The sequence below is a fragment of the Glycomyces algeriensis genome (assembly GCF_027622855.1).
In the GTDB taxonomy this organism is placed as follows: Bacteria; Actinomycetota; Actinomycetes; order Mycobacteriales; family Micromonosporaceae; genus Glycomyces; species Glycomyces algeriensis.
In genome coordinates this window covers 226,649-283,402 of record NZ_JAPZVR010000007.1, presented here as the reverse complement: position 1 = coordinate 283,402, position 56,754 = coordinate 226,649, and the positions used below count along the sequence as shown (strand labels likewise).

The following is a 56,754-nucleotide window of genomic DNA, read 5'->3' as shown; positions in this document are numbered from 1 at the left end:
TGTTCATCGCGATCGGCCACGACCCGCGCTCGGAGCTGTTCAAGGGCCAGGTCGAGCTCGACGAGTCCGGCTACGTGAAGGTGGCCGCCCCTTCGACCCGCACGAACATCGAAGGCGTGTTCGCCGCCGGCGACCTCGTCGACCACACCTACCAGCAGGCGGTCACGGCCGCCGGCACCGGCTGCGCGGCCGCGCTCGACGCCGAGCGCTACCTCACCGCGCTGAACGACTGACCGACCCACCCGCTCTCTCACCGACACACAGGAGGATGCCCATGGGCGCCATCAAAGCAGTTAACGGCCAGGCCGAATTCCAGGCCGAGGTGCTGGAGGCCGACAAGCCGGTGCTCGTCGACTTCTGGGCCGAGTGGTGCGGGCCTTGCAAGAAGGTCGCCCCCGTCCTCGAGGAGCTCGCGGCGGAGACCGACGCCTTCGTGATCCGCAAGCTCGACACGGACGCGAACCCGGAGATCACCCGCGAGTACCAGGTCATGAGCGTCCCGACGATGATCCTGTTCGAGGGCGGCAAGCCCGCGAAGCAGCTCATCGGCGCCCAGCCCAAGGCCGCCATCCGCAAGTTCCTGGGCCAGTAGCCCGGTAGTGCGAGGGGCGCGGCGCCGATGGCGCCGCGCCCCTCGTCATGTCTGAACGGTTCCGGCGCAACAGGTTCGGCTCGGCCACAGGGAACTCAGTCGAAGAGTTCGCCGCCGCGCTGCGTCCCGGGGCGGTCGATCCGGGAGCGGCCGCCGGTCGACGGCTCGCCGAAGAACTGCTCCAGCTCCATGTCGTCGAGTTTGAACCACTCCACCGAGTCGTTGAACACCGACGACTCCTCGGCCTCGACGCTCCGGTCGAGCGCCGAGCGCATCTCCAGGCGCAGCCGCGGGTACCGCGGGTCGCTGCGGATCGTCTTGAAGCCCACCGAGCGGTAGAAGTCCGCCGGGACCAGGCACGCGCGGGCCTCGCCGCGGGCGTCGCCGAACGTCTCGATCGCGTAGATCCCCCGCCGCGCCACGTCGGCCGCCACGGTCTGCACCAGCTGGCGCCCCAGGCCCGTGCCCGCATAAGTGGGGTGCACGAACGCGGTCATCAGGAGCGCCGCGTCAGGCGAGACCGGCCCCGACGGGAACTCCATCGAGCGCGGCACGAACTTCGGCGACGCGTAGGTGACGTACCCGGCGACGTCGTCGCCCTCGTAGGCGATCCGGCCGCAGCCGCCCCACTCCAGGAGCGTGTGCGACAGCCACGCCTCCTTCTCGAGCGCGGGTTCGCCCACGTCGCGGGCGGCCTCCGCGCACAGGGGTGAGAGCTCCCAGAACACGCAGGCCCGGCAACGCCCCGGCATCGCTTCCAGGGAGTCGAGTGTGAGGTTGACCATGCGCCGATGCACCCGTACAGCCTACGTCCACCGGGCGTCCACATGACGGAAAACACGCGGGGCCTTCGCCCCCTGTGCTAGTAGAGTGGGTCGATCACGTGTCGGGTCCCGTACGCTGGTCGGAACAGCGTTTCGGCCCCCGCGGGTCAACCGCGGACGGTGGCCGGACGTGTCCATACGAGATCCCGCGCGAGCGGCGCCGTCCGAGACTTCCACTCTTGAGCGACACCGCCGCACCGACCCGCGACCACGGATCGCGGGCGACGAGGACCATCAGAGGAGGTCTCCGCGTGTCCGGTACAACACTCGACGATTACACCGGTCGCTACGCATCCCGGGTTCACGGGATGGCACAGTCGGAGATCCGCGCACTGTTCTCGGTCGCATCGCGCCCGGAGGTCGTCTCCCTCGCCGGAGGGAACCCGTACACCGCCGCCCTCCCGATGGACGAGCTCGGCGAGATGTTCACCCGCCTCCTCTCCCAGGTCGGCGCCGAAGCGCTCGGCTACTGCCCCGGGCAGGGCAGCGTCGCGCTCCGCGAGGCGCTCTGCGGGGTCCTGGAGCTCTCGGGCATCCGCGCCTCGGCCGACGACCTCGTCCTCACCACCGGCGCCCAGCAGGGCCTCGACCTGCTCGCCCGCACCTTCCTCGACCCGGGCGACATCGTGCTCGCCGAGGGTCCGACGTACGTCGGCGCGCTCGGGGCCTTCCAGGCCGCGCAGGCCGACGTCCGGCACCTGCCGATGGACGACGACGGGCTCATCCCCGCCGGCCTCGAAGAGGGCCTCGCCGCGCTCGAACGCGAAGGGCGCCAGGCGAAGTTCCTGTACACGATCCCCACGTACCAGAACCCGGCCGGCGTCACTCTCACCGAGGAGCGCCGCGAGGAGATCCTGGCGATCGCCGAGCGGCACGGCCTCCTCGTCATCGAGGACGACCCGTACTCGATGATCAACTTCGAGGGCGCCCCGCCCGCGCCGCTGCGCGCCCGCGCCGAGCGCGGCGTCATCTACCTCGGGACGGTCTCCAAGATCTTCGCCGCGGGCCTGCGCCTCGGCTGGGTCCTCGCGCCGCCCGCGGTGCGCGACAAGCTGCTGCTGGCGATCGAGGCCTCGATCCTGTGCCCGTCCGGGCTCACCCAGGAGGCCACGCTCCGCTTCCTCACCGAGATGGAGTGGCGCCAGCAGGTGAAGGTCTTCAACACGCTCTACCGGGAGCGGCGTGACGCGCTGCTCGGCGCGCTCGGCGACTACATGCCCGAGGGCATGACCTGGACGCGCCCGGGCGGCGGCCTGTTCATCTGGGCCACGCTGCCCGAAGGGCTCGACTCCAAGGCGATGCTGCCGCGGGCGCTGCAAGAGCGCGTGGCGTACGTCCCGGGCACCGGTTTCTACGCTGACGGCAACGGCCGCAGGGAGATGCGCTTGAACTTCTCGACCCAGACCTCCGAGGCCATCCGCGAAGGCGTCCGCCGCCTCGCCGGGGTGGTCGCCGGCGACATCGACCTGCGCGACACCTTCGCCGGAGGCGCCGCATGAAGGAGAGCGCCGCAGCCTCGGACATCCGGGTCCTCATCCTCGCCGGAGGCATGTCCTACGAGCACGAGGTCTCGCTGAAGTCGGGCCGCCGGGCCGCCGACGCCCTGCAGCGCCAGGGCTTCGTCTGCGACGTGCGGGACCTGGACGGCGAGCTGCTGCCCGCCCTCCAGGAGTACCCGCCGGACGTGGTGCTGCCGCTCGTGCACGGCTCCCCCGGCGAGGACGGCTCGCTGCAGGCGGTGCTGGAGCTCTCGGACATCCCGATCGTGGGCACCGGCTCGGTGGGCGCGCGCCGCGCGTGGAACAAGATCACCGCGAAGGACCTGCTCCGCACGGCCGGGATTCCCACCCCGGACTGGACCGTGATGCCGCGCCAGGCGTTCTCGGACTTCGGGGCCCGCAAGCTCCTCGACCGGATCGCCGCGAAGATGGGCCTGCCGCTGGTCGTCAAGCCCAACTCGGGCGGCTCCGGCCTCGGCGTGCACGCCGTGCACAAGGAGGACGACTTCCCTTCGGCGATGATGGGCTGCTTCTCCTACAGCGACGAGGCGCTCATCGAATCGTTCGTCGAGGGCCGCGACATCGCGGTCGGCGTGATCGACCTCGGCGACGGGCCCACGGCCCTGCCGCCGGTGGAGATCGCGCCGCTGCACGGCGATTACGACTACGCCGCGCGGTACAACCCGGGCGCGACCCGGTGGACCGTGCCGGCCGCCATGAGCGGGCCGGTGGCCGACCGCGTGGCCGAACTGGCGGTCCAGGTGCACCGGACCCTCGGACTCGGCGACATGTCCCGCATCGACATGATCGTGGACGACGCGGGCGGCATCCAGGTGCTCGAGGCGAACGTCGCCCCCGGCACCACGGAGACCTCCCTGCTGCCGATGGCCATCAAGGCCGCCGACCGCGACTTCGGCGAGACCCTGGCGACCATGGTCCGCCAAGCCCTCGCCCGCTCGTAACCCGCAAGAACGCCTGAGGGTGTCGATGTTTCACGTGAAACATCGACACCCTCGACAGCAATATCCACATTAGATGCGCAAATCCTGATATTCCCGATATATCCCCCCTTAGGGACCCCTGGCACAAAAGTACGCGCCGGGTCCGACAAGAACGGGGGTCGCCGGCTCACCCGATCGGGCAGCCCTCACTCACGTTCCGGCGCTCGGTCAGTCGTCGGTGAGCCAGGCGGCGATGTACTCGAGGTTCATCTGCCACTCGTGCTCTTCCACCGGCGGCAGGATCTCGTCCCACATCGTCATGAACGGCCCCCGCAGCTGCAGGTAGCCGTGCGGGCGGGCCAGGAACCACTGCTGGAGGTGCGCGGTGCCGTCGCCCCACCGGTTCACGTGGACCTGCGCGACCGATTCGAGCGAGCGGATCGCCCGCTCCAGCCGCACCGTGAGCACGCCGAGTTCGGCCGCGTGCATCGTCGAGAGGTCCCCTAGATCGAGGTGGGCCCGCGGTTCCAGGATCACCACCACAGGGAGCCCGCTGGGCGCAGGCGGGCTCTTGAGGCGCCACCGCTCATTGGACCAGAGGTAGGCGGAGTCGGGCGTGTGGCAGGCGGCGCACTGCTCCTGGCGGTCGCCGCGTCGGGGCGGCTCGGCGTCCACCGGTACCTGCAGGGGTTTGATGCGCAGCTCGCCTTCGAACGGAAAGGCGGGCCAGTCGACGAACGGGGGCAGGGTCGGGCGCACGCCGCTCGCATGCGGATTCAAGTCGGGCTTGGAATTCGGGCCGGGGGTACTCGCAGATGCCACCATCGAAAAATACCGCATGAATGCGAGACTGGAAACCACCGGAATCCACCTTTTGGCAGATTTCCACGAGGTTACGCGGCGTGGCGCAGGGTCGACACCCGATAGTGGACCGACATGTACACCACGAACCAGGGCAATCATCGACAGAATACGATTTTCGGGGCCGATAGTGACGTGCGCCCATATGGCGGGAAGGGACTGTCGGTCGGGTGGGTCGGTAGGGCAAGCTGGAAGGCGTGCAAGCAACAGTTACTGACAGCTCCACGCCGGAGGCGTCGCCCGTTTCGGGCGGCGACATCGCCGTGCTCGTGGACCCCCCGGTGACTGCCGCGCTCGTTGACGAACTCAGCCATCTCTGGGTGAGAGTGACGAACGCCGGCGGTTCCGTCGGGTTCGTACCGCCGGTGAACATCGACGAGGTCCGCCCTCACACCGTTTCCATTCTCGCGCGAGTGATCGACCAGACTGACACGCTGGTCGCTCTAAAGGAAGGAGCCGCCATTGTCGCTTGGTGTGTTCTCACATCAAACGACAGCCCGCCGCGCCAGGGCTGGCGGACCATCCGCCACGTTCAGGTGGACCCCTCCCGACAGGGCGGCGGTCTCGGTGGCAAACTCCTGGCGGCAGTCGATCAGGTCGCACGTGAGCAGCTGAAGCTCGAGGCCCTCAGCCTCAAGGTTCGCTCGGGCACGGGCGCCGACGCCTTCTATCGGCGACACGGCTTCACCGAAGTCGGACGTCTGCCGCGCGCGGTGCGCATGGCTGACAACGACTACCGGGACGACATCATCATGTGGCGGGAGCTCTCCTAACGGAGCGCGCGGCCTTCTCAAGGAAGGCCGCCCACCACGCCGCTCCAGAACAAGCGGCAGCACCAAACGAATAGGCAAGCCAAAAGCCGGGGCGATGTTTCACGTGAAACATCGCCCCGGCTACTTGTCTGCTGTCACTCGAACGAGTGAGGCGACACGCCCGATTCTTGTCAGACCCCCCGAGTACTTTTAGTGCAAGGGGTCCCTTAGGGGGGATATATCGGGAATATCCGCTTTCATGTTCTCGCCCTTGGGAGTGGCGCTTACCTCAACCGATCGGTGCCGGCTCCTTGAAGCCGATCTGCTCGGCAGGGCTACTTGATGCCGATCTGCTCGACGATGCGGTCGAGGTCGGCGAGCGAGCCGAACTCGATGGTGATCTTGCCTTTCTTGCGGCCCCAGGAGATCGACACCTGCGTCTCGAAGTGGTCCGAGAGCCGCTCCTTCAGTTCCTCGAGGCCGGGGGCCTTGATGCGGTCCTTCGCGGCTCGCGAGGCGGAGCTGCGGGGCTCGTCGAGTTCCGGCTTCTCCTCCAGTCGGTTGGCCGTCACGAGTTCCTCGGTGCTCCGCACCGACAGGCCTTCGCTGATGATCCGCTCGGCGATGTGCTCCTGCGAGTCCGCGCTGTCGAGACCGAGCAGGGCGCGCGCGTGGCCGGCCGTGAGGACGCCCGCGGCGACCTTCGTCTGCACCGTCGGCGGGAGGCCGAGGAGGCGGATCATGTTCGAGATCTGCGGGCGGCTGCGGCCGATCTTCTTCGACAGCTCCTCTTGCGTCACGTTGAACTCCTCGAGGAGTTGCGCGTACGCCGCGCCCTCTTCGAGCGGGTTCAGCTGCACCCGGTGGATGTTCTCCAGGAGCGCCTCGCGGAGCAGTTCCTCGTCGGCCGTACGGCGGACGATCGCCGGGATCGTCTCCCAGCCGAGCGCGGTCGCCGCGCGGAGGCGGCGCTCGCCCATGACGAGCTCGAAGCGGGCGCCGTCCTCGCGGGGCTCCTCGGCGGTGCGCTCGCGCACCGCGATCGGCTGGAGCATCCCGACCTCGGTGAGGGAGGTCTGGAGTTCGAGGAGGTGCTCGTCGTCGAAGAACTGCCGCGGCTGCTTCGGGTTGGTGCCGATGTCCCCGATCGGGATCAGCTGGAAGCTCGCTCCAGGAACGGGCACGAGCTCCGGTCCGTCCGATGTTTCACGTGAAACATCGGTCTCGGTCGCGCTCGATGTTTCACGTGAAACATCGCCCTGCTTTTTACTAGGCCTCGGAGCCGCCTGCCGCGGCGCCGCGACCGATGCGGGAGCCGCTTCGGGCTCCTCGTCTTCAGTCGTCGTGGTCTCGGCCAGACCGGTCGGGATGAGCGCCCCGAGCCCGCGACCGAGCCCTCCGCGTTTCGCCGCAGCCATCGACTAGTTCCCGCCCTTCTGGTTCTTGCCGCGCCGGGAGAGCTTCGCGCCGCGGCGCGCGATCTCCTCGGCCGCTTCGAAATAGCTCGTCGCGCCCCGCGAGCCGGGGTCGTACGTCATGATCGACTGCCCGTACCCGGGAGCCTCGGAGACGCGCACGCTGCGCGGCACGACCGCGTCGAGCACGATCTCGCTGAAGTGCCCGCGCACTTCCTGCTCCACCTGATCGGCGAGCTTGGTCCGCTTGTCGTACATGGTGAGCAGGATCGTGGAGACGCGCAGGCGCGCGTTCAGGTGCGCCTTGATCAGCTCGATGTTCCGCAGGAGCTGCCCCAGACCCTCGAGCGCGTAGTACTCGCACTGGATCGGGATCAGCACTTCCTCAGCCGCCACGAGCGCGTTCACGGTGAGGAGGCCGAGCGACGGCGGGCAGTCGATGAAGATGTAGTCGAGCTCCCCGCTGTACGTCGCGATGCTCTTCTCAAGGCGCCCTTCGCGAGCGACCACGTTGACGAGTTCGACCTCGGCGCCGGCCAGGTCGATCGTCGCCGGAACGCAGACGAGCGAGGGAATGCCGTCGACCGGGGTCGCGATCTCGTCCAGCGACTGGCCTTCCACCACGGCCTCGTACACACTCGGGGTGCCCGCGCCGTGCTCGACGCCGAGACCGGTGGAGGCGTTCCCCTGTGGGTCGAGGTCGATGACCATCACGCGGTTCCCGTGCAGCGCCAAAGCGACCGCGAGGTTCACCGTGCTGGTGGTCTTGCCGACCCCGCCCTTCTGGTTGGCGATCGCGATGACTCGGCGGCGCGGCGGCCGCGGCATCGTGACGCTGCCTGAAGGGTTGAGCACCCGCACGGCCCGCTGCGCTTCGCGCGCGAGCGGCAGGTCGTCGTCGAGCGACGCGTCCTTCGCGGCCGGAGCCGCCTGCTGCGGCACTGGATCCGCCTTCGTACGGCCGTTCTTGGCGGCCTCGTCCGGCGCCAGATGGCGCCCCGAACGGCCTCGCTGCGATGTGGATCTGCGCATCCCGTCCCCCCCGTTGTCAGAACGCATGGTGCCCGCTGGTGCGGTGGTCGGCGAACCGCCGTCCGCACCGGGCTCCGTCACCGATTCTGACCCACCTTGGCCGAAGGCCGGGGCTGCGCCACCCGGCGCCGGGGAAGTTTCTCGATAGCGGTGCCGCCGAGTCGGGGGCGCCTCCTCGCTCACGGCCGCATCGAGGAGGTTCTTGATGCGCCGTTCGGCCGGGGTATCGCCGCCAAGGGGGTTCTGGTGTTCACGATCTTCAGAAGGAAGGGGGTCCCGCACGTTCACCGCCACAGACTACGGGCCGGATGTTTCACGTGAAACATGACCCTGCTCGGAGAAGCTTACGAGCCATACACTATCCGAACGCTGCGGAGTCCGCCGAGCGCAAAGCGTGGAAACCACAACGACGGATGCCGCGATGATCGTCTCATCGCGGCATCCGTTGCGGTACTTGGGTATTCGATTATCGGTGCACTGAAGATCGTTGCAGGCCTTGGTCAGCGGACCCGTTCGATCTTCACCACCGTTGCGGGGATGGTGAAATCGTCCTGCTCCGACAGTTTGGACTCGCCGCAGGTGAGGATCGCGGCCTTGCCGCCGCCGGCCCGCTTGATGAGCCCCCCGCTCTCGGTCACCTCGAGGGACGCGCCCTGGCCCTTGATGGCCAGCATCGCGCCGCCCACCCGCGCCAGCGGCAGGCACCAGCCGACCAGCTTCGCCAGCGGCGCCACCGCGCGGGACACGACGATGTCCGCCCGCCCCTTCGGGTCCACCTCGGCGGCGCGGGCCCGCAGCACCTCCACGTTCGTGATGCCCAGTGCCTCAAGGACCTCCTGGAGGAAGTCCACGCGGCGCTGCATCGGCTCCACCAGGGTGACCCACAGGTCCGGTCGCGCGATGGCGAGCGGAATCCCGGGCAGTCCCCCGCCGGATCCGACGTCGAGCACGTCGGCCTTCTCCGGGATCAGCTCCTCGACCACGGCGCTGCTCAGCACGTGCCGCGCCCACAGCCGCGGCACCTCGCGCGGCCCGATGAGGCCGCGCTCGATCCCGATGGTCGACAGCAGGCCCACATAGGCCTCGGCGAGCGCGATGCGCTCGTCGGCGGTCTCAAGGTCTCCGGCTCCGAACACAGAGGCCAATGTTTCACGTGAAACATTGGCCTCGGCGGATTCGGAGCCCGTCGGCTCCTCAGTCATGTCTTCCTGCTTCTATTCCGGCTTCACGACGACCCGGCGGCGCGGCTCGGCGCCCTCCGACTCGCTCTGGACGCCGTCGGTCGCGTTGATGACGTCGTGGACGCACTTGCGCTCGAAGGCGCTCATCGGGTCCAGCTTGACCACTTCGGCGGTCTCGATGACCTTCTTGGCGGTCTTCTCGGCCAGTTCCGCGAGCTTCTTGCGACGCCCGGCGCGGTAGCCACCGATGTCGAGCATCAGACGCGAGTGGTCCCCGGTCTTGCGGTACACCGCAAGGCGGGCCAGTTCCTGCAGCGCCTCGAGGGTCTGGCCCTTGGGGCCGACGAGGCCGTTGAGGTCTTCACCGACGATCTCGACCTGAGGACGGTCTCCGACCACCAGTTCGTCGATGTCCCCGTCGAGGTCGAGGATGTCGAGCAGGCCTTCCAGATAGTCGGCCGCCACTTCGCTCTGCTCAAACAGGTCGTCTTCGGAGGCCACCTCGTCCTCCCGCACCGTTGCTCCCATAATCGTCAACTCGTCCTATCGCTAGTTATAAGCCTAGTTTGCACCATTGTGGCTGATCCGGCGGCGCCTGCGCAGCCGCGGACCGTCCCCCTAGCCTTTTTTCTTCTTGGAGGCCTGCTGCGCGCCGCTGACCTTCTTGGCCCGGGCGATGCGCTCCGCCCGTGAGAGGTTCTTGCCCGAGCCGGGGCCGCCCTTGGCCTCGGACGCCGGTGCGTCGGAACCGTTGGCGCCGATGACGCCCTCAGGCTTGTTCTGGCCGCTCGGCTTGGCCTTCGCACCCGGCTTCGGCTTGGAGCCGGGCTTCGGGGCGAGGTCCTTGCGGCGCTGCTCGGCCTCGCGCTGCTCCTCGAGCATCTTCTCGTGGGCCTTCGAGCCGGGCTTGGGCGGCTTCGTCGCGGAGTTCTGCGCGGGCGGCGGGTACTTGTGCAGCACGTACTGCTGCTGGCCGAGCGAGAACAGGTTGTTCACGGTCCAGTAGATGACCACGCCGATCGGGAAGGCGCCGGCGGAGAAGATCATGATCACGGGGATGCCGTAGAGCATCACCTTCTGGATCATCCGCTGGTTCGGGTCCTCGTTCCAGCCGGTCTTCAGGATCATCTGACGCGTGGTCAGGAAGGTCGTGAGGATCATCGTGGCGCCGAGGATGCCGGCCACGAGCTTGACGTCGAGGGCCGAGGAGCCGACCTTCTCGAGCTCGCTGCCCGGGGTGAGGAAGGTGCTCCAGAACGGCGCGCCGAAGAGCTTCGCGTGGACGTAGGAGTTCCAGTCGGACAGCGGACCGGCGTCGATCCCGCTCCAGCCGTAGGACTCCGTGAACTTCGTCTGCGAGGGGTCGGGGCGGCGCAGGACGTGGAACAGCGCCAGGAAGACCGGCATCTGGATCAGGATGGGAAGGCAGCCCATGAGCGGGTTGGCCTTCTCCTTCCGATACAGCTCCATCATCTCTTTCTGGAGCGTCTCGCGGTCGCCCTTGTAGCGCTCCTGGAGCGCCTTGATCTCGGGGGCGAGCTTCTGCATCGCGCGCTGCGACTGGATCTGCTTCACGAAGAGCGGGAAGAGGATGATCCGCAGGGTGAGCACGACGCCGATGATGGCCAGGACCCAGGCCCAGTCGGTGTCCAGGAATCCGTTGTCGCTGCCGAAGACCTTCGTCCAGAGGTCATGCCATCGCAGCAGTACCCAGGACACGCCGTCGTAGGCCCACTCCATCACTTGCGGACTCCAGTCTGCTCAGTCTTCGATTGCACATCAAGGTCATGCCGTGGGGGTACGGGGTCATGACCCCCAGGGTGAAAGGGATGGCACCGTCCCAGCCGTCGCAGGCTCAACCATATGCCACGTACGACTCCGTGCTGGGACAGCGCCTCAAGGGTATATGCGCTGCAACTGGGGTAGAAGCGGCAGCGCGCGGGTAGCGCCGGGCTTACCCACCGACGGTACGCGATCACCGGGGCCGCGACCACTCGCACCGCGCGGCTCTCGCCGCTGCGGGAAGGGGATTCGGCCGGGACCGGGGAGGTGGTCGACGCGGCCGCGGCGTGCGTCATGGTGTGCTCCGGCGCTCGCGCGCACGGCCGGTGCGGGCCGCCTGCACGGCCTCGGCGAGGTCCCGCTGCAGCTGGGTGAAGTCGCGTTCGGCGGCGCGCGGGGTGGCGCGCACGACGACGTCGGTCCCGGCGGGCCAGTGCGGCAGTTCTGCGGCGACGGCGTGCCGGAGGCGACGCTTCACCTTGTTGCGCGCCACGGCGTTGCCCACGGCCTTGGATACGACGAAACCCGCCCGCGCCGTGCGGTTCGCATCGGCGGCGGGCGGTGTCGGCGGCGGTGCCGCAGTGTCTTCGGTCGGAGCGCTCGCAGGTGCCCAGTGCACGACGACGCCGCCGCGGGCGGCGCGGCGGCCTCGCTTGAGCGCCGAACCGAAGTCCTGGCTGCGGCGAATGCGCGCGTCGGCTGGAAGCACTTGGATCACGTCCTCATCGAGGCCCCTAGAGCCTGCAAGGGACCGGGAGGCAAGCGCTCAGACGGTCAGCTGCTTGCGACCCTTGTTGCGGCGCGCGTTGATGATGGCGCGGCCGGCACGGGTCCGCATGCGCAGCCGGAAGCCGTGGGTGCGGTGACGACGGCGGTTGTTCGGCTGGTAGGTGCGCTTGCTCACGACGGAGTCTCCCATTACGAATAAGTTGCTGCTGCGCCAGGCCTCGGGCCCAGCCCCGGATCGGGGCTACGGGGACGCGGTGAACAGCCTAGCAGGGCATTCACGAGGCGCCCGCGCCGCGGACGGCGGGTGTGGCATGCCCCTCTGGTTCCAGAGGGCAACTCGCTCATGTTACTCGCCGCGTCCGGCGCGCCGCCACCGCGGGGCGGTCCCCGCGCGCCGCGCCGACCGTCCTTTGCGAGGGCGGCGCACGGGTCGGCCGCGCGCCTGTGCAGGAGCGCCGCGACCGCTCCGAGCAGCCTGTGGATAACTTTGCGCGGATCGTGGGCGACTTCCGTGCCACCCGAACGGGTTCGTCAGCGACCTCACAAGAAAACGCTGGTCATGACCGTGATTCAGGAAACATTGTCACGAGGCGCGCATGTGCACAGGCCAGCTGAAGGCCTGTGGATAACCTGTGGAAAACTTGCTGGAGCGCACTGGGGTCGACCGGGTGCGGCGGTGCGGATCGCCTGTATCGGAGCCTACCTGGTGCAGCCTCTGAACTTCGCGAAACAGCCCGTACATGGACAGAAGAAGCGAGGGATGGCGAAGGTGACCGACCAAGATCTGTCGGCAGTCTGGTCGGCGGTGTCCGCCGAGCTGGCTGACGCGTCGGCGCTCACCCGTCAGCAGTCGGCATGGATGCGGCTCTCCCAGCCCGTGCTGTCGATGCCCGGCACGTTCATCGTCGCGGCCCCCGACAAGTTCGCCCGGTCGGCCTTCGAGTCCAAGCTGCGCGTGCCGATCAGCGAGGCCCTCTCCCGGCAGCTGGGCCAGCCGACGCAGATCGCGGTCACCCTCCAGGAGAAGCAGGCCGAAGCCGCCCCTGTGGGCGAGGAGCCGCCCGCGGCCCCTGAAGCACCTGTGAACGGGTCCTCGGCCGCGGACGCGACGATCATCTTCGAGCGCCCCGCGTTCGACCAGCCTCCGGTGGCGAGGCAGCCGGCCGAGCCCGTCGAACCGCCTGCGCCGCGCGGCCCCGTCCCGGCGCAGAACCCCCCCAGCCTGTTCGACACCTCCGTCTTCCGTCCCGGCGACGCCGAGGCGCCGCGCGCCCCCGAGCCCGAGCGGCCCGCCGCGATCCCGCACCAGCCGGTGCGCCCCGCCGAGGCGGCCCAGGGTGCACGGTCGCCGGAGGCGACGCAGAGTGCATGGTCGCCGGAGGCGACCCAGGCAGCACGTTCACCGGAGGCGACCCACACAACAGAGTCGCGATGGGACGAGCACCCGCCCGAACCGCCCGGTGAGGAGCTCGAACGGGTCCTCTCGGAGTCGGCCGCGCGCCAGGGGAACAAGGAGCACGGGGCGATGCCGCCGGTCGCGCCGCCGCCCTCGGACGACCCGGACCCGGCCCGTCGGGGTGGGATCACCAAGTCCCACAAGGACTCCGCACCCGTGAAGGCCATCGACGGGGTGGGCCGCCTCAACCCGCGGTACAACTTCGACACCTTCGTCATCGGCTCTTCCAACCGCTTCGCGCACGCGGCGGCGTTCGCCGTGGCCGAAGCGCCCGCGAAGGCCTACAACCCGCTGTTCCTCTACGGGGGCTCCGGGCTGGGCAAGACGCACCTCCTTCACGCGGTGGGCCACTACGCGCACGACCTGGGCACGGCCCACTCGGTGCGGTACGTGACCACGGAGGAGTTCACGAACGACTTCATCAACTCGCTCTCCGACCGGCGCCAGCAGGCCTTCCAGCGCCGCTACCGGGATGTCGACATCCTCCTCATCGACGACATCCAGTTCCTCATGGACCGCGAGCGCACGCAGGAGGAGTTCTTCCACACCTTCAACGCGCTGCACAATGCGAACAAGCAGCTGGTGATCTCCTCGGACCGCTCGCCGAAACAGCTGCAGACCCTCGAGGACCGGCTGCGCACCCGCTTCGAGTGGGGCCTGCTCGCCGACATCCAGCCGCCGGACCTGGAGACGAGGATCGCGATCCTTCGCAAGAAGGCGGTGCAGGACGACCTGAACATCCCCACGGACGCCGTGGAGTTCATCGCCACCCAGATCCACCACTCGATCCGCGAGCTCGAGGGCGCGCTCATCCGCGTCACGGCGTACGCCAGCCTCAACCGCAAGCCGGTGGACCTCGGCCTGGCCGAGGAGGTCCTGCACGACATCATCCCCGAGAGCGGGAAGAACACCGAGGTCACGGTCGACCAGATCATGCAGGCGACGGCCGACTACTTCGGCGTGGCCTCGGCCGACCTCAAGGGGAACTCGCGCTCGCGGGTGCTCGTGAACGCCCGGCAGGTCGCCATGTACCTGTGCCGGGAGCTGACGGACATGTCGCTGCCGCGCATCGGCCAGGCGTTCGGGGGCCGCGACCACACCACGGTCATGCATGCCAACAAGAAGATCCGGAAGCAGATGGCGGAGCGCCGGGCGCTCTACACGCAGATAGCCGAATTGACGAACCGTTTGAAACACACCGGCGAATGAGCGGGCCTGTGGACAACGTTGTGGAAAAACTGTGGATAACCGCGAATTTCTGTGGAAAGCCTGTGGACAGCTTGTGGAAAACACGCGGGAGTGCGATTCCGACTCGCGATTTTCCTGTGGGTAACCCTGTGCATAACCTGTGGATAAGCTGTGGACAGACCTGTGGATGAGATGTGGAAAACTCGGCGATTGTCGGACCCTGTGGATAAGCTCCTGATTCATCCACAGGTTATGCACAGTCCGTCCACAGCCCTGAACCTGGAACGACCTGCGAAAAGGCGGGTTTTCCACAGTTTCCACAGCACCGACGACTACGACGACAGTTATATCTATAGAGAGTTCATTAGTAATAGCGCTGTGAACAACCGAGCTTCAGCTAGAAGGAGCCAACCATGAAGTTCCAAGTTGACCGAGACACCTTCGCCGACGCTGTCTCGTGGACCGCCAAGAGCCTCCCGGCCCGCCCGTCGGTGCCCGTCCTCGCGGGCGCCCGCCTGTCCGTGGACGAGGGCACGCTGACCATCTCCGGTTTCGACTACGAGATCTCCACTCGCGTCACCGTGGACGTCACCGGCGAGTCCGCCGGGACCGCCCTGGTCTCGGGCAAGCTCCTGTCGGAGATCGTCAAGGCCCTCCCGAACAAGCCCGTCGACTTCGTCGTCGACGGCCCCCACGCGGAACTCACCTGCGGCTCGGCGCGGTTCACCCTCCCGACGATGCCGCTCGAGGACTACCCCAGCCTCCCGCAGATGCCCGAGGCCATCGGCACCATCGACGCGGACGAGTTCGCGCGGGCCGTCGCGCAGACCGCCGTCGCCGCCGGCAAGGACGAGACCCTGCCGACGATGACCGGCGTCCAGGTCGAGATGACCGGCGGCGGCATCGGCATGCTCGCCACCGACCGCTACCGCATGGCCATCCGCGACTCCTCGTGGGCGCCCGGGGACCCCAGCGTGGCCGTCACGGTCCTCGTACCGGCCAAGGCCCTCGCGGACACCGCCCGCACGTTCGGGTCCTTCTCCGGCCCCGTGACGATCGCCGTGCCCACCGGCACTGAGGGCGCTCCCGGCATGATCGGCTTCATCGCCGGCGGCCGCCAGACCACCTCGCGCGTGCTCGACGGCCAGCTGCCCCCGCTGCGCAGCCTCCTCGCCACCTCGTACGCGACCACCCTGCGCGTCAAGACCGCCGACCTCATCGAGGTCGCCCGCCGCGTCGCGCTCGTGGGCGACCGCAACTCGCCGATCCGCCTCTCGTTCGACGAGGACGGCCTCGTGGTCGAGGCCGGCGGCGCCGAGGACGCGAAGGCCTCCGAGGCGATGGACTGCACGCTCGAGGGCGAGCCGGGCAAGATCGCGTTCAACCCGACGTACCTGCTCGACGGCCTGTCCGCTGTGGACGCGCCCTACACGGCGTTCAAGATGAACGAACTGGGGAAGCCGGTCGTGATGACCGGGCAGCCCGCGCCCGAAGATGAGGAATCTGACACAAACCACGACGTGTACCTGTACATGCTGCAACCATTGCGCTGGGACGCCTGACCGCACAACGACGTGACTGACCCTGGCGCGTACTCCGCTCGAACGCGGACTCAAAAGTGAAGGGGGGCGCGACATGCAACTCGGCATGATCGGGCTCGGCAAGATGGGCGGCAACATGAAGTTGCGGCTCGAGAAGGCTGGACACCAGGTCGTCGGCTACGACCGCAACCCCGACGTGGCCGACGTCGGCTCGCTCGGCGAGCTCGTCGCGGCCCTCGAAGGCCCCCGGGCGATCTGGGTCATGGTCCCCGCCGGGGAGCCCACCAGGTCCACCGTGGCCGAACTGGGCGCGCTGCTGTCCGAGGGCGACATCGTCATCGACGGCGGCAACTCGCGCTTCACGGACGACGCCGTGAACGCCGCGCTCCTGGCCGAGCGCGGCATCGGCTACGTCGACGCGGGCGTCTCCGGCGGCGTCTGGGGCATCACCGAGGGCTACGCGCTCATGGTCGGCGGCGCCGAGGGCGACGTGGAGCGGCTCATGCCGATCTTCAACGCGCTCAAGCCCGCGGGCGAGTTCGGCTTCGTCCACGCCGGCGGCGTCGGCGCGGGCCACTACGCCAAGATGGTGCACAACGGCATCGAGTACGCCATGATGCAGGCCTACGCGGAGGGCTACGAGCTGCTCGAGGCCTCCGAGCACGTCGACAACGTGCCGGAGATCTTCAAGTCCTGGCGACAGGGCACCGTGATCCGCTCCTGGCTCCTCGACCTCATGGACCGCGCGCTCGACGAGGACCCCGAGCTGGCCCGCGTCAAGGGCTACGTCGAGGACTCCGGCGAGGGCCGCTGGACCGTGGACGAGGGCATCCGCCTGCGCGTCCCGCTCCCGGCGATCACCGAGTCGCTGTTCGCGCGGTTCACCTCCCGCCAGGAGGACTCCCCCGCCATGAAGGCCGTCGCCGCGCTGCGCAACCAGTTCGGCGGCCATGCCGTCAAATCCGAATAGCGGAGTGGCGGACCTGCGCCGCGAAGCGGCCGGTGCCGGGACGCAGTCTCGGCACCGCGTGAAGAGCGATTAAGCGAACGGGCATCATAGAGGCGTGCGTGTACGACAGCTGCAATTGACGGACTTCAGGTCCTACGCGCACGCCCAAGTCCTGTTCGACGAGGGGCCCTCGATCCTGGTGGGCCCCAACGGACACGGCAAGACCAACCTGGTCGAGGCCCTGGTCTACCTGGCGAACCTCCGCTCCCACCGCGTCTCCTCCGACGCCCCCCTGGTCCGCCAGGGCTGCGAGCAGGCCGTCATCCGGGCCGAGGTCCTCCACGACTCCCGGCGCCTCCTCGCCGAGCTGGCGATCGTCCCCGGCAAGTCGAACAAGGCCCGCCTGAACCGGACCGACCTGAAGCGCCCGCGCGAGATCATCGGCGCGCTCAAGGCCATCGCGTTCGCGCCCGAGGACCTGGCGCTGGTGCGCGGCGAGCCGTCCGCCCGCCGCCGCTACCTCGACGAGCTGCTGAGCGCGCGCTTCCCCCGCTTCGCCGGGGTCCGCGCCGACTACGACCGGGTCCTCAAGCAGCGCAACACCCTCCTGCGCACGGCCTACCTCGCGAAGAAGACCGGCGGCCGCGGTCCGGGCGGGGCCGAGATGGCCACCCTCGACGCGTGGGACGCGCACCTCGCGCGGCACGGCGCCGAGCTCATGGCCGGGCGCCTCGCGCTCCTGGAGGACCTCACGGAGCCGATCAGCAAGGCCCACTCGAAGATCGCGGACGGCCGCGCCGAGGTGCACCTGGCGTACGAGTCCGAACTCGGCGAGGACCTCACCGCCGACCAGGACGTCCTCACCGCGCGTCTGGGCGCCGCGCTCGCCGGGGCCCGCGCCAAGGAGGTCGAGCGGGGCACCACCCTGATCGGCCCCCACCGCGACGACCTGGACCTGCGGCTCGGCTCGATGCCCGTGAAGGGCTACGCGTCGCACGGCGAGACCTGGTCGGTGGCGCTCGCACTCCGCTTGGGCGCCTTCGAACTCCTGCGCGCCGACGGCACGGCCCCCATCCTCATCCTCGACGACGTGTTCGCCGAGCTCGACGGCACGCGGCGCGAGCGGCTCGCGGAGTACGCCGAGGCCGCGCCGCAGACGCTCATCACCTGCGCCGTCGCCGGGGACGTCCCCGAGCGGCTCACGGGCGCCCGCTACGACGTGTGGGAAGGCGAGGTCAAACGTGTCCTTTAACGGCGGCTACGACTACCGCCCCCGGCCGCGGCGCCGGGGCAAGTCCGACGACCCGCGCTTCCGCAAGGAGTGGTCAGGTCCCGGGCCCGACAAGCGCGACCCCGAGACGCTGGGGAGCCTGCTCCCCCAGGTCGTGCGCAAGAACGGCTGGACCCGCAAGGTGGCCGACGCCTCGGTGTTCGGCCGCTGGGAGGCCATCGTCGGCGCGGACATCGCGAGCCACTGCACACCGAAGCACCTCGAGAACGGCGAGCTCCTCGTCGTGGCCGAGTCGACGGCGTGGGCGACGCAGCTGCGGCTGTTCTCGCGCCAGATCCACGGCAAGCTCGCCGCGGCCCTCGGGCCGAGCGTCGTCAAGCGCCTGAAGATCGTGGGACCGCAGCAGCCGACTCGCTCCTTCGGCCCGCGGCGCGTACGGTTTAATGGCTCCCGTGACACGTTCTGAAGCCGCACACCCCTGAGTCCGTAGGGGGGTTCATGTCCCCGCCCCTCGATGCGACTGTGACGACAACGAGGCGCACGGAAGCGGTTACAGAAGCCCGGGCCAAGTAGACTTGGCGGATGCAGTCCGGCCGTCGCTCGCGGCGCCCGGTCTTCTCCATGGCCGGTGCGCCTGCGGGCCCCTCAGGACCAGACATTCGGGCAGGTCCGAGGCCAGACGGCTGAAAAATGTCACAGCCATGGACTAACTTTTCACTACTGACCGTAAACGACGACAGAAGGAGTTGCCGGTGGCGGCGAAGCAGCAGGACGAGTACAGCGCCAGTTCGCTGCAGGTCCTCGAAGGCCTCGAGGCCGTCAGGAAGCGCCCGGGCATGTACATCGGCTCGACCGGCGAGCGCGGCCTGCACCACCTCATCTGGGAAGTCGTGGACAACTCGGTGGACGAGTCCCTCGCGGGCTACTGCACCGACATCGTGGTGACCCTGACCGAGGACGGCGGCGTCAGCGTCCAGGACAACGGGCGCGGTTTCCCGGTCGACCTCCACCCCAAGCTGAAGAAGCCCGGTGTCGAGGTGGCCCTCACGGTCCTCCACGCGGGCGGCAAGTTCGACTCCCAGACCTACGCGGTCTCGGGCGGTCTGCACGGCGTCGGCGTCTCCGTCGTGAACGCGCTCTCTACGCGCGTCTCGATCGAGATCCGCCGCGACGGCTTCGTGTGGCGCCAGGACTACAAGCACGCCCAGCCCGGCCCGCTCGAGAAGGGCGAGGCCACCGACGACTCGGGCACGATCCTCACGTTCTGGCCGGACGGGGACATCTTCGAGACCCTCGAGTTCGACTACAACACCGTGTACCGCCGTCTCCAGGAGATGGCGTTCCTCAACGGCGGCCTCTCGATCACCCTGCGCGACGAGCGCCCCGACCACTACGACGTCGACGGCAACATCCGCGAAGTGGTCTTCAAGTACGACGAGGGCATCGCCGACTTCGTGCGCCACCTCAACGCCGCGAAGTCGCCGGTCCACCAGTCCGTGGTGGCGTTCCAGGCCGAGGAGTCCGAGCAGTCGCTCGAGATCGCGATGCAGTGGAACGAGTCCTACGGCGAGTCGGTCTACACGTTCGCGAACGCGATCAACACGCACGACGGCGGCACCCACGAAGAGGGCTTCCGCTCGGCGCTGACGAACACGATCAACAAGTACGGGCTCGAGAAGAAGATCATCAAGTCCGAGAAGGACCGCCTCTCCGGCGAGGACATCCGCGAGGGCCTGGCCGCGATCATCTCGGTGAAGCTGCGCGAGCCGCAGTTCGAGGGCCAGACCAAGGCGAAGCTCGGCAACACCGAGGTGAAGAGCTTCGTGCAGAAGGTGTGCAACGAGCACCTCCCCGACTGGCTCGACCGCCACCCCAAAGAGGCGCGGATCATCATCCAGAAGGCCTCGAGCGCCGCGAACGCGCGCAAGGCCGCGCAGCAGGCCCGCAAGCTGGCCCGCCGCAAGAGCCTCCTCGAGTCCTCCTCGATGCCGGGCAAGCTGGCCGACTGCCAGTCCACGAACCCGGAGGAGTGCGAGATCTTCGTGGTCGAGGGCGATTCGGCCGGCGGCTCCGCGAAGCAGGGCCGCAACCCGCGCACGCAGGCGATCATGCCCATCCGCGGCAAGATCCTGAACGTGGAGAAGGCCCGCCTCGACAAGATCCTCAAGAACAACGAGGTCCAGGGCATGATCACCGCCCTCGGCACCGGCATCCACGAGGAGTTCGAGGCCGAGAAGCTCCGCTACCACAAGGTCATCCTGATGTCGGACGCCGACGTCGACGGCCACCACATCAACACGCTGCTGCTCACGCTGCTGTTCCGGTTCATGCGCCCGCTCGTGGAGCTGGGGCACGTGTACATGAGCCAGCCGCCGCTGTACAAGATCAAGTGGAACAAGAAGGGCGACCTGGTCGACTACGCCTACTCGGACGCCGAGCGCGACCGCATCGTCGAGGCGGGCGTCGCGTCCGGCAAGGCCGACCCGCGCCGCTCCGAGGGCATCCAGCGCTACAAGGGCCTCGGTGAGATGAACTACACCGAGCTGTGGGAGACGACCATGGACCCCGCGCAGCGCAACCTCCTCCAGGTTCAGCTCGACGATGCGGCAACCGCCGACGAGCTCTTCAGCGTCCTGATGGGTGAGGACGTGGAGAGCCGCCGCCGCTTCATCCAGGAGAACGCCAAGGACGTCCGGTTCTTGGATATTTAGAGGCGCGGCTTGGACATCTGGCGGGCGGAGCCCGCCCCACGTTCCGACGACAAGCAAGGAAGCACTGGTGCCTGAGAACAACCAAGACCAGCTTGAGATCCCGGAGGGCCACGGCCGCATCGAGCCGGTCGGCATCGAAGTGGAGATGTCGCGCTCCTACCTCGACTACGCCATGAGCGTCATCGTCGGGCGCGCGCTGCCCGACGTGCGCGACGGGCTCAAGCCGGTCCACCGCAAGATCCTGTACGCGATGTACGACGGCGGCTACCGCCCCGACCGCGGGTACGTCAAGTGCTCGCGCGTCATCGGCGACGTGATGGGCCAGTTCCACCCGCACGGCGACTCCGCGATCTACGACTCGCTCGTGCGCATGGCGCAGCCGTGGAGCCTGCGGTACCCGCTCATCGACGGCCAGGGCAACTTCGGCTCCCCCGGCAACGACCCGGCGGCCGCGCACCGGTACACCGAGTCGCGCCTCGAGCCGCTCGCGATGGAGATGCTGCGCGACATCGACGAGGAGTCGGTCGACTTCGAGCCGAACTACGACGGCAAGACCACCGAGCCCACGATCCTGCCCTCGCGGATCCCGAACCTGCTCATCAACGGCTCCGAGGGCATCGCGGTCGGCATGGCCACCAAGATCCCGCCGCACAACCTCCGCGAGGTCGCGGCGGCCGTGGACTGGTGTCTGGACCACCCGGAGGCCACCGAGGAGGAGGCCCTGGAGTCGATCCTCGGGATCATCACCGGCCCCGACTTCCCCACCGGCGCCACGATCCTCGGGCGCGCCGCGATCGAGGACGCGTACCGCACGGGCCGCGGCTCGATCCGCATGCGCGCCGTGATCGAGGTCGAAGAGGACTCCAAGGGCCGGCCCTGCCTCGTCGTCACCGAGCTGCCGTACCAGGTCAACCCCGACAACCTGGCCGAGCGCATCGCCGACCTCGTCAAGGAGGGCAAGCTCGGCGGCATCGCGGACATCCGCGACGAGTCCTCGGGCCGCACCGGCATGCGCATCGTGGTCGTGCTCAAGCGCGACGCGGTGCCGAAGGTCGTGCTCAACAACCTGTACAAGCACACGCAGCTGCAGGACACGTTCGGCGCGAACATGCTCGCGCTGGTCGACGGCGTCCCGCGCACGCTGAACATCGCGCAGATGGTCCGCTACTACGTGGCGCACCAGATCGAGGTCATCGTCCGGCGCACCCAGTACCGGATGCGCAAGGCCGAGGAGCGCGCCCACATCCTGCGCGGCCTCGCCAAGGCCCTCGACCTGCTCGACGAGACGATCGCGCTCATCCGCCGCTCGCCCTCGGCCGAGGAGTCGAAGCAGGGCCTGATGAGCCTGCTCGACGTCGACGAGATCCAGGCCGTGGCGATCCTCGACATGCAGCTGCGCCGACTCGCCGCCTTGGAGAGCCAGCGGATCATCGACGAGCTCACCGAGATCGAGACGAAGATCGCCGACCTGGCCGACATCCTGGCCAAGCCCGAGCGGCAGCGCCTGATCCTGCGCGAGGAGCTCGGCGCGGTCGTGGCCCGCTGGGGCGACGAGCGGCGCACGGTGATCATGCCCGACGCCGGCGAGGTGTCCATGGAGGACCTCATCGCCCGCGAGGACATCGTCGTCACCATCACCCGCGGCGGCTACGTCAAGCGCACCAAGACGGACGCGTTCCGCTCGCAGAAGCGCGGCGGCAAGGGCGTCCAGGGCGCGCAGCTCAAGCAGGACGACATCGTCAGCCACTTCTTCGTGTGCACCACGCACGACTGGATCCTGTTCTTCACGAACAAGGGCCGCGTCTACCGGGCGAAGGCCTACGAGCTGCCGGAGGCGAGCCGCACGGCCCGCGGGCAGCACGTGGCGAACATCCTGGCGTTCGCACCCGAAGAGCACATCGCGCAGGTCATCCAGCTGGCCCACTACGAGGTCACGCCGTACCTGGTGCTCGCGACCCGCAACGGCCTGGTCAAGAAGTCCAAGCTCACGGACTTCGACTCCCCCCGCACGGGCGGCCTCATCGGCATCAACCTGCGCGACGGCGACGAGCTGGTGGGCGCGGCGCTCATCCAGCAGGAGGACGACCTGCTGCTGGTCTCGCGCAAGGCGCAGTCGATCCGCTTCCAGGCGACCGACGAGGCGCTGCGGCCCATGGGCCGCGCGACCAGCGGTGTGATCGGGATGCGGTTCGTCGGGGACGACGAACTGCTCACCATGATCGTTCTGCGCGATAATATGGACATCCTCGTGGCCACCAGCCGCGGTTACGCGAAGCGGACTCCGGTCGACGCGTATCCGCAGCAGGGCCGCGGCGGCAAGGGCGTCCTGACCGCGAAGATCACGGAACGGCGCGGCGACCTGGTGGGGGCGCTGTCGGTGACGCCGGACGACGAGCTGTTCGCGATCACCTCGGAGGGAGGCGTCATCAGGACTCCGGTGCAGCCGGTCCGTCAGACTTCGGACCGCAACACTATGGGCGTCAAGCTGATCGACCTGCCTGACGAGGTCTCGCTGCTCGCGATCACCCAGAGCGCCGAGGAACCGGAACCCGATGAGGGGCAGGACGAGTAGATGACCGAAGCGAAGGCCACCGCTGCGGAGACCGAGCGCGACGCAGACGTACCGGAGTTCGTCTCCGATCCGCCCGCGCCGGCCGAGCAGGCGACTTCCGAGGACTCGGCGTCCTCTGCGCCTGCGGAAAGCTCTGTCGCTCTGCAGTCCGCTCCCGCCCAGGACCAGACGCTGACGCTGCGCCGCCCGCCGGGCATGACGCCGCCGCCGATGTCACCGGACTCGATCCCGTCCTCGCCCACGGGCAACACCGCGGCCAACCAGGCCGCGGGCGTGGCGTCCTCGGCCCGCGTCGCGGACGCCGTCCGCGCCGCGCGCGCCGCGGTGAGCCAGGCGGCCGCCCGGGGTCCGCGCCGAGCCCGCTTGCGGCTCAAGCGGGTCGACCCGTGGTCGGTGATGAAGTTCTCGTTCGCCGTCTCGATCGTGCTGTTCATCGTCATGGTCGTGGCGACCACGGTCCTGTACATCGCGCTCGACGCGATGGGCGTGTTCGACACCGTGAACGACATGCTGCAGATGCTCATGGGCACCACAGCGGATGAGGCCGCCGGCGGCACGGAGGCCTTCCGGATCACCGCGAAGGGCGTCATCGGGGCCGCGGCCCTGCTCGGCGTGGTGAACATGGTCCTGTTCACGGCGCTGGCGACGCTCGGCTCGTTCATCTACAACGTGTGCGCCGACCTCGTCGGCGGCGTCGAGGTGACGCTCGCCGAACGCGACTAGCGACAAGCGAAGCGGATGCCCGCGGCCTTGCGGCCGCGGGCATCCGCGTTCCCTGTTCACGGCAGTGACGGCCGTCCCTTAGGGCGGGGGGCCTGTTCGGCGAATCGCGCGGGCATGAGGTAGTCTTTCTCAGCGCCGCCGGTGAATCCGGCCGCAACAATAAGGGCGTATAGCTCAGGTGGTTAGAGCGTCGAGCTGATAACTCGAAGGTCCCAAGTTCGAGTCTTGGTACGCCCACCAACAACCCGCCGTTCCACGGCGGGTTTTTTCATGCCTGTGGCCCGCGCCGCGCCCCGGAATAGCCGGGCCGCCCCGGGGCCTTGCACCAGACGCACCCGTCCCGTCAGAAAGCAGCCCGCCATGCCCGACGCGCCCCGCTCCTTCCTGTTCCTCCTCGGCTCCTCCCGCACCGGCGGCAACACCGAGTCCCTCGCGCGCGCCGCAGCCGACCACCTCGAGCCCGAGGCGACGCAGCGGTGGATCCACCTGGGCGAGCTGGGCCTGCCACCGTTCCACGACCGCCGCCACGCCGGGGACGGCACCACGCCGGAGGCCGAAGGCGCCGAGCGGCTCGTGCAGGACGCGACCCTCGCCGCCACGGACCTCGTGATCGCCTCGCCCCTGTACTGGTACTCGGTGAGCGCCTCGGTGAAGAACTACCTCGACTACTGGTCGGGCTGGCTGCGGGTGCCCGGCCTGGACTTCAAGGCGCGCATGGCGGGACGGCGCCTGTGGGGCGTCACCGCCCACGGCGACGGCACCCCGGGCGTGGCCGAACCGCTCGCCGGGACGCTGCGCCTGAGCGCCGCCTACCTGAAGATGGACTGGCGGGGCGTGCTCCTCGGCTACGGCTCCCGCCCCGGCGACGTCGACCGCGACGACCGGGCCCTCGCCGCCGCCAAGACCTTCCTCGACAGTCCTTCTACAAGCAGTGCTTCCACAAACAGTGCTTCCGCGAACGGCACCCCCGCGGACCCGAACACGCAGACGCCGGGAGTCCTCTACTGACAGGTACCGGCCCGGCGGCCCGGCGGGGCGCCGTTCGCTATGCTGAGGCGCATCGTGCAATGCCGACCACGGCGTTGCTGTACGCGGCAATCTCTGATATGGGGGCCTGGGTCCATGTGGAAGAAGATCCTGATCGTCGCCGGCGTGGCCACGGTCGCGTTCGTCGTGGCCAAGAAGGTCAAGTCGATCAACGACGACCGCACCCTGTGGCACGAGGCCACCACCTCCGCTGAGGACGTGCGCTAGCGAATTGCGTTAGCCAGCTCACTGCCGTCCGGGTATCCTCGCTGTTGCAGTGGGCGCAGCGGCGATACTGGGACAGGTCAAGTCTCGTAGGGTTCCGACCGCGCGGCTGACCGAGGGGCCTTAGCTCAATTGGCAGAGCACCTGCTTTGCAAGCAGGGGGTTAGGAGTTCGATTCTCCTAGGCTCCACCGCGAAAGGCGGCCATCATGCGATGGCCGCCTTTTTCGTGCGCTTCAGGCGCGGCGCTTGACGGCCAGGGACATGGCCGCGGCGAGGGCGCAGCGGGCGCCCGAGGTGAACCGGGCGAGGTCGCAGGCGCCGGTGAGGTCGCGGTCGGCTCCAGTGCGGGCGTTCGCGGTCAGCGGTGCTGCAGCTGGCAGGTGCCGTCCACGCATTCGCGCTGCAGGCGGCCCCTGGAGACCGTCTCGATGAGGCCGAGCACCCAGCACACGGGGCAGCCGTGCAGTGCGAGCAGGCCGACCGGGGCGAGCAGGAGGCTCACGGGGCCGAACGCGGGCAGGAGCGCGACCGCGGCGATCAGCAGGCCGAAGCCGAGGACGCCGCGCGCCACGTGGCGCGGCACGGACTTGCTGGCGAAACTCCCGTCACCCGCCATGGCCGGCCCCCGATCGGTCGAGCTCGCCCTGCACCGCCGCGCGGGCGCGGTGGAGCCTTGATTTCATTGCGGCCGTGGTGATCCCGAGCGCGTCGGCGGTCATGCGGCCGCTGTAGCCCTGCACGTCGCGCATGATGAGGACGCGGCGCTGCTCGGCCGGGAGCGCGGCGATCGCGTCGGCGACGATCCCCGCTTCCAGGAGCTGCAGCGCCTCTTCCTCGGCGGAGGGCGCGGCCCGGTCCGGGAGCCGTTCGCGGTGGCGCACGGCGAGCTTTGCCCGCCGGATGCACTCGTTGCGCACGATGCGGAACATCCACGCGGCGAGCGCTCCGGTGGCGCGCAGCATCCCGATCTTGCGGTACAGGATGATGAGCGCCTCCTGCGCCGCGTCCTCCGCGTCCTGCGGTGTGGTGCAGAGCGAGTGGGCGAACCGGCGCACATGCGGGTGCGAGCCGGAGACGAGCGCGGTGATCGCCCGGCTGTCCCCGTCCTGCGCGGCGGCGATGAGTGCCTCGTTCGGCCAGGCGGTCCTATCCACGCGACTGTCCCTCCGACGACGTTCCCTTCCGTGCCCGCCGGCGCAGCACCACGACGCTGCACATGCCCATGAGCAGGACCAGGACTCCGATGGCAATACCGATGACCATGACGACCTCCATATCCGCCGGCCCATCCGACCGGTCGCACAAGAGAGGCGCGCGCGGGCGCGAAGGATTCGCGCCCGCCCCGATTTTCTCCCGGCGGCCCGGACGGTCCGACAGCAGCGTTGATGGGGACGGCGGTGATGCGGCAAGATGGGCCGGTGAGAATCGGATTGCTCGGCGCGTTTCAGGTCCAGGTCGGCGACGAGGCCCTGGAGGTGCCCGGGGCGCGGTCGCGGGCGCTGCTCGCGGCGCTGGCGCTGGAGCCGGGCAGGATCGTGCCGCGGGCGCGCCTGGTCGACTGGATCTGGGGCGACGAGCCGCCTGCTGACGAGGCGAACGCGCTGCAGGTCCTGGTGTCCCGCTTGCGCAAAGCGCTCCCGAAGGGCGCGGTCGAGTCGAAGTCGGGCGGGTACCTGCTGGCGGTGGAGCCCGACGCGGTGGACGTGAGCCGCTTCGAGGACCTGGTCGCGCGGGCCCGCAACGCCGACGACGCCGAGAAGGCCGACCTCCTGCGCCAGGCCCTGGACCAGTGGCGCGGCACCGCCCTTGAAGGCATCTCCCTGCTGGGCAGCAAGGCGTTCGACGCCGTGGTCGTGGGGTTGAACGACCGGTACGTGGCGGTCCTGGGCGACCGCGTGGACGCCGAGGTGCGGCTGGGGCGCGGCGCGGACCTCGTCACCGAGCTCACCGACCTCGTCAACCGGTACCCGATGCGCGAAGGGTTCGTGGCGGCCCTCATGCGGGCGCTCGCCGAGGCCGGCCGCGGCGCCGAGGCGCTCACGGCCTACCAGCAGCTCGCCGAGCGGCTCGGCGACGAGCTGGGCGTCGACCCCTCCGCCGAGCTCTCGGCCCTGAACATCGCGCTCCTGCGCGGCGAGATCGGCGGGCGCACCGAGAACCGCCGCACGAACCTCCGCTCCGAGCTGACCGCGTTCGTGGGCAAGGACGAGGACGTGGCCTCGGTCGCCGACCTGGCGTCCCGGCACCGGCTCGTCACCCTCCACGGCCCCGGCGGCGCCGGCAAGACCCGCCTCGCCGTCGAGACGGCGCGGACCATGCTCGGCGACCTGCCCGACGGCGCCTGGCTCGTCGAACTCGCCGCCGTCGGTGCGGGAGGCGAACTGGCGCAAGCGGTCCTGACCGCGATCGGCCTGCGCGACCAGCAGGGCGCCGCGGGCGGCGACGCGACCGACCGACTTGTGGCCGCGATCCGCGACCGCGTGATGCTCCTCGTCCTCGACAACTGCGAGCACGTGATCGAGGAGGTCTCGGCGTTCACCGACCGGCTCCTCGGCGAATGCCGGTCCCTGCGCATCATCAGCACCAGCCGCGAACCGCTCGGCATCACCGGCGAGGCCCTCTGGCAGGTCGAGCCGCTCGCCCTGCCGGCCGAGGGCGCGAGCCCGCAGGAGGCCGCGGCCTCCCCCGCCGTGCGGCTCCTGCGCGACCGGGCGGAAGCCGTGCGCCGCAACATCGGCGGCGACCCCGCCACCCTGGCCACCATGGCCCGCATCTGCCGGGCGCTCGACGGCATGCCGCTCGCCATCGAGCTCGCCGCCGCGCGCCTGCGCACGATGTCCGTCGACCAGCTCGCCGACCGCATCGAGGACCGCTTCCAGCTCCTCACCGGCGGCAGCCGCACCGCGATGGCGCACCACCGCACCCTCCGCGCGGTCGTCGACTGGAGCTGGGACCTCCTCAGCGACGCCGAGCGCGACCTCCTGCGCCGCCTCTCCGTGTTCACCGGCGGCGTGAGCCTCGAAGCGGCCGAACGGGTCTGCCCCCCTGGCGAGTACGCGCTCGACCTCCTCACCGCCCTCACCGAGAAGTCGCTCCTGCGCACCGACGGCGAGGGCGAACCCCGCTACCGGATGCTCAACACCATCCGCGAGTACGCCGCCCAGCGCCTCATCGAGGACGGCGACCGGGACGCCGCCCGCCGCGCTCACCTCGCCTACGTCACCGACCTCGCCGAGGCGGCCGACCGGCACCTGCGCGGCCGCGACCAGCTGACCTGGCTCGCCGCCCTCGAGACCGAGCACGACAACATCACCGCCGCCCTGCGCGGCGCCGTCGCGGACGGCTGGGCCGCCGAGGCGATGCGGCTCGCCGGGGCCGCCGGCTGGTACTGGTACCTCAGCGGCCACCGCGCCGAAGGCACCGAGCTCGCCGTCGCCGCCGGCTCCCTCGACGGCGACGTGCCCGACGAGTCACGGGCCCTGTGCGCCACCATCGTCGCCATGTTCCTCACCTCCGGCTACGGCGGCGACCAGTACCAGGCGCAGGAGTGGATCGAGGCCGCCGACGCGGCCGCCCGCCGCAGCGGCAGCCGCCACCAGGTGCTCGGCTTCATCACCCCGCTCGCGCGGATGCTGGTGGACCCCGCCGACTTCCTCGCCGCGTTCGACCCCCTCGTCGCCGACGGCGACCCGTGGGTGCGTGCGCAGGCGCGGCTCGCCCGCGGCCGCCTCCGGCTCGTCCTCCACAGCGACGAGACCGATGTGGACAGTGACGTGCAGGTGGCGCTCAACGAGTTCCGCGAGCAGGGCGACCGGTGGGGCCTCTCCTCCGCGCTCGGACTTCTCGCCGAGCGCACCGCCGCGCGCGGCGGGTTTGCCGAGGCCTGCGGGCAGCTCGACGAGGCCGCCGCGGCCCTCATCGCCCTCGGCTCCACCGAAGAGGTCATCAGCACCCGCGCCCGCCAGGCCCAGCTCTACTGGCTGCAGGGCGACGAGCGCGCCAGCGCCGCGGCCATGGCGCAGGCGAACGCGCTCGCGGCCGGGATCGCCTGGCCGGGCACGCTCGCCGAGCTGGCGTTCGCGCGAGCCCATTTGGCGCGCTGGCAGGGCGACCTGGATGCCGCCGGTGAGCTGGGGGCGACGGTGAAGGTGCAGCCGGGCCAGGAGAACGGCGGGATCGAGTTCGCGATCCAGGATCTGCGCGGCTACCTCACCGAGGACCTCGAGGCCGCCCGCGTCTGCCGGGCGGGGGCGCTGCGCGCCGCGGTCGCGATCGCGTATGCGCCGATGATCGCGCAGGCGCTCATCGGGGTCGCGGATCTCGCGGTGCGCGAAGGGAAGGACGTGGAGGCCGCGGGGCTCCTGGCGGCGGCCGAGACCGTGCGCGGGGCCGTGGACCTGGCGCAGTTCGACGCCGTGCGGCTGGCGGAGGACACGCGGAGCCGCCTCGGCGAACCGGAGTTCACCGAGGCGGATCGTGCGGGCCGGGAGGGCGATTGGCGGGTATTGGCGGAGGCCGTCCTCGGGTCGTGAAGGGCCGCAATTAGTTCACTCGCTGCACCGTGGTGACGGTGATGTCGCCGCCGCTGGTGCGGGCGCGGACCTTCACGGTCCGCTCCGGGGCGGCGGGGGCGTGCGCGCGGTGGTCGACGCGGCCGGTGGGGGTGCGTGCGTCGAGTTCGACGGCGGTGCCCTCGGGGACGCCGACCTGGAGTTTCCCGACGGCCGAGTGCAGTTCGACCGGTCCGGCGAGGGCTTCGCCGATGCGGATCTCGCCGATCGCGGTCTTGGCCGAGACCTGGGCGTGCGCGACGTCGACGGTGATGGGCCCCTGGGAGGAGCTGACGCGCAGGTCGCCGCCGGCTTCGCCGATCCAGGTGTCGCCGCCGATGTTCTTCACTGCCCCTTCGCCGCCGATGCGGTTGACGCGCAGGTCGCCGCTGCCGCTGATGTCGGCCTTGCCGTGGACCTGGTCGACGGCGATGCGGCCGGCGCTGGTCGCGAGCCGCACTTCCGCGGCCTGGGCGACCTTGATGTCGCCGATGGCGTTCTTGAGGCGGCAGGTGCCGACCGATCCCTGGACGACGTACTCGCCGTCGGCGGTGTCGCCTTGGACGTTGGAGCCGGTCGGGAGCTGCACGCTGATGCGGACGGAGCCGAACTTACGGGCGAAGGCGGAGCGGAGCTTGGGCTGCCAGACCTTCAGGCGGCCGGCCTCGAACTCGATGTTGACCTTGGCGGCGGCTTCGACGTCGAGCTTGCGGCTGGGGTCGATCGGGGCGACCTCGACCACGGTGTCCTGGCGGTCGGCGGCGGTGAAGCGGATGTCCCCGAGGACGATGTCGACGACGGCGGTGATGGGGGCGGGAGTGGCGAAGGTCTGCATGTCGGTGCCTCTTTCGGTGCGGCTCGCTGGCTTGATGCCCTAACTCTGGCCCCGCCTCCTGTCACCGGCCTTGCTCCGGCCTGTCACCGCCCCTGACACGCGTCAGCTCGCGGTGTCCTGCCTGCTCACTGCGGCTGCTCGAGGTCGGCGAGGAGGCCGTTGAGGGCGGCTTGCAGGGCGGCGGCGTTGGCGGTGTCGAACCAGGTGGTGCGGATGCGCTCGTTGCTGCCGCCGGGGGTCTCGTGCTCGGCGGCCAGGCGGTCGAGCGGGCGGGCGGCGTCGCCGAGCGAGCGGCCGACGCCCTGGTAGACGCTGCGGACGTACCGGTCGGCGGCTTCGGGCGGGACGCCGTGCCGGGCGGCCCATTCGGTGAGGGCGGCGAGGTAGGCGTAGTGGGTGCTGAGCGTGCTGGAGAGGGAGGAGCACACGTTGTAGGCGGTGGTGTCGGCGACGGGCTGGGCGCCGCCGAGCCGCGCGAAGAGCGCGTCGACGGCGGGGTGGGCCGGGTAGGTGACGGTGACGGACTCGCGTTCGCGCACGGTGGGGAGGGGAATGGCGGCGACGATGTCCGCCTCGGTCTGCAGGAGCTCGCGCAGTTCCGCTTCGGGGACGCCGGGGATGACGTTGACGATCGTGGTGTCGGCGCCGATCCGCAGGCCGGCGAGGGCGTCGTGCCGGTCGGCGTGGCGCACGGCGATGACGAGGAGATCGGCGTGGTCGGCGACCTCCTGGTTGCTGGCGCGGACCTGGGCGTTCGGGTACCGCTCGGCGAGGGCGGCGGCGGTGGCCGCGCCCCGGGGGGAGAGGCTGATGGGCGGCGGTGCGTCGACCCCGTCGCTGAGGCCTTCGACCATGGCGCTGCTGATCTCGCCCACGCCGATGAATCCGATGCGTTCCATTGCGGCTCCTTTTCGTCGAGCTTGAGGTTAACCCATTGAACGCTCGGCGAACGCCGTGAAACTTTCGAACCAAACTATTGAAATTCATCAATAAATATTAGCCGCTGAACAGGGTTGACGCCTACGTGGACCAAAAATATCCTGAGTTTGGCAAACGGTATCGCTCGAAAGTTTCGACAACATCTCGCATCTGGAGGAGCAATGCAGCGTCAACCGAACGAACCCGGTACCGCCAAGGCGAAGCTGAAGCGGAGGTCCCTGATCACCGCCGGAGCGGCCCTCCCGGTACTGGCCGCCGCCGCACCCGCCGCCGCCCAGACGACCGTCCTCGTCGAACCCGGGAACGTGCAGCAGACCATCCAGGGCTTCGGCGGCATGAACCACAGCGTCTGGATCGCCGACCTCACCGCCGCCCAGCGCGACACCGCCTTCGGCAACGGCAGCGGCCAGCTCGGCTTCAGCATCCTCCGCATCCCGGTCCACGAGGACCGCGCCAACTGGAGCCGCGAAGTCGCCACCGCCAAACGCGCCGTCGCCCTCGGCGCCAAGGTCTTCGCCTCCCCCTGGAACCCCCCGGCGAGCATGACCGAGTCCTTCTCCGGCGGCAAGCGCCTGCGCTACGACATGTACGACGAGTACGTCCAGCACCTCAACGACTTCGACCAGTTCATGGCGGGCAACGGCGTCGACCTCTACGGCATCTCCGTCCAGAACGAACCCGACTACGCGCACGAGTGGACCGCCTGGACGCCCCAGGAGATGCTCCGCTTCTGCCGCGAGAACGCCGGCGCCATCGGCACCCGCGTCATCGCGCCCGAATCGTTCCAGTACCGCAAGAATGTCTCCGACCCGATCCTCAACGACCCCCAGGCCCTCGGCAACGTCGACATCATCGGCGCCCACCTCTACGGCACCCAGAACGCCGACCTCCCCTACCCCCTCTTCCAGCAGAAGGGCGGCGGCAAGGAACTCTGGATGACCGAGGTCTACCACCCCAACAGCAGCGACTCCGCCGACCTCTGGCCCGGCGCCCTCGACACCGGCGAGCACATGCACCGCGCCCTCGTCTACGGCCGCTTCCAGACCTACGTCTGGTGGTACATCCGCCGCAGCTACGGCCCCATGCGCGAAGACGGCCAGATCAGCAAGCGCGGCGCCAACATGGCCCACTTCTCCAAGTGGGTGCGCCCCGGCTACCAGCGGATCACCGCCACCGCGAACCCGCAGGCCAACGTCTACATCACCGCGTTCAAGAGCGGCGCCAAGATCGTCATCGTCGCCATCAACAAGAACACCGCCGCCGCCTACTTCCCGTTCACCGTCCAGGGCGGCGGCAACGCCACCGTCGCCACCTGGCTGACCGACGCGAACAACACCCTCGCGGCCTCCTCCTCCCCCACCATGACCAACGGCTCCTTCGGCGCGCAGCTCCCCGCACGCAGCATCCGCACCTTCGTCATCAACTAGCCGGGTGAGAACCCGCTCCGAGGGGTACTCCACAGGTTCGAAGCGGGCGCCCGCGAGGGCGCCCGCCCATCCGAAGGAGGACTCATGGCCGTGCAGGAGCGACTCACCGTCCACGTCACCGACGCGCCCGACCAGAGCCGCTACGAGGCGCGGGTCGACGGCGAACTGGTCGGCTACACCGAATACCGCCACCACGACGGCACGACCATGCTCGCCCGCACCGAGGTCCCCGAGGAGCTCCAGAACAAGGGGATCGGCGCCGCGCTCGCCCGCTTCGCGATCGACGCGGCACGCAAGGCCGGCAAGCAGATCGAACCCGCCGACCCGTTCATCGCGGGCTGGATCGAACGGCACCCCGAGTACGCCGAGATGGTGCACGAGAAGGCGGTCCGCCTCGGCGAAGAAGACTAAGGCCCGGCCCGGGCATCAGGCCGGTCGCTCTCCGGCCCGTCCGCCCGCTCGCCGCATCGGCGGGGTAGGCACTAGTCCCGCTTCTCGGCGCGCAGCTCGGCCCAGCGCTCGAGCCGCTCGCCCACGCGCGCCTCGTTCCCGTTGCGGGTAGGCCGGTAGAACCGCTGCCGGTCCATCCCCTCGGGGAAGTAGTCCGCGCCCGAGAAGCCGTCCGCGCTGTCGGGGTCGTACTGGTAGCCCTTGCCGTAGCCGATCTCCTTCATCAGGCGGGTCGGCGCGTTCAGGATGTGCGGCGGCGGCGCGAGCGAACCGGTCTGCTTCGCGGCCCGCACGGCCTCCCCGAAACCCCGGTACACCGCGATCGACTTCGGCGCGGTCGCCAGGTAGACGACCGCCTGCGCGATCGCCAGCTCCCCCTCCGGTGAACCCAGCCGCTCGTACACGTCCCACGCCGCCAGCGCCTGCTGCACCGCCTGCGGATCGGCGATCCCGATGTCCTCGTTCGCGAACCGCACGATGCGGCGCGCGATGAACAGCGGATCCTCCCCGCCGTCGAGCATCCGCGCGAGCCAGTACAGGGCCGCGTCAGGATCGGAGCCGCGCATCGACTTGTGCAGCGCCGAGATGAGGTTGTAGTGGCTCTCCTGCGTCTTGTCGTAGAGCGGCGCGCGCTTCTGGATGGCCTCCGCCAGGGCGGCCGTATCGAGCGGCGGCGTGCCCTCCGGCAGCTCCTGCAGCTGCTCGACCATGTTGAGCAGGTACCGGCCGTCGCCGTCGGCCATCGCCACGAGCGACCCGCGCGCCTGCTCGTCCAGCGGCACCGGCCGCACCTCCTGCTCGGCGCGGGCCAGGAGCGTCTCGAGCGCGGCGGTGTCGAGCCGGTGCAGCACGAACACCTGGCAGCGGGAGAGGAGCGCGCCGTTGAGCTCGAAGCTGGGGTTCTCGGTGGTGGCGCCGACCAGGATGATCGTGCCGTCCTCGACGTACGGCAGGAAGCCGTCCTGCTGGGCGCGGTTGAACCGGTGGATCTCGTCCACGAACAGGAGCGTGCCCTGGCCCATCTCGCGGCGCTGGCGTGCGGCGGCGAAAACCTTCCGCAGGTCCGCGACGCCGGAGAACACGGCTGAGAGCGGTTCGAACGCGAGGTCGGTCTCTTCGGCGAGCAGCCGCGCGATGGTGGTCTTGCCGCACCCGGGCGGGCCCCAGAGGATGGTCGACACGGGTTTGCCGCGCGCGACCATGCGCCCGAGCGGCGCTTCGGGGGCCAGCAGGTGGTCTTGGCCGACGACCTCGGCGAGGGTGCGCGGACGCAGCCGGTCGGCGAGGGGCCTGGGCGGTTCGTCCCCGAAGAGCGGCAATGCGGGCGCCGGTTCACTCATGTCACCACCGTATCGCCGTGGTGTGACATACGGTGCGAACGTGAGCGGATGTCGGCCCGTGGCTCATCGAATCGGCCGGGGCGCCGTGCGGAGCGGCATAGGCTCCTCTCACGGGTGCGGCGCTTGACCGATACGGCGGCGTTTGGCAGGATCGGCTGCTCCGATTCGGATGGGGGCATTCATGACTGAGATCCGCGACATCGAGGTGGTCGTCTTCGACGTGCTCGGCACGCTCGTCGACGAACCGGGCGGGATCGGGGCGGCGATCCGCGAAGCCCTGCCGGACGCCGACCAGCTCACGGTCGACGAGCTGCTCGCCATGTGGCAGCGGCACGTGGAGGACGAGCAGGACCGCATCGCCCGCGGCGAGCGCGCGTACGCCACCACCGAGGTCATCGACGCCGAAGCGGCGCGCGCGGTGGCCGTGCGGGCCGGGATCGCGGACCCGGGCGTCATCGCGAGGCTCGCGACGGCCGGCCAGCGGCTCGCCCCCTGGGAGGACTCGGTCGCCGGGATCGAGCGGCTCGCCTGGCACTTCCCGGTCATCGGCCTCTCGAACGCCGGCCGCGCGGCGCTGCTGCGGCTCAACGCGTTCGCGGGGCTGCGGTTCCACCAGGCGCTCTCGAGCGAGTCGGCGGGGGCGTACAAGCCCGCGCCGGAGGTGTACCGGCTGGCGTTGGACGCGGCCGGGTGCGCGCCCGAGCGCACGTTGATGGTCGCGGCGCACGCCTGGGACCTGCGCGGAGCGCAGGCGTGCGGCATGCGCACGGCCTACATCGGCAGGGCGGTCGGCGACCCGCCGAAGGACACCGACACGTTCGACGGCCACTTCGACGGTCTTGAGGCTTTGACCGTCGCGCTGGTGTCGCGGTAGCCGGCAGCCTGCTGACGGGCCGGGCAGGGACGGGCCGGGCCGACTTCCGACCCGATGGACCAGGTCGACTTCCGACTCCGATGGGCCTGGGCCGACTTGAGGCTCCGATGAGCCGGGTCGATCTCTGATCCCGCTGAACCGGGTTGACATCCGGCCCCGACGCCGAACCGGCCGCCACGGCGCCTGCACTCTTTCGAGTGACAAGCGGGCCGCGGCGGCCGGTTTTTGTCGTACCCGGGCGGGACGCTCGGGGCTACAGTCTTTTCCCCTCTAGTGGTGGGTGGGGGTTAGTGGATGGGGAACCCCCGCCGATCCGAACAACAACGCCGACCCGATCAGCGCGGATCGAAGGCTGCTGAGGCCGCCTTCCGAGCGGCAGTGCTGCCCGGCAACCGGCCCGATTGGGCCGACCGGAGCCGGACTGCGCGTCCTCCACGGCCGCATCAGCTCTCGCGCGCGCCGCTCTTGAACGACCGCAGCCTCAGGCTGTTGCCGACCACGAACACGCTCGAGAACGCCATCGCCGCACCCGCGAGCATCGGGTTCAGCAGCCCCAGCGCCGCAAGCGGAATCGCCGCCACGTTGTAGGCGAAGGCCCAGAACAGGTTGCCCTTGATCGTGCCGAGCGTCTTGCGCGACAACCGGATCGCGTCCGCCGCCGACCGCAGGTCGCCGCGCACCAGCGTCAGGTCCGCGGCCTCGATCGCCACGTCCGTCCCGGTGCCCATCGCCAGGCCGAGATCGGCCTTGGCGAGCGCCGCCGCGTCGTTCACGCCGTCGCCGACCATCGCCACGACCCGGCCCTCGGCCTGCAGCCGCGCCACCTGGTCGACCTTGTCCTGCGGCATGACCTCGGCGATCACCTCGTCGATGCCCACCTCGGCCGCGATCCGCTCCGCGACGGCCTTGTTGTCGCCGGTGAGCAGCACCGGCGTCAGGCCGAGCGCCTTGAACTGCTCGATCGCCTCGGCGCTGGTGGGCTTGACGGTGTCCGCGACGATGAGCACGCCGCGCGCCTCGCCGTCCCAACCGACCGCGACCGCGGTCTTGCCGTCGCGTTCGGCCTCGGCTTTCGCTTCGGCCAGTTCGGGACTGAGCTCCAGCGTCCAGTCCGCGAGCAGCGACTCGCGCCCGACCACGGCGAGGTGGCCGTCCACGATCCCCTGCACGCCTTTGCCTTCGATGTTCTTGAACTCCTCGACCTCCGGCAGTGCGCCTTCGGCGGCGGCGGCCTTCGCGATCGCCTGCGCCACAGGGTGCTCCGAGGCGTGCTCGAGCGCGCCCGCGAGCCGCAGCAGCTCGGCGCGGTCGGTGCCCGCCTCCGGGAGGGCCTCGGTGAGGGTCATCTTCCCTGTGGTCACGGTGCCGGTCTTGTCGAGCACGATCGTGTCGACGCGCCGCGTGGACTCCAGGACCTCCGGGCCCTTGATGAGCACGCCCATCTGGGCGCCGCGCCCGGTGCCGACCAGCAGCGCGGTAGGCGTCGCCAGGCCCAGCGCGCAGGGGCAGGCGATGATCAGGACCGCGACCGCGGCGGTGAACGCCGCCGCCGTCGGGTAGCCCGCGCCGAGCCAGAACCCGAGGGTCGCGACCGCGATCGCGATGACGATCGGCACGAAGATCCCCGAGACCTTGTCGGCCAGGCGCTGGACCTCGGCCTTCCCGGACTGGGCGTCCTCGACGAGCCGCGCCATCTGCGCGAGCTGGGTGTCGCCGCCGACCGCGGTGGCGCGCACGACGAGCCGTCCGCCCGCGTTGACCGTCGCGCCGGTGACCGCGTCGCCCGCGCCGACCTCGACGGGCACCGATTCGCCGGTGAGCATGGAGGCGTCCACGGCGGAGGTGCCGGAGGTGATCACGCCGTCGGTGGCGATCTTCTCCCCTGGGCGGACCACGAACTCGTCGCCGACGGCGAGGTCCTTGATCGGCACGCGGGTCTCCGCACCGCCGCGCAGGACCGCGACGTCCTTGGCGCCCATGTGGAGCAGCGCCCGCAGGGCCGCGCCGGCCTGCCGCTTGGAGCGCTTCTCGAAGTAGCGTCCGGCGAGCACGAACATGGTCACCCCGGCCGCGACCTCGAGGTAGATGTTGCCCGCGCCGTCGGTGGGCTCGACGGTGATCCTGAACGGGTGGGTCATGCCCGGGGTCCCGGCGGTGCCGAGGAACAGGGCGTACAGCGACCAGGCGAACGCGGCGAGGGTGCCGACCGAGACGAGCGTGTCCATGGTGGCGGCGCCGTGGCGAAGGTTCTGGAACGCGGCCTTGTGGAACGGCCAGGCCGACCACAGGATGACCGGCCAGGCGAGGGCCAGGGAGGCCCATTGCCAGTAGTCGAACTGGAGGGCCGGGATCATCGACATGGCGATGACCGGCAGGGTCAGGACGATTGCGCCGACGAGCCGCTGGCGCAGGGAGTCCAGCTCAGGGTCGGGTCGCTCGCCGTCTCCGTCCTCTTCGGACTTCTCGGGTTCGGGGGGCAGGGGGAGGGCCGCGGTGTAGCCGGTCTTCTCGACAACCGCGATGAGCTCGGCCGGGTCGATGCCCGCGGGGGCCTCGATGCGGGCCTTCTCCGTGGCGTAGTTGACGGTGGCGGTGACGCCCTCGACCTTGTTGAGCTTCTTCTCGATCCGCATGGCGCACGAGGCGCAGGTCATCCCGCCGATCTCGAGTTCGATGCGGTCGACCGGTCCGGGGGGCAGTGCAGTGGTCATGGTCGTCCCTCCTCTGTCGTTCGGGGCTTAGTGGCCGTGGTCGTCGGTGGGGTGTTCCGCGGATTCGGACGGCTCGTCGGTCGTTCCCTCGGTGGGGTCGGCCGCGCCGCCCGCGCTCTCGGCCGTGTCGACCACGAACGCCGCGCTGTGCACTTCACCCGCGACCTGGAAGTCGAAGTACAGGAAGTACCGGCCCGCGGTGGGCACCTCGGTCGCGAACCGCACGTCGGGACCGCTGAGGTCGCCCGCCTGCGGCGCTTCGCCCTCGGGGTGCACGTGGAGGTAGGCGAGGTCGCCTTCGCGAAGGGCCACAAGGTGGCCGAACGCGCCGAGGTAGGGCTCGAGTTCGGTGACAGGCTGCCCTTCGCGGGTCACCGAGGCGGTGACCTCGGCGGAAGCGCCCGCGCTGAGGTCGCCTTCGAGGGTGACGGTGAAGCCGTCGACCTCGGCGACCAGCGAGGGCTCGGTGGCGGTCTCGGGGCCGTAGTCGCCCGCGACCTCGACGGTGCGGGTCAGGGTGAGGCCCTCGCCGCCTTCGGGCACGAAGTCGGCGTAGACGCGGTAGGAGCCGGCCGCGTCCCAGGTCCAGGGCAGCGACCAGGTGCCGTTGGCGTCGAGTTCGGGGTGCACGTGGCGGAAGTGGGTGCCGTCGGAGCGGACCACGATGAGGTGGAGCTCCTTCTCGTGGGAGACGGTGTAGTCGGTGAGCGGCTCGCCGTTCGCGCCGGTGATCTGGAAGGCGAGTTCGCCCTCCTCGCCGATCCCGGCGGGGGCGCCGACCTCGGTGAGCAGGTAGCCGTCCTGCTCGATGGCGAGGCCGGGCAGGGAGGCGGCCGCGCCGCTGTCGCTGCCGCTTTCGTGCCCGCCGTCGTGGCCGGACTGGTCGTTCCAGTCGTCGGCGGCGTCGTCGGGCATGACGGCGGCGGCCGTGCCGAACGCGGCCGCGAACAGGACCGCGAGCCCGCCTCCGTAGAGGCCGAGGCGTGTTCCGGTGTTCATAAGACCCTCCCGATCCGATGATACCCCCTTAGGGTATCCGCATGACTTGATTTATACCCCCAAGGGGTATGCAAGTCAAGTCAGAGATCGAGACGTGACGCGTGAGACACGACATCCGGTCGCAAACGCACCCGGCAGAGCGCCGCCGCCGGGCCCGTGCCCGGCGGCGGCGAGGTTGCACTGCCGCCCACGCTCGAAGGCCTAAGGAGTTCCTGGACTCGTCGGCGGGAACGAATGGCGAGAGAACCTGGACGGGCGCTAGCCGTCGCAATCGCGGACGCAGTCGCGCCATGCGCGCAGGGCCGCCTCCTCGATCTGGTCGGCGATGTCGCCGCTGAGGATCCACGGCCAGGCGTCGTGGTCGCAGATCCACAGGTCGGGCGCGTTGTCGACCAGGCCGGAGCAGTGACCGAGGAGGCTCGGACCCACGGCTGCGTCGGCGGTGATCCACAGGTGCGGATGGTCGCCGTGGACGCCGAACGCGAGGGTTCGGTCGTCGATGATCGCCGCGCCCACGATGGCGAGCGCCTCCAGTCGCGGCGGGTGCACCACTGTGGACTTCGAGGGAAGGGAGGCGAGGGCGCGCTGGTAGGCGCGGCGGACTTCCAAGGGCGCGTTTCGGTTTCGGCTCATCGGAAGTCGCCGCCCGGGTACGGGGTCGCGGTGGCCGCGACCAGGCGCGAGGTAGGTCCGATCGGGGCCGGGCGGCTGGTCGCGCCGATCGGGACGGCCGGGATCGTGCTCGGGAACGAGCGGGCGAGGGCGAGGTTGCGGGGCCGGTGGTTGCGGCGTCGTTGGATCGAGCCTCGGCGCGGGTTGGCGTAGGCGTCGGTGGCCGTGAAGTTCGCCCAGCTTCCCTTGGGCCAGGTGAGGTTGCGGAGGTTCTGGTCGCGGGCCGTCGCGTAGGTGTGGAGGAAGATGCGGCGCGTGTCGGCGCGGCGGCGGCTCTGGGCGCCGTTGCGCGGGACCATGACCGCACGCGGGCGGACCGGCGGGCGCGGCGGATCGGCGCGTCGTGCCGGGGTGACGGGTTGGACCTGCGGGCGGGCGGCGGTGCGCCATTCGATCGCGATCGGAGGGGCGGCCGGTTGTGCGTTGATCTGCGGCGATTCGATTGGCTGCGTTGTGATCTGCTGCGGTTCGTCCGGCTGCGCGGCGATCGGAAGCGGCTCGGTCGGCGCCGCCACGAGCGTGGCCTCACGGATCGGCTCGACCGCCGGGCGGGTCGGCACGGCGGCACGGCCGACGTACCGAGTCGCTTGGTGCGCTTCACGTGGTCGGCAGGCGGCGCGGGAGCGTCGGCAGCGCGACGGCGGTTCCGGAAACGGCACGACGCGCCAGTACAGGACCGCGACCACGATCTGCAGGTACCAGCGCAGGTAGACGAGGACGCGGTTCGGTTCCGGCGCTTCGAGATGAGCGCGGTGAAGCTCCTCGGAGTCGCGGAGGAAGTCGCGGTAGGCGGCCTCGCGCATCGGCGAGAAGTCGTGCGGCTCTGCGACCGGGTGCGAGTGAGACGCTGGGGAGTGGCCCGGCGACTCGAACCGGCTGCGCCCCGGCCCTTCGCCGCGACGCTTGATCGGTTCGGGCTCGCCGCGCCGTTCGACCGGTCGCGGCTCGCCGCCTCGCTCTGCGGGCGGCGGGTCCGGGAGCTCGCCTCGGCGGCGGCGGCCCCGGCGCGGGTCGGGCTGCCAGCCGGGCGTGCCGTACGGGCCCGGGTCGAGCGGGTCGTGCGGCTTCTCGCCGATGCGCCAGACGGCCGAATGGGTGTTTTCAGGTACGCCGGAATGGCGTATCGTCGTCCACGACACGAGAGTTCTCTCTTCGTTGTTAGGTCGCCCGGTGGTCTGAAAGTTGGTAGCTCGAGAGCCACCGGGCGACTGATGGAGATTCTGCACTATGGAGTTGTTCCGCTTCGTGCGGCCTCTGACGTAACCCATTCGGGTGACGCCGTAAACCCTTGTCGCACTGGGCAGATCACCATTTGCGGTTACTGCATGATGAGCGAAGTCTGCGCGCATTGTCAACATCAACGGCGAGAAGCGACCCCTTATTTTTCCGCTCCCATTGCCGTGCAAGGCGATCCGAAATGTGACCGCCAACGCCCTTACCGCGAGTAAGGGCCCGTGTCGATGCCATCGGCTGCCAGCCGTCTTCCGGTCCGGTCCTGCGCCTCTCGCGGCGAAGGGTGCCCCGGATGATGCGCTGCTCTTCGCTGGCGGTCTGGCGGTCTGGCGGTCTGGCGGTCTGGCGGTCTGGCGGCCTGGCGGCCTGGCGGCCTGGCGGCCTGGCGGCCTGGCGGCCTGGCGGCCTCAGGCCGTACGGGCGGCCCCGGGTACCCTCCCGATCCCACCTTCACCACTACCAGTGAAAAGGACACCCTCCCATACGGGTCCGACAAAAGCCTCTGACCTGCGAAAACATCGGCTGACTGCCGCTGCGGGCGGCGGGCTGTGACTTGCGCGTAAAGCGGAGGCGGTTCGCGGCTGCCGGGGTTATGGTCGGGGGCGGTGACTTCGCGTGTTCGGCGCATCGCGCGGCACCGTTCGGCACCGGGACCCCATCCCATCCGAGTTCCGTTGCCGCCCAACCTGAACCCTCCAATCGAACACGGGGCCATTGCTGCAATGGAATCCATCACCCTCGACGGGAAACGTCCACTCGCCTCGGTCGCACGAGCGCTCCGACCCCGGAGGGCGCAGCTCGCCCTCGCCGCGGGCGTCTTCGCGGTCAAAGACAGTCCGACCTGGCTCATGCCGGTCATCACCGGCGCCGCCGTCGACGCGGTCGTGCGCGGCGGCCCCCTCTCGACCCTCGGCTGGCTCGCCATCGGCGCCGCCGTCCTCGTCATCCAGAACGCCTTCACCCACGTGTGGTTCACCCGCCTCTACATGGGCGCGGTCCGCTCGCTCGGCGCCGGCTTCCGCAACGCGCTCGCGGCGCGGCTCCAACTGCTGTCCATCGGGTTCCACTCCCGGTCGAACGCCTCGATCATCCAGAGCAAGGTCGTGCGCGACGTCGAGAACGTGGAGATGATGTTCGCCCAGTCGGGCGGGCCGTTCCTCTCGGCCGTGTTCGTGTTCGCGGGCGCGATCACCATGACCGCGCTGACCGTGCCGCAGTTCCTGCCGGTGTTCGCGCTCTCGATCCCGTGCGGCTTCGGCGTCTGGTGGTTCACGCGCCGTCGCTCGCGCGAACGCAACGAGGAGTTCCGGCGCGAGATGGAGGTCTTCTCCGCGCGGGTCGGCGAGATGGCCGCGCTCATGCCGATCACGCGCGCGCACGGGCTCGAGCACGTCGCGACCGGGCGCGTCGCGGAGGTCGCCGAGGAGGTGCGCCACCGCGGGCTGCGGCTCGACGTCGTCAACGGCCGGTTCGGCGCCGCCAGCTGGGTCACCATGCAGCTCTTGTCGGTTGGATGCCTGCTGCTGGCCGCCACGGTGGCCGTCATGGAGTGGGCGCCGATCTCGGCCGGGCAGGTCGTGGTGCTCGGCACCTACTTCTCGATGCTCACCGGCTCCGTCGGTTCCGTGCTCAACCTGGTCCCGGTGACCGCGCGCGGCACCGAGTCGGCGCGGTCGATCGCCGAGGTGCTCGAGGACCCCGACGTCGAGTACAACGAGGGAAAGCCCACTGTGGATAGTGTCGAAGGGCGCATCGAGCTCCGCGAGGTCACCGTGCGGTACCCGGACGGGGGAGCGCCCGCGCTGGACGCGGTGGACCTCGACATCGAGGCGGGGAAGACCGTTGCGCTCGTCGGCCCTTCGGGTTCGGGCAAGTCGACGCTGATGAACACCGTCCTCGGCCTGATCCGGCCCGCGGGCGGGAAGGTGCTGCTCGACGGCGCCGACATGGAGGACCTCGACATGCGGTCGGTGCGCCGGCACGTGTCGGTGGTGCCGCAGGACTCGGTGCTGTTCGAGGGGTCGGTGCGGGACAACATCACGTACGGCCTCGGGCCGATCGACGACGAGGCGGTGCGGCGCGCGCTGCGCGACGCGAACGCGCTGGAATTCGTTGAGGGCCTTACCGACGGGTGGAACACGGTCGTCGGCGAGCGGGGCGCGCGGCTTTCGGGCGGGCAGCGCCAGCGGCTCTCGATCGCGCGGGCGCTGATCCGCGACCCGCGGATCCTGTTCCTCGACGAGGCGACGAGCGCGCTGGACTCGGAGTCGGAGCGGCACATCCAGGGAGCGCTCGAGACGCTGATGCGCGGGCGGACCACGCTGGTGGTCGCGCACCGGCTGAGCACGATCCGCAGCGCGGACGTGATCGTGGTGATGGAGCACGGGCGGATCATCGAGCAGGGCACGCACGATGAGCTGCTCGAACGCTCGGGCCGGTACGCGCGGACCTGGGGTGTGCAGCACGCGGCGGCTTGAGCCGGGGGTTTGTGGGAGTCGTGCCGGGCGGGTGCCCGGCGGGCGGGTATACGGGAGGCCCCGGGTACCCGCCCAGTCCCACCTTCACCACTACCAGTGAAAAGGACACCCTCGACGCCCGCGGCCCGCTGGCCTCCGAGGGTCCAAAAATCAGGGTCCGACCGAAGTCGGTTCTGGTCCACCTAATCGGGGGTCTTTCGCGGCCCGACCCATCCGCCCGCAGGTCCATCGAACAGTTGATCATATAAGGAACACATGAGCGAGTAAATCTTGAGAACTTGAGATAGAGCGCAAATCTGCTACGATCCTCGGATGGATGAGGGTCTAGTGCAACTCACGCTGACTGGTCGAGTGTCATTCAGCGAAGAGATCACCATTTCGCAAGCTGCTCGAATCATCGCCTTTGTGGATGAGGGTACTGATGGTTCATTCGCCGCACCCTCTCGGCAGCAGCTAGAAGAGCCTGCAGTGCCGGCTGGCAAGGAACCTTCGCTACGGGCCACGTCGTTGAGGGACGCCATCGAACTAAGCGGTGCTAAGACCAACGCCGAGAAGATTGTCGCGTTCGCTGCGTATGTGCTTCAGGACGGGTCTCAGGATACGTTCACGGCAGACATGATCAAGCCCCTCTTCCGTCAGGCTCGAGAGCAGCAGCCGACGGGCTTTGCGCGTGATCTTGACAAGGCTATCTTGGCAGGCTGGATTGGAACGGGCTCTGTAAAAGGAGAGCTCTACCTGACGGCAAAGGCAGAAGGCGTCATAGAGCATGGATTTGGAGTTATCCGACCGAAACGGGGCCAAGCGCCTAAGACTCGCGCGAATGGCAAGAAATCGCGTGCGATAACTAAGCCGGAGACTTTCGCTGGTATCGAAGAAATCCCGCACGAAATTGCAGGGATTCCGGCTTTTCATAGTATTAGGCTTAAGCGTGACAAAATGCTGTGGGCCTTGAGGATGGCAAGTGAAGTTGGTGTTCGCGGACTATCTAACGCCGATGTGATGTGGCTAACCGATCATCTTGGCGATTGTATCCACACGAGAGATATAAACGGACACTTTCAGGGCCTGCGGAAGGTCGGCTATGTCAATCGTTCTGCATCCGATAACACCATTCGGATAACTCCTGCGGGTACGGAATACCTCGGATCCCTCGGTCAATCTGGCAAGTGAGGCATGAGTGAACGAAGATGAGCTTGTTGCTGCGCTGAGTGTGGCTATCGACCCAACGCTTGCAAAGCAGCTTATTGGCGAAGCAACGCAACTGGAAGAAGCCTTTGCGCTGCGAAAGTGGAAGTACAGCGAGCTTGACGGGGGCCGGTTCGCTGAGGTCGCTGCCAGGATTCTCTATAGCGTTGATTCAGGCAATCTCAACCTCACCAAGGGCGTAGATCAGTGTTTGGGCTACCTTGAGAATGACCAAGTGTCACATGCTTTTCCAGAGCGTCAGGCTGCCAACCATATGGCTCGGGTGCTTCGTGCGATCTACAAGCTGCGGAGTCAGCGGGGCGCAGTACACGTGTCACCCACATATGAAGCAAACGAGATTGATTCGAGGCTTATCGTCGAGTCAGCACGCTGGGTTCTGGCGGACCTTCTTCGCTTGTTTGTTACGACCGATCGAGCCGTTGCGGTCGAGGTGATCAAGGAACTATCGCGCTTTCCCCAACCGCTCATCAGGAACTATGGTGGACTGCCTCTGCTCCAATCGGTGAGCTTCACGACAGAGGAAGAAGTCCTTGTCCATCTTCTCCATGCTCGGGATGGATTGTCTATCAAAGATCTGATAAGCGCTATTCCAAAGGCCGCGTCCGGAGTTCGCCAGGCGGTAATCCAGCTTTCAGGTGCCAAGGTTCGGCAGATCACCAAAGTGAAATTTGTTTGGCAAATCACCGATCTCGGAATCACGCGTATTGAGACACGGATCTTGCAAGAACACGACTTAGACCGGGAACCTCTGATGAGCAACCATCTGACGCGGATACTCATCCTGGGAGTTTGAGGCGTTACCTTGAGAGACATATAGTGTCAACATTTCGTCGACCGTTCATACGGGTCCGACAAAATCCGTTCTTGAACAAGACGCGAGCGATGCTCGTCACCGGACCTCGGTCTCTCGAACCTGGAACCGGTCGTCTTCGGTCCTCGCCCTGGTTTGCGGCGCAGCCATTCTCGCCGAACCGCGACCATTCTCGCCAGGACGCGTGCGGGCTGTTGACAAAGTTTGGCGACACAACTTAATCTGGTGCTTCCGCGCTGATCGAGGGAGCACTGTGAACCAGCCTGCCGTTTCCGGGGCCGAGCACCCGGTCGTTCCGGGGTTCCACCCCGACCCGACGATCTGCCGCGTCGGCGAGGACTACTACCTCGCCCACTCGAGCTTCGAGTACTTCCCCGGCGCCCCGATCTTCCACAGCCGCGACCTCCTGCACTGGAAGCAGATCGGCAACATCCTCGACCGCCGCGGCCAGTTCCTGCGCGGCGACGGCCGCCCCTCCGGCGGCATCTACGGCTCCACCCTCCGCCACCACGAGGGCCGCTTCTACTTCGTGACCACCAACGTCGGCGACGCCGACTCCGGGCAGACCATCGTCACCGCCGAAGACCCCGCCGGCCCCTGGAGCGACCCGATCTTCATCCCCCAGGCCGTCGGTATCGACCCCGACATCTGCTGGGACGACGAGGGCGAACTCCTCCTCACCTGGACCGGCCGCGTCGCCGGCACCGACCTCCACGGGATGCTCCAAGGCCGCGTCGACCTCAAGACCGGCGAGTTCATCGGCGACCCCTACCGCGTCTGGCAGGGCACCGGCGGCCTCGACTTCCCCGAGGCCCCGCACCTCTACAAGCACGGCGACCACTGGTACCTGCTCCTCGCCGAGGGCGGCACCGAACGCGGCCACGCCGTCACGGTCGCCCGCGCCGACCGCCCCGAAGGCCCCTACGAGTCCTGCCCGGCCAACCCGGTCTTCAGCCACCGCTCCCGGCCCGGGCTGCCGGTCCAGAACACCGGGCACGCCGACCTCGTCCAGACCGCTTCCGGCGAATGGGCCGCCGTCTACCTCGCCGTGCGCCCCGCCGGGTTCACCCCGAGCTACCACGTCCTCGGCCGCGAGACCTTCCTCGCCGGGGTGGACTGGGTCGACGGCTGGCCGGTGTTCGACGAGCACCGGTACGAGTTCACGCCCGAAGACACCGCCTTCGAAGACGACTTCACCGCGGACGCCCTGCACCTGCGCTGGGTCTCGCCCGCGAGCGAACCGGACGCGATCGCCGCAGCGGATCCCGAAGGGGGCCTGCGGCTCCGCGCCCCGGGCGACGGCTCCCCCGGGCTGCTGTGCACGCGCGTCGAGGACCTGCGCTGGGTGGCCGAGGCCGAGTTCACGGGCTCGGGCCGCTTCGAGGTCCGCATCGACGACCGGCACCGCTACGGCCTCGTGTTCGAGGACGGCGCGGTGCGCGCGGAGGCGAGGATCGGCGGCGTCAGCGCCGAACTGGGCGCGGCCCCGGTGTCCGGGGACGCGGTGGTGCTGCGGATCGCCGCGGTGGACTGCGAGCCCGAGACCCTGACGGCCCTCGGCCCCGACGACATCGTGCTCGCCCTGGTCAGTGGCGGCGACGTCACGGAGCTGGCGCGGCTCGACGGCCGCTACCTCTCGACCGAGGTCGCGGCCGGCTTCACCGGCCGGGTCCTCGGCGTCGGAGCCGCGGGCGACGCCTCGCGGCTGCGCAGGTTCGCTTACACCTCAACCAAACCGGTGGAGTAGGACCGGCCTCAGTCCGCGTCGCGGATGACCACGACCGGGCAGGGGGCGTGGTTGACGCAGTAGTGGCTGACCGAGCCGATCATGGCCCCGACGAATCCGCCGTGCCCGCGGCTGCCCACCACGAGCAGGTCGGCGCCCTCGGCCATGTCGATCAGCGACTTGGCAGGGTGGCCGCCCACGGTGTGGTGCTCGACCTCGACGTCCGTCTTCCCGTCCAGGGCGTGGTTGACCGCCGCCTCGAGCGACTGCCTGGCGGAGTTGTCGAACTCCTCGCCGCCGGGCAGGACCATCATGCCGCTGCCGTACATCGTCGGCACTTCCCAGGCCTGCACGGCCTCGACCTTCGCGCCGGTGCGCCGCGCCTGCCGGACGGCCCATTCCAGGGCCCTGATCGAGGGCCCGGAGCCGTCGACGCCGACGACGATGCGCTCCTGCCGCTCCTCTGTGCCGTCCATGTTCCCTCCAAGTGCCGCTTCGAGCTTCCGGAGTACCCGCCGCACGGCGGCCCAACCCCCGCAGGCACGCGAAACGCCCGGGTAGCGGCCCGGGCGTCTCCCTGCGTCCAGTCCGATCAGGCCTCGGAGGCGGCCGGCTGGGTGATCCTGATGTGGTTGCCGAAGGGGTCGCGCAGGGCGCAGTCGATGCCGTACGGCTGCTCGACCGGCTCTTCGGTGAACTCGACGCCGAGGTCGGTGAGCCGCTTGTAGGTGCCGCGGCAGTCGTCGGTGGTGAGGACGGTGGCGCCGAGCGCGCCCTTGGTGAGCAGGTCGCGGACCGCCGCGGCGGTCTCGTCGCTCTGCGAGGGCGGGCCGGGCACCTCGAGGTGGATGCGGTGCTCGGGGTCGCCGGGCACGGAGACGGTGAGCCAGCGCATGAACCCCAGGTCGGCGTCCTCGACGATCTCGAAGCCGAGCTTGCCCACGTAGAAGTCGATCGCCTCTTCCTGGTCGAGGACGAACACGGTGTGGATGCTGATGCTTTTGAACATGTCCCCAGCCTATGGGCGCCGGGGCCGCGGAGGCTTATCCAAAAATGCTCGGAAGACGACCGCGTGCTCAGCCGTAGCTGCTCGGCCTGGTCCAGCTCTTGACGAAGCAGACGGGGGCGTTGAGCGGGGCCGCTTGCGCGCGGTACTGCGTGGGGGAGCGGCCGATGAGGGCGCTGAACGTGCGGGAGAAGGTGCCGAGGCTGTCGAAGCCGACGTTGAGGGCGATCTCGGTGACGGTGGCATCGGAGTCGCGGAGCATGGCGCAGGCGCGTTCGATCCGGCGGCGCTGGAGGTAGCGGTGCGGGGTCTCGCCGAAGGCGGCGCGGAACTGGCGGCTGAAGTGGGCGGGGGACATGAGGGCGACGCGGGCGAGGGCGGGCACGTCGAGGGGTTCGGCGAAGCTGCGGTCCATGGCGTCGCGGGCGCGCAGGAGCCGGCGGTTCTGGTCTTCGCCTGGGGTCTTCACGGCATCCTCCGAGGTCATGTGCGCGTATGCCGATGATCGCATGGGCGGAGACAGGTCACATCCGGGAGTTTGACCCGTACTAATGAAAACGAGTTCCGTTATCTTTGTCGAATCCGACCGCCCCCGGCGCTTCCCCGCGTCGCCCCTGCCCTGGTGAGGTCCCTTGCGCACCATACGGTCCTTCACGGACCAGCCGCTCCCCGTGCGGCTGCTCCTGGTGAACCAGCTCGGCGTCAACCTCGGCTTCTACATGGTCATCCCCTACCTCGCGGTGCACCTCGAGGCCTCCGCGGGGATGTCGCTCGCCGCGATCGGCATCGTCCTCGGGGTCCGCAACCTGGCCCAGCAGGGCCTGTTCCTGATCGGCGGCACGGCCTCGGACCGGCTCGGGCCGCGCGGGGTCATCATCGCCGGGTGCCTGCTCCGCGCAGTCGGGTTCGGGCTGTTCGCGCTGACGCCTTCGTTCGGGGTGCTCATCGCCGCGTCAGTGGTCAGCGGCGTCGCGGGGGCACTGTTCAACCCGGCGGTGCGCGCGTACGTCGCCGAGGCGGCGGGTGAGCGGCGGGCGGAGGCGTTCGCGCTGTTCAACCTGTTCGCCAACACCGGGATGTGCCTCGGGCCGGTGGTCGGCAGCGCGCTCGTGATCGTCGACTTCCGGTTGGGCGCCTTGGTCTCGGCGCTGGTGTTCCTGGCGCTGGCGGTCGCGCAGATGCTGGCCCTGCCGCGGCACCGGGCGCCGAAGGCCGCGACGACAGTGCTCGGCGGATGGCGGGAGGCATTCGCGGACAAGGGCTTCCTGGCGTTCACGCTCGCCACCGCTGCGCTGTTCGCACTCCAGAACCAGCTGTACCTGCTGCTGCCGAAAGCCGCGGTGGACGCGACGGGCACCGCTTGGGCGACCGCTGCGGTCTTCGGCGCGTCGACGGTGGTGACGCTCGGGCTGCAGGTGCGCAGCACCGCCTGGTGCCAGCGGCATCTGAGCCGGGAGGCGGCGATCGCCTTGGGCATGGCCCTGATCGGCGCGGCGTTCCTGCCGCCGATCCTCCTGCCCGCCGGCGCCCCCGGCCTGCATTTCGCCGCCGTGCTCGTGGCCGCGCTGCTGCTGTCGCTCGGGGTGATGATCGCGCAGCCGTTCGTCATGGAACTCATCCCCGGCTATGCGCCGCAAGGGCTCACGGGCACGTACTTTGGCGTCTACTACCTCCTCTCCGGCGTGGTGGCCGCGATCGGCACCAGCGCCGTCGGCCTCGTCGCCGACCTCGCTGGCGACGGCGCGGCCTGGATGTCGTGGCTGTGCTGCGCGCTCCTGGGGCTCGCCTCGGCCGCAGCCGTCGCCGGGCTGCGGGGGTCGCGCTCGCTCGCGGCCGCGCAGCAGCCGGTCGCGACCCCGGCCGATGCGTCTTCGACGCTTGCCTCCCAGGTCCCGTCGCCTGCCGCAGCGGGCCCCGAAAATGCGCCGTCCCTCGTAGCGAAGGTCCGCGCATCCGCAACGGCTGCACGGCGCAGCGCGTTGCCCGCTGCTGCCGCCCACCGAAACGCGCCGCCCATCGCACCCCAGGCCGGTGCGTTCATGACGGCCGCGCCGCATGGCACCTCACCTGCCCCAGCCGCTCCCCGCACTGAACTGCAGGCCGCGGCGCACAGTGCGGACTCAACAGCCGCACCGCATAGCGCGTCCCCCGCCGCAGCCGCTCCCGGGCCGTCACCGCAGACCTCGGCTCCGGGTCGCGGATCGTCCGAGACCTCTCCGCACGGCGATTCGCACGGCGTCGAGCCCTCCGCGGGCGATCCGAGCACCGCCGCCTCGCCTCAGCAGAACGTCGCCGCCTCCGCGATTCGCGCCGAACCCGGCGGCACCGTCTCCCACCTCTCCCCTCCGCGCAGTGCCGCGCGAACCTCTTGCACCGCAACCATGAAGGAACCGACATGACCCAGCAGCCGAACCGCCCCCACTTGAGCCGCCGCGTCGTCCTCAGCGCCGCCGGGCTCGCCGTCGCCGCTTCGGGCGCCGTGCTCGCCGCGTGCGGCTCTGAGCCCGCCGCGACCGGCCCGAAGACCGGCGGCACCCTCCGCGCGGCCTTCGCAGGCGGCGGTGCCGACGAGACCATCGACCCCCACCGCGTCAACCTCTTCGCCGACGCCGCACGCGCGAAAGCCGTGTACGACAAGCTCGCCGACCTCGGCGCCGACATGGCCGCCGTGCCGCGCCTCGCCGAATCCTGGACGCCCGACGCCGACCTCACCGTCTGGACCGTGTCCCTGCGCGAAGCGGCCTTCCACGACGGCAGCCCCGTCCGCGCGGCCGACGTGCTCTACAGCTACCGGCGCATCGCGAACCCTGAGGAGACCTTCCGCGCCAAGTCCGACCTGACCCCGATCGACCTCGATGCCAGCCGGGCCGTCGACGACCGGACCGTCGAGTTCGTGCTCAAGCACCACCTCGCCGAGTTCCCGAACTGCCTCGCCGCCTTCGGTGCCTACATCGTCCCCGAAGGGTCCGACACCTTCGACGCTCCCGTCGGCTCGGGCCCGTTCAAGTTCGTGTCCTTCACGCCCGGCAGCGAGTTCACCGTCGAACGCTTCGACGAGTACTGGGACGGCGCCCCGAAGCTCGACCGGCTCCAGATCGTCGTCGCCGACGAGGAGTCGGCGCGCATCAACGCGCTCCTGGGCGGCCAGGTCGAGTACGCCCACGACCTCTCGGCCACCACCGCCCGCGCCAACGAGGCGAACGACGCCGTCGCGCTCGTCGCCTCCCCCGGCTCGAACATGCTCGGCTTCGCCATGAAGACCGACCGCGCGCCCTTCGACGACCCCCGTGTGCGCCAAGCGATGTTCCTGCTCTGCGACCGCGACGAGCTCGTCGAGTCCGTCCTCTCCGGGCGCGGCCAGACCGGCAACGACCTGTACGGCCTCGGCTTCGAGCACTACGCGGCCCACATCCCCCAGCGCGAACGCGACCTCGCCACGGCCACTGCGCTGCTCGCCGAAGCCGGCGTCGAGACGATCACCCTCGACACGGCCGACGTCGGCTCCGGCTTCACCGAAGCCGCCCAGATCTTCGCCGAGCAGGTGCGCGAAGCCGGCGTCGACGTCGAGATCAACGAGCGCAACGCCGACACCTACTGGTCGGAGGTCCTCACCGAGGGCCAGATCGCCTCCTACCGCTCCGGCGCGATGCCCATCGCCTCCCACATCTCGCAGCGGCTCCTCACCGAATCCCCGACCAACGTCACCCAGTGGCACCACGCGGACTTCGACGAGCTGTACCTCCAGCTCCAGTCCACAGCGGACGAAGCAGCGCGCGACCAGCTTTATCAGGAGATCCAGCAGCGCCTCCACGACGAGGGCGGCTACCTCGTCTGGGGCTTCGCCGACTGGATCATCGGCACCCTCCCCGGCGTCCACGGCGTCGAGCAGGCCCCCGCGAACACCCTCGACTGGGCCCGCTTCGACAAGGTCTGGATGGACTAGTGCTCGCATACGCGGCCAAGCGGATCGGCCTCGGCGCGGTCCAGGTCCTCGCGGTCGCGGTGCTCGCGTTCGCACTCGTCGAGCTGCTCCCCGGCGACGCGGCCGTCGCCCTCGCCGGGGACCAGCCCGACCCCGCCAACATCGCCCGCATTCGCGAGCAGATGCACCTCGACGAACCCGCGCTCGCACGGCTCGCCGACTGGCTCGGCGGACTCCTCACCGGCGACTTCGGCGCGTCCATCGTGTCCGGACGGCCGGTCGCCGACCTGCTCGCCACCGCGCTCGAACCGACGCTCATCCTCGCCGCCGCGACGCTGATCCTCCTGCTGCCCTTGTCGATCGGGCTCGGCGTCGCCGCCGCCCGGCGGCAGGGCCGCTGGCCCGACCGGATCATCACCACGTTCACCGTGGGCCTGTACTCGGTGCCCGAGTTCGCGCTGGCGGTGCTGCTGGTGAGCGTCTTCGCGATCGGCCTCGCGTGGCTGCCGCCGACCGCGGTCGGCGTGCCGTCGCTGCTGGCCGAGCCCGCGGTCCTGGTGCTGCCCTTGCTGGTCCTGCTGGCGCGCCCGATCTGCTCGATCGCGCGGCTCGTGCGGGCCGGGATGATCGAGGCGCTCGACTCCGAGTACGTCGCCCATGCGCGCCGGGCCGGCGTCTCGGAGCGGCGGGTCGTGCTCGCGCACGCCCTGCCGAACGCGGTCACCCCCGCGACCGCGCAGATCGCCCGCACGGCCGACTGGCTGCTGGGCGGGGTGATCGTCGTCGAGAGCGTCTTCGTCATTCCCGGACTCGGCACGGCCCTCGTCGACGCCGTGAACGCTCGCGACCTCCCTGTGGTGCAGGGGATCGCGGTGGTCTTCGGCGCGACCACGGTCCTGGTGAACCTCGCGGCCGACCTCGTCGCGTTCCGCCTCGCTCCCCGCATGGAGGTCGCCCGATGAGCCCAGAATCCCCTGAACAGCGCCCGGCCACAAGCAAAACCCGCCGGCCCGATCCCGCGGCGCTCGAAGCCGAACCGCCCCTAAACGGGTCGCACGCACCGCAATCCCGAGCCCCTCAACCGAGCCCGACCGCGAGTGACGTCCGTCGGCCCGATCCCGCAGCGCCCGGGCCGCGCCCGACCGCGGACGGCACCCGGCGGTCCGATCCTGAAGCGCCCGAGGCTGACCCGCACTCGGGCGGTTCGCGTCCCTCGAAACTGCAAACTCTCGCAGCGGACGGCACCCGGCGGCCCGATCCTCAAGCGCCCGAGGCCGACCCTCACCCGGCCGGATCGCACCTACCGGAACCCCGAGCGCCCGAACCGCGCCCGACCGCGGTCGGTTCAGGTGGACCCGACTCCGAAGCCCTCAAACCGAATTCATCCGCAGGCGGCGCACAGCGCCTCGACTCGGAAGCCCTCAGCACGAACTCGCACGAAAGCAGCTCACGCCGCCTCGGCCCCGACGTCCTGTCGGACCCTCCTGGCACCCTTGAAACCGGGGGCACCAGCGTCGCGACACACCCGACCGCGGGGGCGACGACCGCTCCCGACCGTCGTACCCCCGTGGGACCCTTGCAATCGGGGGCGCTCGAATCCCGACACTCCCGACCCCCGGATCGCCGCAAATCCCTCTGGGAACGCATCGCGCTCACCGCGCTCCTCGCCGTGCCGCTCGGGATCGCCCTCGTCGGCCCGTTCCTGCCGGTCCCCGCGGGCGACCGGACCCAGCCGTTCGACCCGGCCGCGCCCTGGCCCGGCACCGACCACCTCGGCTCGAGCGTCCTCGACGGGCTCCTCGACGGCGGCTGGGGCATCGTCGTCACCGCCGCCGCGGCGACCGCCATCGCGTTCCTCGTCGGGCTCCCGATCGGCCTCGCCGCCGCCGCGACCCGCCACCGGTGGCTCGACGAAGTCCTCATGCGCCCCTTCGACCTCCTCCTCGCCCTGCCCTCGCTCCTCCTCATGCTGCTGCTCGCCTCGATCGCCCCGCCCACGGCCTGGATGCTCGTCCTCATCGTCGCGCTCGTGAACCTGCCCGACATCGCCCGGATCGTGCGCGCCGCCGCCCTCGAAGTCGCCCGCCGCCCTGCGGTCGAAGCCATGTGGCTGCAAGGCGAGAGCCGCGGGCGCATCCTGATCGGGTACATCGCCAGGTCGATCCTCCCCACCGTGGCCGCCGACGCCGGCGTGCGGCTCGTCGGCGCGTTCTACCTCGTGGCCGCCGCGAGCTTCCTCGGCGTCGGCGCGGGCCCGGAGGCCAGCGACTGGGCCGTGATGGTCGACGTCAACCGCGGCGGGATCTTCCTCTCCCCCTGGGGCGTCGTGCTCCCGGCCGCGCTGCTCGTCGCGCTCTCGGTCGGCCTCAACCTGCTGTTCGACCGGCTCCTGAACCGAAAGGCGACCGCATGAGCGTGCACGTCACGGGCCTCCGCGCCGAAGCCGCCGGGAGGACCCTCGTCGCGGACGTCGACTTCGCGCTCGACGCCGGGCGGGTCCTCGCCATCGTCGGCGCCTCCGGCTCGGGCAAGACCACGATCGGCTCGGCCCTGCTCGGCGCGGTCAAGCCCGGCGTCACCGCGACCGGCACCGTGGAGGTCGCGGGCGTCGACGTCCTCACCTGCGCCCCAGGCGAAGTGCCCGCCGCGTACCTACCGCAGCACCCGGCCGCGGTCCTCAACCCGGTCCGCCGCATCGGCGGCGTCCTCACCGAGATCGCCAACGCCCGCCGCCTTCAGCCGCGCCGCGCCGGGAGCGCACTCGCCCGCGCCGCCACCGCCGAACGCATCAGCGACGCGATGCGCCGCGTCGGCCTCGACGACCCCGCATTCCTGCGGCGCTTCCCGCACCAGCTCTCCGGCGGCCAGCAGCAGCGGCTCGTGCTCGCCCAGGCGTTCCTGTGCGAGGCGCGACTCCTCGTTGCCGACGAGCCGACCACCGGCCAGGACCTCGGCAACCGCGACCGGATCGCCGCCGAACTCCGGCTCGCCGCCGAGGGCGGCATGGCCGTAGTCCTCCTCAGCCACGACCTCGAACTCGTCGCGGCCGTCGCCGACGACCTGCTCGTCCTCGACGCCGGCCGCATCGCCGAACGCGGCCCCGCCGCGCAGGTCCTCGCCGAACCCCGGCACGACTACACGCGCCGCCTCCTCGCCGCCCTCCATCCTGAGCCCGCCCTGGCCGGTGATGCGCAGGCCCCGATCCGCATCGCCGGACGGGGCCTCGCGGTCCACGTCGGGAGCCGCCGCACCCGCCTCCTCGACGGCGTCGACTTCGAAGCGCGCCAAGGCGAATGCCTCGCCGTCCTCGGTGCCTCCGGCTCCGGCAAGACCACCCTCGCCCGCACGATCGCCGGACTCCAGCAGGCCGCCGCCGGGGCACTCGACCTCGACGGCGAGCCGCTGCCCGTGCGCGGACGCCGCCGCACCCGCGCCGAACGCGCCCGCGTCCAGTACGTCTTCCAAGACGCCCGCGCCTCCTTCGACGAGCACCGCAGCATCGCCGAGCAGGTGGCGCGCAGCGCCGTCCGCCTCCGCGGCCTCACCCCCGACCAGGCCCGTGCCGAAGCCGCGCGCGTCCTCGCCGACGTCGCCCTCGAACCCGAGACCGCCGCCCGGCGCCGCGACAAGCTCTCCGGCGGCCAGCTCCAGCGCGCCGCCCTCGCCCGCGCCCTCGCCGCCCGGCCGCAGGTCCTGGTCTGCGACGAGATCACCTCCGGCCTCGACGCGCTCACCCGCAACGGCGTCCTCGACCTCCTCGCGGACCTCAAGACCGAGCGCGGACTGACGATCCTGCTCATCACCCACGAACCGGCCGTCGCCGCCCGCCTCGCCGACCGCGTGCTCCGCATCGAGGCCGGCCGCGCGGCCTGAAGCTGTCGGAAAGCCGATCCAACGGTTCACGCGATCAGCCGCGGCGAGGCCCCGCCCGCCATACGCTCACCTGCGGCCGTGCCCGGCGGCCGACCGAAAGGGGAAGCGCAGCATGACACTCCACAGGATCACGCAGGGCCTCGCGGCACTCGCGCTCACCGCGGCCGCCGCACTCGCGTTCGCCGCGCCCGCGCACGCCGACGCCCTGGCCTGCACCGACCACCTCAAGGCGAACGGCGTCCGCATCGGCCCGATCGCCGCAGCGGCCTGCGCCGAAGGCGAGCACTGGGACGGCCACGTCAGATGCGTCGACCAGCTCACCGCGGCGAACGTGGGCCAGGGCCTCGCCGAGAACGCCTGCCACCGCGCCGCCCTGTGACCCGAGCGGCGGGGCCGCGGGGCCCCCCCCCCCCGGGGGGGGCGGCGCGGGCCCCCCCCCCCCCCCCCCGGGGGGGGGCGGCCCCCCGGGCC

At 69.8% G+C, this 56,754-nt stretch carries 52 protein-coding genes and 2 tRNA genes; 31 read left to right on the top strand and 23 right to left on the bottom strand.

All coding sequences use genetic code 11. The features are described from left to right. Positions 1-233, top strand: a 233-nt coding sequence (locus O2L52_RS15810) for an FAD-dependent oxidoreductase (RefSeq protein WP_270116663.1), incomplete at its 5' end; no start/stop codon positions are given. Between the two features lie 41 nt (positions 234-274). After that, positions 275-592, top strand: a complete 318-nt coding sequence (gene trxA / locus O2L52_RS15805; RefSeq protein WP_270116662.1) for a thioredoxin — start codon at positions 275-277, stop codon at positions 590-592. A 95-nt stretch (positions 593-687) separates the two neighbouring features. Here the strand turns inward: trxA and O2L52_RS15800 are convergent, their stop codons facing one another. Beyond that, positions 688-1,389 carry a GNAT family N-acetyltransferase gene (locus O2L52_RS15800; protein WP_344471683.1) on the bottom strand — a complete coding sequence of 234 codons (702 nt, stop codon included), beginning with the start codon at positions 1,387-1,389 and terminating at the stop codon, positions 688-690. Between the two features lie 278 nt (positions 1,390-1,667). On the opposite strand from O2L52_RS15800, the gene O2L52_RS15795 reads away from it, so the two are divergent. Beyond that, complete coding sequence (locus O2L52_RS15795) at positions 1,668-2,915, top strand: aminotransferase-like domain-containing protein (protein WP_344471680.1); 1,248 nt, start codon at positions 1,668-1,670, stop codon at positions 2,913-2,915. Continuing rightward, positions 2,912-3,877, top strand: coding sequence for a D-alanine--D-alanine ligase family protein (locus tag O2L52_RS15790; RefSeq protein WP_270116659.1), 966 nt, complete (start codon positions 2,912-2,914; stop codon positions 3,875-3,877). Before O2L52_RS15795 ends, O2L52_RS15790 begins: the two co-directional genes overlap by 4 nt. A gap of 207 nt (positions 3,878-4,084) precedes the next feature. Here O2L52_RS15790 and O2L52_RS15785 read toward each other — a convergent pair whose 3' ends face one another. Further along, the gene (locus tag O2L52_RS15785; RefSeq protein ID WP_270116658.1) at positions 4,085-4,615 is read right to left on the bottom strand and encodes a hypothetical protein; all 531 of its coding nucleotides are present in this window, start codon (positions 4,613-4,615) and stop codon (positions 4,085-4,087) included. Positions 4,616-4,914: 299 nt separating this feature from the next. Between O2L52_RS15785 and O2L52_RS15780 the strand changes: the two genes are divergently transcribed. After that, positions 4,915-5,490 (top strand): GNAT family N-acetyltransferase, encoded by a 576-nt coding sequence (locus O2L52_RS15780; protein WP_270116657.1) that lies wholly within the window; start codon positions 4,915-4,917, stop codon positions 5,488-5,490. A gap of 314 nt (positions 5,491-5,804) precedes the next feature. Here the strand turns inward: O2L52_RS15780 and O2L52_RS15775 are convergent, their stop codons facing one another. From O2L52_RS15775 to rpmH, 8 genes are all read right to left on the bottom strand, one after another. Continuing rightward, complete coding sequence (locus O2L52_RS15775) at positions 5,805-6,887, bottom strand: ParB/RepB/Spo0J family partition protein (RefSeq protein ID WP_270116656.1); 1,083 nt, start codon at positions 6,885-6,887, stop codon at positions 5,805-5,807. A gap of 3 nt (positions 6,888-6,890) precedes the next feature. Beyond that, positions 6,891-7,916 carry a ParA family protein gene (locus tag O2L52_RS15770; RefSeq protein ID WP_373897002.1) on the bottom strand — a complete coding sequence of 342 codons (1,026 nt, stop codon included), beginning with the start codon at positions 7,914-7,916 and terminating at the stop codon, positions 6,891-6,893. Positions 7,917-8,416: 500 nt separating this feature from the next. After that, complete coding sequence (gene rsmG, locus O2L52_RS15765) at positions 8,417-9,118, bottom strand: 16S rRNA (guanine(527)-N(7))-methyltransferase RsmG (protein WP_270116655.1); 702 nt, start codon at positions 9,116-9,118, stop codon at positions 8,417-8,419. Between the two features lie 12 nt (positions 9,119-9,130). Continuing rightward, positions 9,131-9,625 (bottom strand): Jag family protein, encoded by a 495-nt coding sequence (locus O2L52_RS15760; protein ID WP_270116654.1) that lies wholly within the window; start codon positions 9,623-9,625, stop codon positions 9,131-9,133. Positions 9,626-9,715: 90 nt separating this feature from the next. Continuing rightward, positions 9,716-10,837 (bottom strand): membrane protein insertase YidC, encoded by a 1,122-nt coding sequence (gene yidC / locus O2L52_RS15755; RefSeq protein WP_270116653.1) that lies wholly within the window; start codon positions 10,835-10,837, stop codon positions 9,716-9,718. Continuing rightward, entirely contained in the window at positions 10,837-11,091 is a 255-nt protein-coding gene (gene yidD / locus O2L52_RS15750; RefSeq protein ID WP_344471724.1) for a membrane protein insertion efficiency factor YidD, read from the bottom strand. The genes yidC and yidD overlap by 1 nt, the downstream gene beginning before the upstream one ends. Positions 11,092-11,171: 80 nt before the next feature. Continuing rightward, entirely contained in the window at positions 11,172-11,588 is a 417-nt protein-coding gene (gene rnpA, locus O2L52_RS15745) for a ribonuclease P protein component (RefSeq protein WP_270116651.1), read from the bottom strand. A 57-nt stretch (positions 11,589-11,645) separates the two neighbouring features. After that, positions 11,646-11,783 carry a 50S ribosomal protein L34 gene (gene rpmH, locus O2L52_RS15740; RefSeq protein ID WP_112137843.1) on the bottom strand — a complete coding sequence of 46 codons (138 nt, stop codon included), beginning with the start codon at positions 11,781-11,783 and terminating at the stop codon, positions 11,646-11,648. Between the two features lie 594 nt (positions 11,784-12,377). Between rpmH and dnaA the strand changes: the two genes are divergently transcribed. From dnaA to O2L52_RS15680, 12 genes are all read left to right on the top strand, one after another. Then, positions 12,378-14,273 carry a chromosomal replication initiator protein DnaA gene (gene dnaA, locus O2L52_RS15735; protein WP_270116649.1) on the top strand — a complete coding sequence of 632 codons (1,896 nt, stop codon included), beginning with the start codon at positions 12,378-12,380 and terminating at the stop codon, positions 14,271-14,273. 392 nt (positions 14,274-14,665) lie between these two features. Further along, complete coding sequence (gene dnaN, locus O2L52_RS15730) at positions 14,666-15,814, top strand: DNA polymerase III subunit beta (protein ID WP_270116648.1); 1,149 nt, start codon at positions 14,666-14,668, stop codon at positions 15,812-15,814. Positions 15,815-15,887: 73 nt separating this feature from the next. Beyond that, on the top strand, positions 15,888-16,763 hold the full coding sequence (gene gnd / locus O2L52_RS15725) for a phosphogluconate dehydrogenase (NAD(+)-dependent, decarboxylating) (protein WP_270116647.1): 876 nt from the start codon (positions 15,888-15,890) through the stop codon (positions 16,761-16,763). 94 nt (positions 16,764-16,857) lie between these two features. Next, positions 16,858-17,994, top strand: a complete 1,137-nt coding sequence (gene recF, locus O2L52_RS15720; protein ID WP_270116646.1) for a DNA replication/repair protein RecF — start codon at positions 16,858-16,860, stop codon at positions 17,992-17,994. Continuing rightward, complete coding sequence (locus O2L52_RS15715) at positions 17,984-18,439, top strand: DciA family protein (protein WP_270116644.1); 456 nt, start codon at positions 17,984-17,986, stop codon at positions 18,437-18,439. Before recF ends, O2L52_RS15715 begins: the two co-directional genes overlap by 11 nt. A gap of 286 nt (positions 18,440-18,725) precedes the next feature. Beyond that, entirely contained in the window at positions 18,726-20,684 is a 1,959-nt protein-coding gene (gene gyrB / locus O2L52_RS15710) for a DNA topoisomerase (ATP-hydrolyzing) subunit B (RefSeq protein ID WP_344471667.1), read from the top strand. Positions 20,685-20,829: 145 nt separating this feature from the next. Then, positions 20,830-23,256, top strand: coding sequence for a DNA gyrase subunit A (gene gyrA / locus O2L52_RS15705; protein WP_373897035.1), 2,427 nt, complete (start codon positions 20,830-20,832; stop codon positions 23,254-23,256). Further along, complete coding sequence (locus O2L52_RS15700; protein WP_270116640.1) at positions 23,257-23,979, top strand: DUF3566 domain-containing protein; 723 nt, start codon at positions 23,257-23,259, stop codon at positions 23,977-23,979. Between the two features lie 163 nt (positions 23,980-24,142). Continuing rightward, a tRNA-Ile gene (locus O2L52_RS15695) sits at positions 24,143-24,219 on the top strand. Between the two features lie 120 nt (positions 24,220-24,339). Further along, complete coding sequence (locus O2L52_RS15690) at positions 24,340-24,987, top strand: flavodoxin family protein (protein ID WP_270116639.1); 648 nt, start codon at positions 24,340-24,342, stop codon at positions 24,985-24,987. 114 nt (positions 24,988-25,101) lie between these two features. Then, positions 25,102-25,233: a DLW-39 family protein gene (locus O2L52_RS15685; RefSeq protein ID WP_218125197.1), complete on the top strand. Its 132-nt coding sequence runs from the start codon at positions 25,102-25,104 to the stop codon at positions 25,231-25,233. A gap of 114 nt (positions 25,234-25,347) precedes the next feature. Continuing rightward, positions 25,348-25,420, top strand: a tRNA-Ala gene (locus O2L52_RS15680). A gap of 45 nt (positions 25,421-25,465) precedes the next feature. Here the strand turns inward: O2L52_RS15680 and O2L52_RS15675 are convergent. From O2L52_RS15675 to O2L52_RS15665, 3 genes are read right to left on the bottom strand one after another with little or no spacing between them, the layout of a single operon-like run. Further along, complete coding sequence (locus O2L52_RS15675; protein WP_270116638.1) at positions 25,466-25,627, bottom strand: hypothetical protein; 162 nt, start codon at positions 25,625-25,627, stop codon at positions 25,466-25,468. Then, positions 25,591-25,848 carry a hypothetical protein gene (locus tag O2L52_RS15670; RefSeq protein ID WP_270116636.1) on the bottom strand — a complete coding sequence of 86 codons (258 nt, stop codon included), beginning with the start codon at positions 25,846-25,848 and terminating at the stop codon, positions 25,591-25,593. The genes O2L52_RS15675 and O2L52_RS15670 overlap by 37 nt, the downstream gene beginning before the upstream one ends. Continuing rightward, the gene (locus O2L52_RS15665) at positions 25,838-26,386 is read right to left on the bottom strand and encodes an RNA polymerase sigma factor (protein ID WP_270116635.1); all 549 of its coding nucleotides are present in this window, start codon (positions 26,384-26,386) and stop codon (positions 25,838-25,840) included. The genes O2L52_RS15670 and O2L52_RS15665 overlap by 11 nt, the downstream gene beginning before the upstream one ends. Before the next feature lie 264 nt (positions 26,387-26,650). Between O2L52_RS15665 and O2L52_RS15660 the strand changes: the two genes are divergently transcribed. Then, positions 26,651-29,764, top strand: a complete 3,114-nt coding sequence (locus O2L52_RS15660; protein WP_270116633.1) for an AfsR/SARP family transcriptional regulator — start codon at positions 26,651-26,653, stop codon at positions 29,762-29,764. A 10-nt stretch (positions 29,765-29,774) separates the two neighbouring features. Here the strand turns inward: O2L52_RS15660 and O2L52_RS15655 are convergent, their stop codons facing one another. Together O2L52_RS15655 and O2L52_RS15650 are read right to left on the bottom strand one after the other, a co-directional pair. Continuing rightward, complete coding sequence (locus O2L52_RS15655; RefSeq protein WP_270116632.1) at positions 29,775-30,617, bottom strand: DUF4097 family beta strand repeat-containing protein; 843 nt, start codon at positions 30,615-30,617, stop codon at positions 29,775-29,777. A gap of 125 nt (positions 30,618-30,742) precedes the next feature. Then, positions 30,743-31,516: an NAD(P)-binding domain-containing protein gene (locus tag O2L52_RS15650; protein ID WP_270116631.1), complete on the bottom strand. Its 774-nt coding sequence runs from the start codon at positions 31,514-31,516 to the stop codon at positions 30,743-30,745. Positions 31,517-31,717: 201 nt separating this feature from the next. Here O2L52_RS15650 and xynC point away from each other — a divergent pair, with 201 nt between their 5' ends. Further along, on the top strand, positions 31,718-32,983 hold the full coding sequence (gene xynC, locus O2L52_RS15645; RefSeq protein WP_270116630.1) for a glucuronoarabinoxylan endo-1,4-beta-xylanase XynC: 1,266 nt from the start codon (positions 31,718-31,720) through the stop codon (positions 32,981-32,983). 84 nt (positions 32,984-33,067) lie between these two features. Continuing rightward, complete coding sequence (locus O2L52_RS15640; protein WP_270116629.1) at positions 33,068-33,394, top strand: GNAT family N-acetyltransferase; 327 nt, start codon at positions 33,068-33,070, stop codon at positions 33,392-33,394. A gap of 71 nt (positions 33,395-33,465) precedes the next feature. Here O2L52_RS15640 and O2L52_RS15635 read toward each other — a convergent pair whose 3' ends face one another. Beyond that, on the bottom strand, positions 33,466-34,773 hold the full coding sequence (locus tag O2L52_RS15635; RefSeq protein WP_270116628.1) for a replication-associated recombination protein A: 1,308 nt from the start codon (positions 34,771-34,773) through the stop codon (positions 33,466-33,468). 181 nt (positions 34,774-34,954) lie between these two features. Between O2L52_RS15635 and O2L52_RS15630 the strand changes: the two genes are divergently transcribed. Continuing rightward, positions 34,955-35,647 carry a haloacid dehalogenase type II gene (locus O2L52_RS15630; RefSeq protein ID WP_270116627.1) on the top strand — a complete coding sequence of 231 codons (693 nt, stop codon included), beginning with the start codon at positions 34,955-34,957 and terminating at the stop codon, positions 35,645-35,647. 443 nt (positions 35,648-36,090) lie between these two features. On the opposite strand, the gene O2L52_RS15625 is transcribed toward O2L52_RS15630, so the two are convergent. From O2L52_RS15625 to O2L52_RS15610, 4 genes are all read right to left on the bottom strand, one after another. Further along, complete coding sequence (locus O2L52_RS15625; protein ID WP_270116626.1) at positions 36,091-38,358, bottom strand: heavy metal translocating P-type ATPase; 2,268 nt, start codon at positions 38,356-38,358, stop codon at positions 36,091-36,093. Between the two features lie 27 nt (positions 38,359-38,385). Then, entirely contained in the window at positions 38,386-39,357 is a 972-nt protein-coding gene (locus O2L52_RS15620) for a heavy-metal-associated domain-containing protein (protein ID WP_270116625.1), read from the bottom strand. 258 nt (positions 39,358-39,615) lie between these two features. Continuing rightward, a complete protein-coding gene (locus O2L52_RS15615; protein WP_270116624.1) occupies positions 39,616-39,990 on the bottom strand; it encodes a hypothetical protein in 375 nt (124 codons plus the stop codon). Continuing rightward, positions 39,987-41,168: a hypothetical protein gene (locus O2L52_RS15610; RefSeq protein ID WP_270116622.1), complete on the bottom strand. Its 1,182-nt coding sequence runs from the start codon at positions 41,166-41,168 to the stop codon at positions 39,987-39,989. The genes O2L52_RS15615 and O2L52_RS15610 overlap by 4 nt, the downstream gene beginning before the upstream one ends. An 816-nt stretch (positions 41,169-41,984) precedes the next feature. On the opposite strand from O2L52_RS15610, the gene O2L52_RS15605 reads away from it, so the two are divergent. The 4 genes from O2L52_RS15605 to O2L52_RS15590 all read left to right on the top strand — a co-directional run bounded on the left by O2L52_RS15605 (position 41,985) and on the right by O2L52_RS15590 (position 47,503). Next, positions 41,985-43,739 carry an ABC transporter ATP-binding protein gene (locus O2L52_RS15605; RefSeq protein WP_270116621.1) on the top strand — a complete coding sequence of 585 codons (1,755 nt, stop codon included), beginning with the start codon at positions 41,985-41,987 and terminating at the stop codon, positions 43,737-43,739. A gap of 327 nt (positions 43,740-44,066) precedes the next feature. Next, complete coding sequence (locus O2L52_RS15600) at positions 44,067-44,909, top strand: hypothetical protein (protein ID WP_270116620.1); 843 nt, start codon at positions 44,067-44,069, stop codon at positions 44,907-44,909. A 7-nt stretch (positions 44,910-44,916) separates the two neighbouring features. Further along, positions 44,917-45,738 (top strand): hypothetical protein, encoded by an 822-nt coding sequence (locus tag O2L52_RS15595; protein ID WP_270116619.1) that lies wholly within the window; start codon positions 44,917-44,919, stop codon positions 45,736-45,738. A 271-nt stretch (positions 45,739-46,009) separates the two neighbouring features. After that, complete coding sequence (locus O2L52_RS15590; protein ID WP_270116618.1) at positions 46,010-47,503, top strand: glycoside hydrolase family 43 protein; 1,494 nt, start codon at positions 46,010-46,012, stop codon at positions 47,501-47,503. Between the two features lie 8 nt (positions 47,504-47,511). Here the strand turns inward: O2L52_RS15590 and O2L52_RS15585 are convergent, their stop codons facing one another. From O2L52_RS15585 to O2L52_RS15575, 3 genes are all read right to left on the bottom strand, one after another. After that, positions 47,512-47,958 carry a universal stress protein gene (locus O2L52_RS15585; RefSeq protein WP_270116617.1) on the bottom strand — a complete coding sequence of 149 codons (447 nt, stop codon included), beginning with the start codon at positions 47,956-47,958 and terminating at the stop codon, positions 47,512-47,514. A 116-nt stretch (positions 47,959-48,074) separates the two neighbouring features. Beyond that, entirely contained in the window at positions 48,075-48,491 is a 417-nt protein-coding gene (locus O2L52_RS15580) for a VOC family protein (RefSeq protein WP_270116615.1), read from the bottom strand. Positions 48,492-48,558: 67 nt separating this feature from the next. Continuing rightward, complete coding sequence (locus tag O2L52_RS15575; protein ID WP_373897003.1) at positions 48,559-48,975, bottom strand: helix-turn-helix domain-containing protein; 417 nt, start codon at positions 48,973-48,975, stop codon at positions 48,559-48,561. A gap of 145 nt (positions 48,976-49,120) precedes the next feature. Here O2L52_RS15575 and O2L52_RS15570 point away from each other — a divergent pair, with 145 nt between their 5' ends. The 6 genes from O2L52_RS15570 (at position 49,121) to O2L52_RS15545 (ending at position 56,662) form a co-directional block, all read left to right on the top strand. Then, positions 49,121-50,887: an MDR family MFS transporter gene (locus O2L52_RS15570; protein WP_270116612.1), complete on the top strand. Its 1,767-nt coding sequence runs from the start codon at positions 49,121-49,123 to the stop codon at positions 50,885-50,887. After that, positions 50,884-52,431, top strand: coding sequence for an ABC transporter substrate-binding protein (locus O2L52_RS15565; protein WP_270116611.1), 1,548 nt, complete (start codon positions 50,884-50,886; stop codon positions 52,429-52,431). Before O2L52_RS15570 ends, O2L52_RS15565 begins: the two co-directional genes overlap by 4 nt. Further along, positions 52,431-53,372, top strand: a complete 942-nt coding sequence (locus O2L52_RS15560; protein ID WP_270116610.1) for an ABC transporter permease — start codon at positions 52,431-52,433, stop codon at positions 53,370-53,372. The genes O2L52_RS15565 and O2L52_RS15560 overlap by 1 nt, the downstream gene beginning before the upstream one ends. Positions 53,373-53,977: 605 nt before the next feature. Beyond that, the gene (locus tag O2L52_RS15555; RefSeq protein ID WP_270116607.1) at positions 53,978-54,823 is read left to right on the top strand and encodes an ABC transporter permease; all 846 of its coding nucleotides are present in this window, start codon (positions 53,978-53,980) and stop codon (positions 54,821-54,823) included. Further along, entirely contained in the window at positions 54,820-56,283 is a 1,464-nt protein-coding gene (locus O2L52_RS15550; protein WP_270116606.1) for an ABC transporter ATP-binding protein, read from the top strand. Before O2L52_RS15555 ends, O2L52_RS15550 begins: the two co-directional genes overlap by 4 nt. Positions 56,284-56,395: 112 nt before the next feature. Continuing rightward, entirely contained in the window at positions 56,396-56,662 is a 267-nt protein-coding gene (locus O2L52_RS15545) for a hypothetical protein (RefSeq protein WP_270116605.1), read from the top strand. The last annotated feature ends 92 nt before the right edge of the window (positions 56,663-56,754 follow it).

What these genes read in the sequence shown, in the direction of transcription:
- O2L52_RS15625 (WP_270116626.1), bottom strand. Translation starts at nt 38,358, where the DNA reads ATGACCACTGCACTGCCCCCCGGACCGGTCGACCGCATCGAACTCGAG.
- O2L52_RS15685 (WP_218125197.1), top strand. Translation starts at nt 25,102, where the DNA reads ATGTGGAAGAAGATCCTGATCGTCGCCGGCGTGGCCACGGTCGCGTTC.
- O2L52_RS15545 (WP_270116605.1), top strand. Translation starts at nt 56,396, where the DNA reads ATGACACTCCACAGGATCACGCAGGGCCTCGCGGCACTCGCGCTCACC.
- O2L52_RS15635 (WP_270116628.1), bottom strand. Translation starts at nt 34,773, where the DNA reads ATGAGTGAACCGGCGCCCGCATTGCCGCTCTTCGGGGACGAACCGCCC.
- dnaN (WP_270116648.1), top strand. Translation starts at nt 14,666, where the DNA reads ATGAAGTTCCAAGTTGACCGAGACACCTTCGCCGACGCTGTCTCGTGG.
- O2L52_RS15605 (WP_270116621.1), top strand. Translation starts at nt 41,985, where the DNA reads ATGGAATCCATCACCCTCGACGGGAAACGTCCACTCGCCTCGGTCGCA.
- O2L52_RS15700 (WP_270116640.1), top strand. Translation starts at nt 23,257, where the DNA reads ATGACCGAAGCGAAGGCCACCGCTGCGGAGACCGAGCGCGACGCAGAC.
- gnd (WP_270116647.1), top strand. Translation starts at nt 15,888, where the DNA reads ATGCAACTCGGCATGATCGGGCTCGGCAAGATGGGCGGCAACATGAAG.
- O2L52_RS15790 (WP_270116659.1), top strand. Translation starts at nt 2,912, where the DNA reads ATGAAGGAGAGCGCCGCAGCCTCGGACATCCGGGTCCTCATCCTCGCC.
- O2L52_RS15615 (WP_270116624.1), bottom strand. Translation starts at nt 39,990, where the DNA reads ATGAGCCGAAACCGAAACGCGCCCTTGGAAGTCCGCCGCGCCTACCAG.
- O2L52_RS15690 (WP_270116639.1), top strand. Translation starts at nt 24,340, where the DNA reads ATGCCCGACGCGCCCCGCTCCTTCCTGTTCCTCCTCGGCTCCTCCCGC.
- O2L52_RS15630 (WP_270116627.1), top strand. Translation starts at nt 34,955, where the DNA reads ATGACTGAGATCCGCGACATCGAGGTGGTCGTCTTCGACGTGCTCGGC.
- xynC (WP_270116630.1), top strand. Translation starts at nt 31,718, where the DNA reads ATGCAGCGTCAACCGAACGAACCCGGTACCGCCAAGGCGAAGCTGAAG.
- O2L52_RS15770 (WP_373897002.1), bottom strand. Translation starts at nt 7,916, where the DNA reads ATGCGCAGATCCACATCGCAGCGAGGCCGTTCGGGGCGCCATCTGGCG.
- O2L52_RS15670 (WP_270116636.1), bottom strand. Translation starts at nt 25,848, where the DNA reads ATGGCGGGTGACGGGAGTTTCGCCAGCAAGTCCGTGCCGCGCCACGTG.
- O2L52_RS15585 (WP_270116617.1), bottom strand. Translation starts at nt 47,958, where the DNA reads ATGGACGGCACAGAGGAGCGGCAGGAGCGCATCGTCGTCGGCGTCGAC.
- O2L52_RS15550 (WP_270116606.1), top strand. Translation starts at nt 54,820, where the DNA reads ATGAGCGTGCACGTCACGGGCCTCCGCGCCGAAGCCGCCGGGAGGACC.
- yidC (WP_270116653.1), bottom strand. Translation starts at nt 10,837, where the DNA reads ATGGAGTGGGCCTACGACGGCGTGTCCTGGGTACTGCTGCGATGGCAT.
- trxA (WP_270116662.1), top strand. Translation starts at nt 275, where the DNA reads ATGGGCGCCATCAAAGCAGTTAACGGCCAGGCCGAATTCCAGGCCGAG.
- O2L52_RS15775 (WP_270116656.1), bottom strand. Translation starts at nt 6,887, where the DNA reads ATGGCTGCGGCGAAACGCGGAGGGCTCGGTCGCGGGCTCGGGGCGCTC.
- O2L52_RS15640 (WP_270116629.1), top strand. Translation starts at nt 33,068, where the DNA reads ATGGCCGTGCAGGAGCGACTCACCGTCCACGTCACCGACGCGCCCGAC.
- O2L52_RS15575 (WP_373897003.1), bottom strand. Translation starts at nt 48,975, where the DNA reads ATGACCTCGGAGGATGCCGTGAAGACCCCAGGCGAAGACCAGAACCGC.
- O2L52_RS15655 (WP_270116632.1), bottom strand. Translation starts at nt 30,617, where the DNA reads ATGCAGACCTTCGCCACTCCCGCCCCCATCACCGCCGTCGTCGACATC.
- gyrA (WP_373897035.1), top strand. Translation starts at nt 20,830, where the DNA reads ATGTCGCGCTCCTACCTCGACTACGCCATGAGCGTCATCGTCGGGCGC.
- O2L52_RS15565 (WP_270116611.1), top strand. Translation starts at nt 50,884, where the DNA reads ATGACCCAGCAGCCGAACCGCCCCCACTTGAGCCGCCGCGTCGTCCTC.
- O2L52_RS15580 (WP_270116615.1), bottom strand. Translation starts at nt 48,491, where the DNA reads ATGTTCAAAAGCATCAGCATCCACACCGTGTTCGTCCTCGACCAGGAA.
- O2L52_RS15650 (WP_270116631.1), bottom strand. Translation starts at nt 31,516, where the DNA reads ATGGAACGCATCGGATTCATCGGCGTGGGCGAGATCAGCAGCGCCATG.
- O2L52_RS15760 (WP_270116654.1), bottom strand. Translation starts at nt 9,625, where the DNA reads ATGGGAGCAACGGTGCGGGAGGACGAGGTGGCCTCCGAAGACGACCTG.
- O2L52_RS15620 (WP_270116625.1), bottom strand. Translation starts at nt 39,357, where the DNA reads ATGAACACCGGAACACGCCTCGGCCTCTACGGAGGCGGGCTCGCGGTC.
- rsmG (WP_270116655.1), bottom strand. Translation starts at nt 9,118, where the DNA reads ATGACTGAGGAGCCGACGGGCTCCGAATCCGCCGAGGCCAATGTTTCA.
- O2L52_RS15675 (WP_270116638.1), bottom strand. Translation starts at nt 25,627, where the DNA reads ATGCGTGGACGGCACCTGCCAGCTGCAGCACCGCTGACCGCGAACGCC.